Here is a 57,671-nt window from a genome sequence, read left to right as displayed (position 1 = left end):
GGCTTCCTTGTCAATGTGGGTCTGGATTACCTGACGCTCAGTCGTTCGGCGGGAACGCTGTCGGGTGGGGAAGCGCAGCGGATCCGGCTAGCCACGCAGATCGGCTCAAGCCTGATGGGCGTGCTGTACATTTTGGACGAGCCCAGCATCGGGCTGCATCAGCGGGATAATGACCGCCTGATTTCGACGCTGGAGCATATGCGGAATCTGGGCAATACGCTGATTGTGGTCGAGCATGACGAGGACACCATGATGGCTGCGGACTATATCATCGATATTGGTCCCGGCGCTGGCATTCATGGCGGCCAGGTCATCGCGGAGGGAACCCCGAAGGAGATTATGAAAGACCCTAATTCTCTGACGGGCCAGTACCTGAGCGGCCGCAAGTTTATTCCGGTCAGCAGCAAGCGGCGCAAGACCGATGGACGCTGGCTCGAGATTAAAGGCGCGAAAGAGAACAATCTGAAGAATATCAACGTGAAAATTCCGATTGGTGTCTTTACGGCGGTAACCGGCGTGTCTGGGTCAGGGAAATCGACACTGGTTAACGAGATCCTCTACAAGACACTCGCTCGTGATTTGAACAGGGCCAAAGTACGTCCGGGGCAATACCGTGAGATGAAAGGTCTGGAGCATATCGAGAAGGTCATTGACATCGACCAGTCACCGATTGGCCGTACGCCTCGCTCCAACCCGGCGACCTACACGGGCGTCTTCGACGACATCCGGGATATCTATTCCCAGACGAATGAAGCGAAGATTCGCGGATACAAGAAGGGCCGCTTCAGCTTCAACGTGAAGGGCGGACGCTGCGAGGCTTGCCGCGGAGACGGCATTATCAAAATTGAGATGCACTTCCTGCCGGATATCTACGTGCCTTGCGAAGTGTGTAAGGGCAAGCGTTACAACCGCGAAACGCTGGAAGTTAAATATAAAGGCAAGAACATCGCTGAAGTCCTGGAGATGACGGTGGAGAATGCAACGGACTTCTTCCAGAACATTCCGAAGATTCACCGTAAGATGCAAACGCTGATGGATGTGGGCCTGGGCTATATAACGCTGGGTCAGCCTGCCACCACGCTGTCTGGTGGTGAAGCGCAGCGAGTAAAGCTGGCTTCCGAGCTGTATCGCCGCAGCACGGGCAAAACGATGTATATTCTGGATGAACCGACCACCGGCCTGCATGTGGACGATATCGACCGTCTGCTCGTTGTCCTTCATCGCCTGGTGGAATCCGGGGAATCCGTCCTTGTCATTGAGCACAATCTGGATGTCATTAAGACAGCAGACTATCTAATCGACCTGGGTCCGGAGGGCGGCAGCGGCGGTGGTACCATTATTGCTACCGGAACGCCTGAGGATTTGGTGAAGGTACCCGAGTCTTATACAGGGAAGTACCTGAAACCAATCCTGGAACGCGATACAAAGCGAACCGAGGAATTGAACAAGGTGGAAGCGGCACGTTAATAGCTGCTCCCTTGCTACTGCAAGGGAGAACGGATGAATTGACAGTATATTAGACAAATCATATCTCAGCAGATGAACAAGGTTAGAAGTAATAACGGAGTCCCCGTTTTTATAACGGGGGCTCTTTTTTTCTGTTTTCATTTCATACTTCAATATCTTCGCATTCCAGGATATGGTATGATCTTGATGATTGCGACAAAATGGAGGGATTGTATGAAGAGGATCACCTGTTCCGTTCTGATAGCTCTGGCAGCAAGTGCTTTATACATAAACTCATCCGACAGCGTTCAAGCAAAAGAGGGTGTACCCGTTTCAGATATGGGGCTCTTCGTTGCGCAGGAAGCCATTCTCCGGTTAACCGAAGGAGGCCCCCATCCCGGTGACGGTGGTAGGGATCTCCTTCCGAAAGTTGCCATCAGCCGACAGGATTTTGTCATATTGATCGTGAATGCTCTAAACCTGAACACGGCTGAACTTCCGGAAGTCGCTACCTTCAAGGATGTACCTAACGATCACTATGCCTTCTCCGCAATCGAAGCTGCGGTTCATGCAGGGCTGGTGAAGGGGATAGGAAATGGAAGATTTGGACTTGGGCAGTCGCTGACACGTCAGGATATGGCTGTGCTGTATCAAAGAGCTCTGCAAGGGAGTACCGATAAGGAAACCTCGGACGGGGAGGCCACGCAGCTGGAGCTGGAGTTACATGAAATCACCTTCAGCCATTATGCTGAGGATGCTATCGTACTGGCCATGGAGTTAGGTCTCTTTCAGGGATCCGCAGCCGATGTTCTGAATCCCAAGGGTACCGTTACCCGGGAAGAGGCGGCTTTGGCTACAGCGAAGTGGTTGAAAGCCATGGAGCACATCAGCTCGGATACTGCGGAGGGGGAGGTAGAGACACCACCAGAAACTTCCCGCCCGGTAATCCAAGGTGTCGTAACCTCATCTTCGGGATCATCATCCACAACTCCTGCCGTTCCCGGGTCAGCACAGTCCCATGCGGGGACAGAGACCTTGGCATCTCAGCCGGATTTGCCGATAACGGCACCAATCGCTCCGAAGGATTTGAAGTTCCAATATGAGAAGGGTCAGATTCAATTAACCTGGACAGAGCAACAAGGGGAAACCTACAATATTTATTTCAGCGAGAAGTCCGGAACAGGTTATACATTATTGGCTGACGGAGCGAATGTGAAGTCAGGCGCTTACGTAACATCCGATGTGCGTTTTCAGGAGACCGCCTACTATGTGGTTGAGGCTGTGAACAGCGTCGGCAAGAGTGGCTATTCTAATGAAGTTTCGAGCCGTCCGAATAAAATATCCGATCTTCAGGCCATCCTAAATGAGGAAGATGAATCCATTGGTTTAACCTGGTCCGATGTGCAGGAAGGCATAAACTATCATGTATATTACATAGGACCCGATGGAGTACTGTATCGTTTGAATGATGAACCTATAGAGAGCGGTACATATCTTATTCCGAACCGCAATATGTTGGCAGGTCCGTCCGGCCGGTATGCGATCCATGTCGTTGCTGTGAACGAATTGAACGTAAGCAGTGAGCCGTCCAATGAGGTTGTGCTGGATGTCAAGAAGGATCCTGAGGACCGGATTACGATCACGGATCCTTCCGTGGCATTGCCAAGTGAGGACTTGGAGGAGGAAGCGGCAATAGAGCAAGAATCGATTCCTGAGGAGTATGAGGAACAGGAGTGAACGTTTCTCGATCCTGCCAGAGTCACTTGGAAGTACGAAGCAACCTATGCCTAAATCCATAACGCAAGCTTGATCCAGCCTCTGCCGTGATGAAAGTCATGCTAATATCTGAAAATTTGGTTAAAAATGAGAAATTTCTATGACTTTTTTTCATTTTTAGGGGTGGAGGGCTTGCATCTGGACGGGCACATGGATAACATAGAAGAAGATATGTAAATTTGCCCGAGAAGAAACCCACGAGGAGGTACGTTTCATGATCCTTGCAGCAGCATCGGATGCGAGCGCGACGTTTAAGACATTTGATATTTTCATGATCCTGTTTACGATTCTGATCTTTGTTGGTGTGGTTCGCTTGTTGATGGCCCGCCAAAAAAATAAATTCGCAATCGCTTTCGGTCTCGTCAGCTTATTTGTGTTCTTGTACTCTGACTATGCCATGATTACAGGATGGTTTAACAATTAGGTTGGCTTAGGTACCTAATTTAAAGCGGCTTCATATGACGAATGTAATGAAATACATACAAACAAGACGCCCGTCTGCTGTTGGCAGTATGGAGGTGTCTTTTTGTTTCTTCGGGGAAAAGTTACATGCTCCGCAGGAAAAACGTAAAAGAAATAGGTCTAGAAGCAATGGCTACAAATGGAAAAACATGATAAATTGAGGAGTACAAGTTGGGTTGAGGATGGAACCGGGGGAGGAACTAACGAATTGAAGAATTTACAATGGCAAAAACGATCGGCGGCTGCGCTGCTGGGGGCCATCATTCTGGCAGGAAGCGGCGAAACGCTTATGCATACAGACATTGCGGCTGCAGCAAGCGCTAAGCCCAAGAATACATATGAACAAAATGCGGTGCCACAGGTGATCAGCCGGATGTCGCCATCGGTTGTCGGCATTATCGGGAAGGCAGCACAAGGAAGCGGCGAAGTGGATGACAGATATAATCTGGCGCACGGTACGGGTGTGATCTGGAAGTCAGACGGCTGGATCGTGACGAACGCTCATGTGGTGGACGGGCTAACCGGAATCACGGTCGTAACCTCAGACGGTAAATCCTATAAAGCCAAGGGCGTATACAGCGATCCTATGAGTGATATTGCGTTGGTCAAAATTAACGCCAAGTCTCTGAAGCCGGCCAAATTTGCCGCATCCGCGCAAAATGCGCTGGTTGGAGAAACGGTGGTTGCCATCGGCACGCCAATCTCTTTCTCGTTACGAAACTCGGCATCCGTGGGTGTGGTAAGCGGCTTAAACCGGAGCGTAGACGGCTCTTATCGCCTGATTCAAACTGATACCGCCATTAACCCGGGCAACAGCGGAGGGCCGCTCGTCAATCTAAAAGGCGAGGTCATTGGCATCAACAGCAAGAAGTTTGCCGCCGTTGGCATTGAAAATATGGGCTTTTCCATCCCTGCGGAAACGGTCCATTATATTGTGGATCATTTATTGGAATACGGCGAGGTTCGAAGAGCCGGCCTCGGATTGGAGCTGGAAGAAAGCTGGTCCGCCATCGTGGGCCTGCCTTCGGACGACCCATTGACCGTTACGAAGGTGCTGTCCGAGCAAGCGCGGAAAGCTGGAATCCAAGAGGATGACGTGTTATACGCAATTAACGGAAAACGCATCTATTCAGTTGTTGATATCAACGAACGGTTAAAGCCCTTCATCCCAGGCCAGCAGGTTCAGCTGCTGATGCAGCGGGATGGAGATATTGTGAATGTAAAACTGACGCTCAGCCAGGATGGTAACGAAGCTGCTTCGTCAAGCGTTGGGGAGGCCGAGTAATGGTGAAGAGAGAAAGAGCGGAAGCAAGCCGCCGTTTGCGGCAGATGACAGCCGGAACCTTATCGGCTTTGATGCTATTTACGTCGTTGTCACTTCCCGTATGGGGAGATGAAGTTGTGCCGGAGAAGCGTATCCTGACCGTGCAAAGCGGCAGCAGCACAGCTTCGGTCAATGGCACCTCGTATACGATTGCCAAGCCGCAGCTGAAGCAGGGCGTATTGATGGTACCGCTGGGCGTGTTTAAAAAAGCTTTTGGCAGCGAGATCAAGCTGGAGGGCGAGAACCGGGTTCGACTGCTGCAAGGACCGCATACGGTTGTGCTCGTTATCGGCAACAAGACCGCATGGATTGACGGGAAAAAGGTACAGCTGCCGGTAGAACCGACGATGGTGTCCGGAACGCTGATGGTACCGCTGCGTCCGGTTGCGGCGGGGATTGGCGCCAAGGTAAGCTCCTCCCAAGGCAAGCTGTCCATCAGCCTCATGGTCACGGATAAGGAAGAGAAGCATGACGAGGGCGAGATCAACAATACGACCGGGAAGACCCGAATCGGAAATAGCTATTATGAATGGAGTATGAATTATCCTTCCTGGATGATCGTTGGGAGAGGAACCGACGACGAGAGCGGTGCTGCTTTCAATGATGCTACGGGCCGCTATTATCTTGAGGTTCATGCCTCCTCTCAGTTAGTAAAGCTGAGTCCTGACGATCTGTTAGAACGGCTCCTGAAAGAACTGAGCGATTCTGGAGATGTTGTGCTTCACCAAGAGACGGTCGCAAGCGGAGCTGTACCGTATGCCAGAGTCATTTCCCGCGATATCGACGGCGTCTTATGGGAAGGCAGGCAGTATTATGCCAATGACCGCGTCTATGAGCTGTATTTTGCCGATGCCGAAGCGGTTCACTATAAGGATATGGACAAACACGCGAGCTTGCTGGGTTCTTTCAGAACGACCTATCAGGCGGGAGACAAATCATTAAAAGACGTCTCTTCCATCGTAGATGGGCTCCGCGAAGCAGGAAATGAAGAATACGGCATATGGTTTGGCATTCCTGCAGGCTGGGAAATCAACAACAAGGATATGTTATACGGCAGCGAAGGGGAAGGCTATCTGTCCGTCTCGGTGACATCCGCTCCCACAGGGGGGGATGGCACGCTCGCAGCTTGGGGGCAGCGGCTTAAAGACTGGTTGTCGGAATCCTTCGTCCAAGATTCTTACGAATACCTCGGACTTACGCCAGTGGAGATATCGGGTGTCAGAGGGCAGATTCAAGAGGTTCGATACAACTTCGGAGATAAATGGGTGACGGAATATGAAGTGATGATCCAGAAGAACGGCTACCGTTATTATCTGGAGTATGCGGTACCGGATGGCCAGGAACGGACGGCTTCCAACTGGAAGAAGGTGCTGGAATCGATCGAGATCGATTATGATGTGGTACCGGAGAACTTCGGCCGCATTGGCGATGAAGGCTATCTGACCGATAAAACCAAGATGAGGAGCAAAAACTCCGAAGCGTACCGCTATCATATCGATATTCCAAAGTACTGGGAACCGCTGAATGATCAGTTCGAGCAGGGAATGGTGGAATATGGATTTGCCGGAGGTGGGTTTGAAATTCTTGCTCAGAAGGATACATCCGCAGAATTCATCATCAGCAACCTGAAGCGTTATTATAATGAAGCCAGCTCGGCTTCAGGGACGACGGTTAAATTGCTTGGCGTGGATAACATTACGTTTGCCGGTGTGCCTGCCGTGTCGTTCAAGGTGCATCAGGTGAAGAACGGCGTTGGTTTTACGACTCAGGAAATCGTGTTTGAAAACGGAGATATCGCCTACACGATTACGACGACGTTGAATGATGCCAATGCAACGGACATGCAGCAAGCCGCTTTAGAGCGTGCGCTGTCCTCGTTTGAGCTGGTGAAATAATCCGCAGAATGGAATTATGAGCTCAGATCACATGGATTAGAGTGAATTTTCGATAACACCGATAGCTGTCCTGCTGCACACATGGGGTGCGGATGGGCAGCTATTGTGGTTTAGATAGCGGAATGGTTCACCCTCGTTCGAAAAATATAGAACATACGTACGTTTATGCGATCTGATATGTTAAAATTAAATCTTGAGAGCAATGGATATGTAATTAAACCGGCTTGCAGAAGAGGGAATAAGCGGATGAAAAAAACGATAGGCATGTTCGCCCATGTGGATGCAGGCAAAACCACGTTGGCGGAGCAGTTGTTATATATGACCGATACGATTCAGGAGCGGGGCCGCGTGGATCATCAGAGCGCTTTTCTTGATCGACATGACATTGAAAAGGAACGGGGCATCACCGTATTTGCCGATCAGGCCACCATGCATTTTAACGGCTCCACTTATTATTTAATCGATACGCCGGGTCACGTCGACTTCTCGCCGGAGATGGAGCGGGCCATTCAGGTCATGGACGCAGCGGTTGTCGTCATTAGCGCCGTGGAAGGTGTCGAAGGGCATACGGAGACGGTGTGGCAGTTATTGCGTAAGCATGGCGTCCCTACGTTCTTGTTTATTAATAAAATCGACCGGGAAGGCGCGGATGTGGCGCGTGTGTTTGCAGAGATTCGGAGCGAGCTTTCCGCAGACGTCTGTATGATCACGGAAGAGGATGTACTGCACGAAGGCGTGATGCAGTCCTCGCTCATGGAGGCTATCGCGGAGCGGGACGAGAAGCTGCTGGAGCTCTATATGGAACAGGGGGTTGAGGTCTCGCGGTGGCTGGATACGATGACAGCGATGCTAAAGAGAGGACAGCTATTCCCCTGCTTCAGCGGATCAGCTCTGCAAAACGTGGGCGTGTCCCATTTCTTGCATCAGCTGGATCTGCTGACGGTTACGGACTATGACCCCAGCGTTGATTTTGCCGGAAGGGTATATAAGATTCGTCATGACGAACAGGGCGCAAGACTGACGTATATCAAAGCCATGGGTGGAACGCTGCGGGTGCGCGATGAGATGGCTTATTTCTCCGGAACGGAGAAGATCACGGAGAAGGTGACGCATATCCGTTTGATCAATGGGGGGCGCGTGACGAATGTCGATCAGGTGCAAGCGGGTGATCTGTTTATAGTGACGGGTATTTCTTCAGCTGCGGCAGGTGACGGGCTTGGGACTCTAAGTGGTGGCCGGACCGTTTATGAGCTTGTACCGACACTGAAGTCGAAGGTGCAATTCGAGTCCTCCATTCATCCCAAGGATATGCTGCGCGAATTCCGTCTGCTGGATGCGGAGGATCCTTCCCTGTCTGTCCAGTGGGATGAGCACGCTCAGGCGATTCATATCCATGTGATGGGTATCATTCAGCTTGAAGTGCTGGAACGAATCGTGTTCGAGCGGTTCGGTTATCGGATTACCTTCGGTGAACCGGAGATTTTATATAAAGAGACCATAACGGAGGCCGTTGTGGGCTGTGGCCACTTTGAACCGCTGAAGCATTATGCGGAGGTGCACCTTCGGCTGGAGCCTGGAGAGCGGAACAGCGGCATCGTGTTCGCCAATGCTTGTCATCCCGACGTGCTTCCGGTCAATTATCAGCATCTGGTCGCCCAGCATGTCGGTGAGAGGGATCATCACGGGCTGCTTACAGGCTCTCCCGTCACCGACATCAAGATTACTCTGCTGAAGGGACGGGCGCACAACAAGCATACGCACGGCGGGGATTTTAGGGAAGCCACCTACCGTGCATTACGCCAAGGGCTGGAGAAAACAGTCAATATACTGTTGGAGCCTTACTATCACTTCAAGGTGAAGGTCGATGCCGAGTATATCGGACGGCTGATGTCGGATTTGACCATGGCGAAGGCAAGCTTTGAGCCGCCGGAAACGGCCGGAAACAAGGTGACGGTCACGGGATCGGCTCCCGTATCGACCATGATGAATTACAGCATGGAGCTAGCCGCCTACACCAAGGGAAGAGGTACGATATCCCTGGTTTACGGCGGATATGGCCCGTGCCATAACGAGGCCGAGGTCATTGAACGTAAAGGATACGATAAAAATGCGGACCCGGAATACAGCTCCTCTTCGATATTCTGTGCGAAGGGCAGCGGTTACGCGGTGCCTTGGGATGAAGCGGATCGTCATATGCATGTGTGATGCTTTAGCATTTGGTCATCCTTGATGTCATCTCAAGTCTGAATAGGGCGACTTAGTATGTGGGCGTAGACCCGAAGCCGTGTGATCTACCCCTGTCCAGGGTGCTGCGAAGCGATAGGTGGTTAGGCAAGAGGTTTCGTGGTCTTACGTGTTCGTGGGAACGATATAAGGCACGCCGATGATTCGATTGGTATCCATAATGAGTTACGCACGCGAGATCTGAAATCATCCCGCGTGCGTAAAGTAAAAAGACTTTATGAAGAGAGGGAGCCTTTTTCTACAGGCTGCCGGCGCGATGGCCGCATCGTCCAATAAGTAATGGCGGTCGTAATCAGCATTAAGACGCCGGTCATTAAGAATACCGAGTGAATGTTAAAGATGCCGCTGATCATGCCGCCAGCGAGTGGTCCAGCCATCCCGCCGATTTGGTTGGCTGTCTGATTGAGGCTGAACGCACGCCCGCGGAATTCGCTTGGCGTATGTTTGACGACAAGGCCGTTGAGCGCCGGGAATACGGCACAGAAGAACGCGCCGTAAGCAAAGCGGATGGCCGAGAATGCCCAAATATTACTGAACAGGATCTGGGCGAGCGATCCGATTCCGCCGGCGAGCAGACCGATCAGCAGCACCTTTTGGAACCCAATTTTATCGGATAAGCGTCCCCAGCGGGCAGCAAACAGGATGCTGGCGATCCCGACGATGGAGAACACAAAGCCGGCAATCATCGAGGTATGCGATGAAGAGCCGCCGATCTGAGCGATATACAGCGGCAATACCGGCTCGATCGTCATGACGGAAAACTGCGTCAGCACCGTAAGCATGAGCACGGTCATCAGCGCCTTGTTATGTCCGGCGACCTTAAAGGTGTTTATGACGGAGACGCGCTCTTTGCTGGGCACGAATTTCTCTTCTTTGACCCAGAATATGACAAGCAGCGTGGCTGCGAAGCACAGCATCCCTGCCAATCCGAATGCCATTCGGTTGCTGAACAGGGAGGCCAGGGTGCCTCCGATCATCGGGCCCATAATGCCGCCGGTTGCGGTTGCCGTGGACATCATGGAGAGGGCGTAGCCAACTTTTTTCTCAGGGGTGTTGGTGCCTACAATGGCGATTGCGCCCGGAATAAAGCCGGAGAGAAGGCCTTGCAGCAGGCGGAGAACCAATACCTGATACTCATTCGTGACGAACGCCATCAGAATATAGATGACAAAGAGCACCAGCCCCGCGCGGATAATCATCGGTTTGCGTCCATATTTATCGCCGACGGCTCCCCAGAAGGGAGAGGACAAGGCGCCCGCAAAAAAAGCGGAACTGAACAGCAGTCCCGACCACATTTCCGTATGCTTGGTAACGCCGAGCTCAATCAGAAAAAGCGGGAGAAATGGTATGACCATCGAGAAGCTTGATGAAACGATAAATGAGCCGAACCATAGTATCCATAAATTCTTTTTCCAGCTTTCCATGTCTTCTTCATCTCCTGGTGTGCGATTTGTTGTAATCCTTCGAGCTTCGCCTCCTGTCTTTTTAAATGGGATAATGATGTATGTATTACATTTTTAGAGATAGCAAAAGTATAAGCTTCGAGACTTGAGTCCTTGTTCGCCGAGAAGGTGCAGGAGCTCCTGCGGGAGAATCCGTTGGTTTACCGTCCGATCTTGGAGAAGGCATTGCTGTTATCTCGAAAAAAAATTCCTCTACATGCGGTGTGTCATCTGTGAAAGTATGTCAATAGACGTTTTTCTTTAGAGATAAGAAAGTATACATTGTGACATCCCAGCAGCGGGAGGCCGGATTCGGATAAAGCAAAACGCCCCACTAATTTGGCAAACTGAAATTAACCAGACTGCCGCGCTAAAGCGAAAGGCGTGCAACTTCATCCTACACCACATGTTTTGGATTGGGAAGAGGCGGGGAACGGGGTTAGAGCGGTCGGCGGCTCTTTTGGAGATGGGTTGGAACCGCCCGGTTATCGCATAAATAAAGGGCTTTCAGGATTCCATAAGACGTGGATATAGCATCGTAAAAATTATTTTTTTAGGGAGATCTGATATGAGAGAAACGCTGAAGGATCTATATTCAAATACGTTGTTCCAGCAAGTGACCGACCGGTTGAAGGAGGCTTATCCGGCATTCGATAGAAACCGGTTCATGGAGCTGATTCATAATGAAGCCTGGGAGCAGGAGGAGTTCAAGCAGCGGATTCGGCATATAACGCTGGCCTTAACGGACACGCTGCCTGCTTCTTACCCGGAAGCCATTGGGATCCTGACACAGGTAGCCCCGCATTTTAGAGGCGTGGAATATGTCTTCTTTCCGGATTATGTAGAGGTTAATGGGATGGAGGATCTGGAGACATCGATGGAGGCTTTGGCGGTATTCACGCATTCTTCAACGGCGGAGTTTGCGGTTCGGCCTTTCATCATCCAGGATCAGGAACGGATGCTGGCTCAGATGATGACTTGGGCACAGTCCGATGACGAGCATCTGCGCCGATTGGCGAGCGAAGGCTGCAGACCGCGCCTGCCTTGGGCGCCGCAGTTGCCGGCCCTGATCAAGGATCCGCGTCCGGCGTTGCCGATCCTGGAGAAGTTGAAAGAAGATCCTTCCTTATACGTTAGAAAAAGCGTCGCCAATCACTTGAACGATATCTCTAAGGATCATCCGGAGCTCGTGCTTGAGATTGCCGCCAAATGGTATGGAAGGCATCCGTTAACGGATTGGATCGTACGGCATGCGCTGCGTTCGCTGCTGCGGAAGGGGGATATCCGGGCACTGGCTATTTTCGGATATGTAGAGCTGGAAGAGCTGGAAGGCCTTGAAGTGCGCGAGCTGCGCATTAAACGTTCCGTGATCGCGATGGGCGACGATCTCGAGTTTGCATTTCAAGTGGTCAACGAAACCGGCAATCCGATGGCGCTCCGCATCGATTACGAGATCGATTATATGAAGGCAAGCGGCAAGCTTGCGCCGAAACGCTATAAATGCTCGGACAAGATCTATGCGCCGGGAAGCTGGAAGGTGGAGAAGAAGCAGTCGTTTAAACCGATCTCCACGCGTCGTTTCTATTCCGGCGATCATCGTCTTCACATTGTTGTGAACGGCAAGCGTTTGGCGAGCATGGATTTTTTGCTGGAGGGCGCGGAATAAGAGTAGGGCGCGTAGTGCAGGACGATGTACTGGCAAGCCTTGGGGCAGGTCGTTCACTGGCAAACCTGTGATGAAGGAATCCTGGAATCAGTTGAAGGTACGGGACGATTCCGTTCTAAAGTTTTGTACATCGTGTGCATTGCTTCCTGTGCGCACGGTGCGTGGTTGTTGGTTGAGGCATTCTTGGATGGCTGTCATCCGCTGAGATGTTAAGGAGGCTCTGACTACAGGATTCGGAGATAGAAATGCAAATCCCTGGTAAAGGAAAGGGGAGGTAATCTCTTTAGACAAGTAAAAGAGATAAGAGCCTAGCTCCCATGGATGATCATGCGCGAACAGCGAACGCAGCAGATGATATGAGGCAAGCCTTCCGATGGGAGGGCTTGTTTTTGTTTTTACGAAACCGAGGGCCATGCGGATTATGGCAACACTATCAAATGTGTGGAAATCAAGTTAGCAGGTAGAAGAGAAGCCGGACTTTTGGTAAACTAGATAAGTTGAAAAGCTTTCAAAGCATTTACAAATCAATTGATATAGATGTCGGAGCCTGTTCTATGGACATAGAGTATGGCTTGCAGGTTTCAATGAAAGAATAGTAGTACACAGCACGCCGGCTTGAACCGGTCTGGGAGGATATAGATGGACACGAAAGCACTACGAAGAGAAGACGTGGAGCTGCTAGCGCCGGCAGGGGATTGGGATTGCATGCGGGCCGCGGTGGCGAACGGGGCGGACGCGATCTTTTTTGGGGTCGAGAAATTTAATGCGCGCGCACGGGCGAACAATTTCCGGATGGACGAGCTGTCCGAGATTATGGCCTTTTTGCACAGTTATGGGGTTAAGGGGTTCCTGACCTTCAATATTCTGGTGTTCGAGAACGAACTGGAGGATGCCAAGGAGCTGATCGATGCGTGCGTGGATGCAGGCGTCGACGCGGTGATCGTGCAGGATCTGGGTCTGGTGAAAATGATTCGCGAGATTTCCCCGGATTTCCCGATCCACGGCTCTACGCAGATGACGATTACGTCCCCGGAGGCCGTTGAATTCACGAAGCCGTTTAACATGGAACGCGTCGTGCTCGGGCGCGAGAACAATCTGAAGCAAATCCAGAAGATCGGGGAGCAGGCGAAGCTGCCGATGGAAGTATTCGTGCATGGTGCACTATGCGTATCCTACTCGGGCCAATGCCTGACTTCCGAAATGTGGGGCGGCCGGTCCGCCAACCGCGGAGAGTGCGCGCAGGCCTGTCGTCTGCCGTACGATCTGATCGTGGATGGCGAGCAGAAGCCGATGGGCGACGTCGCCTACCTGCTCTCGCCGAAAGATCTTGCAGCGATCGATTTAATGCCGGAGCTGATTGAAGCGGGTGTGACCTCGTTCAAGATTGAGGGCCGTTTGAAGAGCCCAGAATATGTAGCCAACGTCGTGAGCAAGTACCGGAAGGCGATTGACCGGTATTTTGACGGCGAAGATGCCAGACCAAGCAAGGAAGAGGTGCGCGAGCTGCAGCAGAGCTTCTCCCGCGGCTTCACGCATGGCTTCCTGGATGGAACGAACAATAAAAAGCTGGTCGAGGGTACGTTCCCGAAAAGCCGCGGTGTGTACCTCGGCCGGGTAGAGCAAATTCTGCGTGACGGCGTGGTCTGCAAGCTGGATGCGCCATTGAAACGCGGGGACGGTATCGTGTTTGATGCCGGCGACCCAACGAAAAAAGAAGAAGGCGGACGCGTCTACGACGTACGCCGCAAAGGCGTCAAGCTGGAGGGTGAAGCGCAGGAAGGCTGGATCGTTGACATTGTTCCCGGCCGAAGCGACGTGGACCTGCGAAAGCTGCATGTGGGCGACCGGATCTGGAAGACGAATGATCCGGCTCTGGATAAGCGCCTCCGTCAGACGTACGAGACGGAGAAGCCGTACCGGGTATTCCCGGTACATGTGCGCGTCAGCGGCCGTCCCGGACAGCCGCTGACGACTTGGTGGACCGATGTGCAGAAGGGCACGACGGTCCAGGTGGATTCGGGGCTGGAACTGGAAATCGCCCAGAAAAGGCCGCTCAGCCAGGAAATCCTGGAGGAGCAGCTTGGCCGCTTGGGCGGAACGGTGTTCCAGCTCGAGGCACTTGACGTCGACCTGTACGGCGACGTCATCGTGCCGATTCGCGAGCTCAACAGCATCCGCCGCCGTGCGGTGGAGCTGCTCGCTGGCGAGCGGCCGAAGCCGCCCGTGTACGTGAAACGGGCGGTGTCGGTGTATGGCGATGCGGCTGTGCCCGCAGCGCCCGTGGCCCGCGGTGAGGCGCAGCTCACCGCGCTGTGCCGCAGCCTCCCGCAGGTTGAGGCTGCGCTTGAGGCCGGCGTCGAGATGATCTACGCCGACTTCGAGTTCATCAAGCAGTTCCCGGCAGCGGTGGAAGCCGTGCGTGCAGCCAGCAAACAGATTGCGCTGGCAACGCCACGCATTCACATGCCGGGCGAGAACGGCTACCATAACAACATCCTGCGCCTCCAGCCGGACGCCGTCCTGGTGCGCAACACCGGTGCGCTGTATTTCTACCTGCGCCACCGGATGGAGAACCCGGGGGCGAAGCATCCCCGGCTGATCGGCGACTTCTCCCTGAACATTGCCAACCACAAGGCGGTTGACCTGTTCGTCGAAGCCGGATGCGACACCGTCACGCCTTCCTATGACCTGAACATCCAGCAGATGGTGGATCTTCTCGGGAAGGCCGACACGTCCAAGATGGAGATCGTCATCCATCAGCATCTGCCGATGTTCCATACGGAGCACTGCGTGTACTGTACCTTCCTCAGTGAAGGAACGGACTTCACGAACTGTGGTCGTCCGTGCGAAGAGAGCCGCGTGTCTCTGCAGGACCGGATCGGCATGTCCCACCCGGTTCGGGTGGACGAAGGCTGCCGTAACACCGTGTACAATGCCATCGAGCAATCCGGCGCCGAGTACTTGGCCAACTTCATGGAGCTGGGCGTATCCAGCTACCGCGTGGAGTTCCTCGAGGAAACGCCGGAACAAGTCCACGAGGTCATCGATCTCTACAACCGCGCCTTGCGCGGAGAGATCAGCGGCACCCAGGTGTGGAAGAAGCTGAAGGCGACCAACCAGCTCGGCGTCACGCGGGGGCAGTTGGTGAAGTAAGGAATGGATTGCATATACAACATGTCTGACCTTTGAAAGGGTTGGGCATGTTTTTTTGTTATTGGAGTAGGATGAGAGATGTTTTTAAAGTGCACTGTATTAGGGACTTCAGTCCCCTATACGCGTGACGAGATATATATGGAAATTGTTTATAATTGGAATCTATTGTTTTATTTAGTGATAGAATTGAAAGAACAGCCTGTTATTGATTAAGAGTAAAAAGGCGAGGGAATATGATGTCTAAAAAATATATGCTTTGGCTCAGGTTACTTACCTTATTGGCTGTAGTCCTTGGGGGGTGTAAAGACGTGAAGGGAAATGAACAAACAGCAATCATAGAGGAAGCACAGGCAGTGGCGATTACTCACTTTATAGAAGAGTACGGTTTAGAGGTCAGAATAACGAAACAAGAGATGCTCCCTACCTATGTGGCTTCCCAAGTAAATATGGAGGGACACGTGGTCGGAGAGGAAGAACAGCGATTTAACATCTCCGTTAATTATAAAGATTGGACCACCTTGAATACGATTCTGAGTCCGGAGTTGAATAATGCGCTTAATAAGGGGAATAGTTCCAAGGAAGAAAAATGAGACATATAAAATGAGGGCCATATAAATATAAAAGCAGGATCAATTTGAGAATGTCGACAATAGCGGCTAACAACTGCAATTAACTACTTCTTGCTTTAGTTAGGAACTCTGATTTTCAAAGGAGTTCCTGAATTCAAACGCGGGGGCAGTTGGTGAAGGAAGGAAGCACGCGTATTACTTATATACCGAGCAGTCCTAAGCTCATGATAAAAGGAGTGACGCCAAGTTAGGCATCACTCCTTTTTGCTTCGGAACGATTCGTTTCAGCGCGTTCATGGCGGTGCTTGGATCGATAATTGAACAGAAACCCGACGTTCGGCTCGACGATCCAACCGAAGCCGCGTTTGATCCAGGACGAGGATAACAGCCAGGTCAAGAGGACGCCGAACAGGATCAGCAGCAGCTTGCCTCCCCCGGAACGGAAGGCTTCAAACCAGTTTAGATGCTGCATCGTTTTGACGATGAACCCGTGAAGCAAAAAGACGTACATGGTATTAACCCCACGGTCGGTGAAGGGCATATCCGACTCCGGAATGAGGGAGAGGACGCACAGTCCCATGATGACGGTGAAGGCGTAGGTGATCATACGGTAGAAGCCTGCATACCACGAGTCCAAGCCAAACTCCAGGTAAGGCATCGCCCCGTAGAACCAGCTGGCATCCAGGGGTGGTGATAGTACATACAGCATGCCAAACCCGGCGGCGAGCAGGATGATCGATAGCAGCTGGAAGGACCGGGCCTTGATGGCATCCAGCCATTCCCTTTTGAAAACATATCCGATGAGAAAAAAAGGCAGGAAGTACAGCGTGCGCGAAATGCTCGCGTAATAGTCGACATCGATCGAGTACCCGAGCATGATGGACATCGCGAAACAGACGATGAGCGGGTATTTGAGCATCAGCAGGTACGGCAGAAGCATTTTCCACAGCATCATGCTGAACAGGAACCACAGGATCCAATTGGGGTAGAAGTACGTGAAATCGAGCCGATCCAAGCCTTGCATGTAATAGTCGAACAGGGTATAGAGCGTCTCGAATATGAAATACGGCACGACCAGTCCCGACAGCAGGCCGACGTATTGTTTGGGGGATTGAATGCACTTGGCGAAATAACCGGCCGCAAAAATAAACAGCGGCATATGAAACGAGTAAATGAACTGATAGATCGCTCCCATCGCTGCTTCACCGGTAAACGGCTCGATAAGATGCCCCACGACCACCAACAGGATCAGTATGAATTTGAGGTTATCGAAATAGGCGTCTCTCTCTTTCATCAGTAACCAGCTCCTTTGGCTTTTTGGTCCATCGAAGAAGTTTCGTACTAGTATATCGGAGGCGGTTGGTCATTTCTAATGGATAAACCTGGAATTACCCATGGAGTTATCGGTCCCGCCGCGTTGTCAATGCCTCATCAAGAACCAATAAAATAGAGTAAGGGAGTCACTTTTCGTCTCCTCGATATTGGACTTGAGATGGGAGAGAAACTTTAAGCATGTCACAAGCTGATGCGGTCAAAGACACGGAGAATCGGGTGGTGTATTATTCCAAGCAATCTATGTCCACGAAAAGCTTCGTGGTTGGAGGGGCCAAGATCAAATGGAAGAGCAGTTATCAAACCACACCTACCTAAGGATCGTGGATGGGGCTCGAGGCGGCAAAATCGTATCGCCCTTCAAGGGGGCGGCCAACGAAGTAAAAACCTTCGTGTCCCCGGCGGCAACATGAAGCATAAGAACCAAGCTACGACTGCTGCCTTGCCGAGCCATGGTTTTGATGACGGGGTGGTGATCGCCGTGCCCACCGATTACCAGGAGTCGTTCTCGGCCTTTACGCTGAAGCCGCCACCTTTGACAAAAATCGATTTTAGTGTCGAATGACCATTCGGAACATGCTACAATAGCATTATTCGGGAAAATACGGAAATGGAGACGATAGTTAGAAATGAACATTCGTAAAGCGATCATACCGGCAGCGGGACTCGGCACTCGCTTCCTACCGGCTACCAAAGCGATGCCGAAAGAGATGCTTCCCATAGTGGACAAGCCGACCATTCAGTACATCATCGAGGAAGCAGTAGCTTCCGGCATTGAGGATATTATCATCGTAACCGGGAAGGGTAAACGTGCGATCGAGGACCATTTCGACTCCTCTTTTGAGCTTGAGCATAATCTGGCGGAGAAGGGCAAGTGGGGGCTTCTCGAAGAGGTTAGGAAGCCATCGGACATGGCTGATATCCATTATATCCGGCAGAAGGAGCCCAAGGGGCTCGGACATGCGATCTGGTGTGCGCGCAAGTTCATCGGGGACGAACCGTTTGCAGTGTTGCTTGGTGACGACATTGTAGAGTCGGAGGTCCCTTGCCTGAAACAGATGATGAAGGTCTACGATACCTATCAGTCAGCCGTTGTAGGCGTGCAGCCTGTAGCTTGGAATGAAGTTGATCGGTACGGCATTGTGGACGGCCTAAGAAAATCGGAAAGAATCTATGTAACGTCCAGGCTCGTTGAAAAACCTTCTAGAGATGAAGCACCTTCCAATTTGGCCATTATGGGGCGTTATATTTTACCCTCGGTTATTTTTGATTTATTGGAGGATCAAGAAGCTGGCAAGAATGGCGAGATTCAGCTGACCGATGCTCTGTCTGTACTAGCCCGCCGGAGTCCGATATTAGCCTACAATTTTGAGGGCATACGCCATGATGTCGGTGAGAAGATGGGCTTTATTCAGACCAGTATTCACTATGCACTGCAGCGAGAGGAATTACGAGAGGATTTATTAGCTTATATGAGTAAAGTAATGGAGAAAGTGAGATAGTCATTTAGGCAAAAATATAGCGGGTGTGTTCCGGTAGATGTTGAGCTACCGAACGCACCCGCTATTTTATTTAGAATTGAAGATCTGACAGTTGCTTGACGTTTTGTTCCGCATTCGGATCAACTTGCTTTAACTTCTCAAGCAGCACTTCATCGTTCTGGTCTAGCTTATTTAGCGCGGCAAGGTACCATCTGACGATCTCTTGCGCAGATGGCTGAGACAGGTCATCCTGGATGCCTATCTTGAGCGCATTTGCCGCCTGTTCCGGTTGATTCATCATGAAGTGCATTTTGCCTGCATGCAAGATCATGTCTGGCGTGTTCTCAAAAGGATTACCTTGTAGTTGCCCTTCTGGTAATGTGGTTAGATGCTGAATGCCGGCTTGGACATCAGTGAACACCTCAGTTGCTTGCTTGAAGTATTTGTCTTTCGTGGCGGTGTCTCCAGCTCCTAGAGCTTTTGTTCCCAGATCGTATCCTTTATTGATAATTTGCTCATACCATGTAATATCCCATTTGAACTTATGAGCATTCTCAATGAGAACATCAAACGCTTGTTCGGGTTCCTGCTTCATTTCATAACCTTCAACTAAACGCTTAAGCATAGACTTATTATATGGTTCGTCTTTCAATGCGGTATTAAGCAGATCAACAGATGCATTATAGAAACCCTCATCTTGATTTTGCGTGTATATGGTTTGATAAAGTGATGCCAATAACAGTATAGAGTCAGGATGGCTAGGGCGTATGCTTAAGTCTTTGTCAAGAGGAGCTTTGATCTCTTCAAACGATGTGCTCACCTGAACGATTCGTCGCGCATCCGTGCCCGCCTCAGCGGCTTGAACATAGCGGATAGAAGTAACCAGTACAATAATAGCGCACAGACCGACAACGGCACTGTATATGCCTCTAGCGGTCGAATCTTGTAGACTCCATTTTTTAACCGGTTTACTATCCATGACAGCCGCCATTCCGCCAAGTCCCAGAAATACTAGAATTCCCATGAACACGTAACTCATGTTAAAGTCCAAAATACTATGAATCAAAATCGAAAGGACGATAATGAGATAAAGGAAGTGACTATTGCGTTCTTCTTCATTGCCTTTGATATAACCGCGAATATACTTATAGAAAATAAACAGGATAAACGACATGAAGACTACAAATCCGACAATGCCAACCTCGATCAAGTACTGTAAAAAGAAGTTATGTGCTTGACGGCTTGTATAAGGGTTGTTCTGATACTGCTCATATAGTGAAGCCCAAGCGCCGCCGCCGGCTCCGATGAGAGGGTAGTCTGCTAGCACCTTCAGGGCATCCTTATAGAATGTAAAGCGTTCCAGAACACTATGCTGATTAAAGTTGATGTTCTCGAGTCGGACGCTGATGTTTTGGGGTAGTACATTTTTCAATCCGGTACCGATGAATAGGAAGATCAACATACCTCCTATCACAACGGAACCGATCGGAATCCATAGGTTGGAGGTTTTTCTAGCCGACCAATTGCCTAAGGACTGTTCGAGTTTGGGAGCAATAAAACGTTGAATAACCCATCCAAGGAGTCCTACAATAGCGGACGTACCGAGCAAAATTCCCCAGCCCTTAAGGGCGCCACTGCCGCTGAAGGTTTCATTCAATTTCAACCCTAACTCTGTTACCGGCTTGGAAATGATCAACGAAGCCACACCTGCTATACCGCAATACAGGATCCACAATAATTGTTTAGCTGGCTTTAGGAATAGGAGCAGCAGAACAAACACAACAGGTAACATCACCAGTCCGCCCCGTGACAGCGTTAAGAGCAGGGATACAATGATGGGCACCAGCATGAAGCTATGAAAGGCTTGGCCATACCATTTTCGCGATGTAGTAACGAAAAAGACCGCTGCGAAAAGGAATGCCATTAGAAAAGCTGCATAAGTATTGGCGTACTGGAATACGGAAGTGAGACGCAGACCATTGGAGTCAGTCATGACGGCATGGGCATATGTCCCATATTGAACCGTGTTGGAAAACCACTTGGTTATCGCACCAGCAGTTGTGCCTTGTCCAAACCAATGAAGTAAGCCGAACCCGACGATTAAATAAGCAACCGTCATAGTTGTGGCTTGGATGATCCGATTCCCCATTTTGTCGCTTAACACGTATAATCCGATGATGAACATAATGGCATAGATACAATTAATGATGACCATATTCATGGCAAGAACATGGGAGGCGGCGCTAATGAGTGAGAGTATGTAAGTTACGGGAAGTAAAAGCACACTCACAGCTAGCCAATCTCTTTGATCTTTTAGTTGGATGCTTTTATAGGACTGAGCAATCCAGAGAATTATTAGTAGACATGCTAAGATAGCAGCCCAGAAAATCGGTTTCTCAAATTGTAACTTATTATCGTTAAATAGAGCCGTTTGGAATGGTGTCCAAGCTAGGAAAAGAACAATTCCTGATATTAACGCCCAAAACAAAGCCGATCTCGTCTCAGCTTTCCTCGACGCAGCGGCTTTTTTACCGTATACTGGATTCGACAACGTATTTAGCTCCTTTTCTTGTAGATACGACAATATTTTAGCATATGAGGATGCGAGGAGCTATACGCATTAGACTTTTCAACATTATTTGCAAAGAGGAAGGGTGTAAATATTAGCAAATGTTTTCTAATAATAAGTATTTATTAAAACAATTGGTAAAAAGAGATGTGTTATTACGGTATAAGGGATCAGCATTAGGAATGTTGTGGTCTTTTGTTATTCCGATACTAATGCTAGTAGTATATACATTTGTTTTCAGTGTAGTATTTGAGGCTCGATGGAATGTTCAATCAGATAATCATTTACAATTCGCATTAATAATTTTTAGTGGTATGACGATTTTTAATTTCTTCTCGGAAGCTATTAATAGATCCCCTAGTTTGATGGTTAACAACAGTAACTACGTTAAAAAGGTGATTTTCCCTTTACACTTATTACCACTTTCGACAGTGCTTTCTGCATTTGTTCATATGATAATTAGTTTTGTCATCCTTTTAGCTGGAGTTGCGGTATTAGGTGATGGAGTGCATCTATCTCTTCTGTATACACCAATTGTTCTAGTTCCTATATTTTTATTTACACTGGGAGTAAGCTGGATTTTGGCATCTTTAGGTACTTACATTAGAGATATAAGTTATTTAATTAATGTATTAACTAGTGCACTTATGTTTCTGAGTCCAATCTTTTACCCGATTGATTCTGTACCAGAAGATTTAAGAGTTTTATATTATATAAACCCTGTGAGTTATACAGTTGAGGATATGCGTAGTATTGTGATATGGGGAACAGCGCCCAATTTTCAATGGTTGTTGATTGGATCAGCGATTGGTGCCGTAGTTTCTTTAATTGGTTACTATTGGTTTAATAAAACGAGGAGTGGTTTTGCTGATGTTTTATGAAAATGTTATATCTTTAAAGAATATCACTAAGGTATATAAAATGTACAATAAGCCACAAGACAGACTTAAACAATTTCTATATAGAAAAAAACGCGATTTTTTCAGGGAATTTAGGGCTCTTACGGATGTTTCATTTGAGGTTTCAAAGGGAATCACCTTGGGAATAGTCGGGAAAAATGGATCGGGGAAAAGCACTTTATTACAAATAATTGCTGGTACAGTAAGTGCCACAGAAGGGGAAGTAAATATAAAAGGAAGGATTGCTGCTTTACTTGAGCTCGGAAGTGGTTTTAATCCTGAATTTACTGGTAGGGAAAATGTTTACCTCAATGGGAGTATCATGGGGCTGTCAGAGAGAGAAATTAATGATAGGATGACTCAAATTGAGGAATTTGCTGAAATTGGTGATTTTATTGATCAGCCAGTAAAGTCTTATTCTTCTGGCATGTTTGTTAGACTTGCCTTTGCTTGTGCGGTAAATGTCGATCCAGATATATTAATAGTAGATGAGGCACTGGCAGTGGGAGATATGCAGTTCCAACTAAAATGTATTGATAAAATGAAAGAATTTAAAAAGCAAGGAAAGACCATTATATTTGTAAGTCATGATACGTATTCAATCAAAAATTTTTGTGATGAAGTTATTTGGATGAAGGAAGGGTCCATTTATAGACGTGGTAATGTACAGGTGGTTACAAATGAATATGAAAACTATATGAAGGATAAGGATTCTATAAAAATAAAAGAACATAAAGATGAAGGCATAGAAAAAAACGTTCTTGAAATAAATACAGTCCGATTTAAAAATAATGACGGAATAATAAAACATACATTTGATATGCAAGAGTTGATTTCTGTTGAAATTGACTATGTTCTAAAGAAAGATATGCCAGGTCTTGTAGGTGGAGTAGCTATTATAGATCAACGTGACACCTACGTTTGCGGTATTAATACTAAACTTGATAAATATGAACTGCCGAGTTCACCCGGGTACTACAAGCTTGTTTGTAATTACACTAATTTACGTTTACTTCCTGGCACCTATCATATAGATATTGGGTTCTTTGAAAGTTCAGGATTAGTTAGACTCGATTACAAGACTAAATTTGGTTCTTTCGACGTGATTTCTAATGTTTATAACGCAGAGGGAATATTTCTGTTAGAACACAATTGGAGCGTAGGGAGGACTTCAAATGAAATATGATCTAAACGTGGATTTGACTTCTAATACTTCACATTCACTTATTCTAAGTAGAATTCAACCATGTACTAGAGTATTAGAATTTGGGTCTGCTACAGGGTATATGACTAAGTATATGAAAGAAAAGCTTAATTGTGAAGTAGTATGTATTGAAATAGATTCCGAGGCTGCACAAAAAGCTAGCAAATATGCAGAACAGATGATTTTAGCTGATATAGATACACTGAGTTGGCAGGAAAAGATCAAGGGACAGAAATTTGACTATATATTGTTTGCGGATGTATTGGAGCATCTGCGTAGACCTGATGCTGTCTTGATTACTGCAACTAGTTTTTTGAATGAGGATGGGTACGTAATGACATCCATACCTAATATTTCACACAATTCAATTATTATGGAACTGCTGGAAGGTAAATTTAATTACCAAAAAGAAGGACTTCTAGATGACACGCATATCCACTTTTTTACAAGGAAGAGTGTTTTATCACTTTTAAAAGATGTTGGTTTAGAACCAGTGGAATGGTTGACAACTATGAGAACCCCTGAAACTACTGAATTTAAACAAAATTACAACAATTTCCCGCTAGCTGTTCAAAGTTTACTTAAAAATAGGATTGATGGGGATGTATACCAATTTGTAACTGTGTCAAAAAAATGTTCAACAGAATGGGATTTATCCAGGTATGATCAAATACAGCACGAGAATTATTTAGATGGTGACTATTGTCAACTTTATTGGAGAGCAGAAGGAAATTTTAGTGAAATTTGTTCAGCACTCTTGCCAGTAGATTTTAATAAAGGGTTTTCAACTTACAGGTTTGAAATCCCTAATGGAAACTGGAACTCATTGAGATTTGATCCAGCCAATACTCTAGTATATGGTGAAATAAAAAATATCAGACTTATGAGTGTAAATGAAAATGAAGTCAGTAAAAAGAGAGAAATTTCGCTTGAAGATTTATTGTCAATAAGTGAAATTATTACTTTGGACAAGCAGAAGTATAAATTTATATCACTAGATAATGACCCGCAGATTTTATTAAAGGATTTAAACTTAGAGATTAACAATAGATATTACTTGGAATTAGAAATGAGACTTGAAAATAATATCCCTAACATAATTAAAGAATTATTAACTTTTAATGATCAAATACAAGAGCTTCATATGGTAGAGAAAACTGAAAACGAACAACTTAAGAAAGTAATTATGGATAACGAACTTCAATTTAAAGAACAACTCCAACTTTATAGAAATAAGATACAAGAATTGGAATACAATATCTCGGAGATGGCTAGCGAAATCAGTGGATATGAAGCTAAAGTATTTCAAGTAGATAGTGAATTGAAGAGTACTCAAGAAAAACTAGACAATTTAAAAAGAGAAAGGGAGGCTATTTATTCCTCCTACTCTTGGCGTATAACATCACCTTTTAGAGCTTTGGCAAACAAAATTAGAGCAAGAAAAGAGGAGTAATTTTTTGTGAGTAGGATAAAGAAATGCGATATCGTAATTCCTGTATATAATGCGCTAGATGAACTTAAAGAGTGTGTAGAATCTCTAATTAAACATACAGACTTGAATAATAATCGGATTGTTATTATTAATGATTGTAGTCCAGATAAGAATGTAAGTGTATATTTGAATAATCTGAATAACCTTAGTGGAGATAGTATTATTGTTCTAAACAATACTTCTAATTTAGGGTTTGTTGGAACTGTTAATAGAGGCATGAGTTATTCTGATTCGGATGTGGTTCTACTTAATAGTGATACGATTGTTACTGATTCTTGGTTGAAAAAGATGCAAAATGTTGCTTACTCTGATCAAACGATTGCTACAGTAACCCCCTTAACGAATAATGGTAGTATATGTTCTGTTCCAGTATTCTTGGAGGACAATGAAATACCCGAAGGATACTCAATTGATTCCTTTGCACGATTTATTGAGAAAATTTCGATGAAATATTTTATGGAAATACCAACAGCAGTTGGTTTTTGTATGTACATTAAAAGAAACGTGATTAATGAGGTTGGTCTATTTGATGATAAAACGTTTGGTAAGGGCTACGCGGAGGAGAATGATTTTTGTTGCAGGGTCATAGAACATGGTTATAAAAATGTGCTAGATGATCACACTTTTATATATCATAAAGGTTCTATGTCATTTCAAGGAGAGAAGCTTGAACTACTTAAAAAAAACTTGAAAATATTAAATGATAGATATCCATATTATGAGAGGAATGTCCACGATTTCATTGTGAATAATCCTTTGAAACCAATACATGACAATATAAACATTAGAAAAGATCTTCATAAATATTTTCAAGAAAACGGGAATGTTTTATTTGTTTTACATAATTTCTTTGATGAACCATACAATCACCCTGTTGGGGGGACTGAGTATCATGTAAAGGATATTGTAATGGGGTTAAAAGGATATTATGCATTTGTCATCGTAACAAATGGATATGAAATTGTGATGAAACAGTATTTTGATGGAGAATTTATTGCAAAATATCACTTTCCCTTTCATAATCAACTTACTTTACAGCACTTTCATCATAAGGAATATAGTGAAATAATTGAAAATATTATTAAATCTTTTGATATTACATTAGTGCATATCCATCATCTACAAAAACATAGTTTCGATGTCCCATACATTGCAAAAAAACATGATTTAAAAGTTCTATTCACATTGCATGATTATTATTTGATATGTCCAAGAGTAAATTTGTTGGACGAGAATAATAATTACTGTCTCAGTATGAGATCCCAGCAAAAATGTTCAGCATGCTTGCGTAGTTCGCATGGGTTTCATACAGTATTTATAAACAAGTGGAAACAAGAAGTTGAGAAAATGTTGCCATATATCGATCTTTATATTACTCCTTCCCACTTTACTGAAAATCTTTTTAAGGATGAGTATCCGGTTATTACTGACCGAATCATGACTATACAACATGGGAGTTCTAATGGATCCACCCCAAATCGAAACGATAGGGCTGATGAACGGAAAGAGTGGAATATTGGGTTCCTCGGAGGGCTTTCCCCTAATAAAGGTAGTGATTTGATTTATAGACTAATCACTAATTTTCCTAAGAAGAGTATTAATTGGCATTTAATTGGAGGGCTTGGTGATCAGAGACTTAATCTAATAAATCAAGAAAATGTGATAAAGCATGGAGAATATAAACGTGAGGAACTAAGTGGGATTTTGGACGAATTAGAATTAGACTTGATTTGTTTACTTTCACCTTGGCCAGAAACGTTTTCTTATACATTGTCTGAGGCGTGGGCTCACAATATTCCAGTTTTAGTTACTCCTATGGGGGCTTTAAAAGAAAGAGTTATTGAAGTTGGTGGTGGTTGGATAGCTGATTCAATGGAACTAGATGGTATTATATCGAAGTTAAATCAAATTGTGGGAAATTATAACGATGAGTTTATGGAAGTTAAAACGAGAATAAGCAAACATAGATTTGAAAACAAACAAGAGATGGTTGAGAAGTATCTAGATATTTATAGTCGATATTCCATGAAAGTTAATTTTAATGTCGAAGGTGGTTTTCTGAATCGTGATATTATGCTTGCCTTAAAATACTATCTTCCAGATACTAATTTTACATCTTCAGGAGAATATTCGAATCAAGTTCAACAACTCCAAAATGAACTGCAAAAAATGAGATCAACAATTGGATGGAAAGTTCTAAATAAATTGAGGAATTCAGACAGTATGGCGCTTAGATTTGGTAAAAAAGTAATATATCTTTATCTCAGATTCAAAAAAAGACAATTCAATTAAGGTCTATAAATGGCCACCTAGTACTTGATTAACTAATAAAAGGTGAGATTATATTTAATGAAGGAAAACAAGATATCAACTATTGAACAAGTATATAATCAAAAGGATAATTTTTTTGATTTTCTTCGTTTTGTACTGGCCATTGCTGTGATATTTTCTCACTCTTTTATATTGCTTAAGGGTCAAAGTAATGGTGAGGATCCACTTGCAAGTATTTCAAATAATCAGATTTCTATCGGAACATTGGCTGTGAACTGTTTCTTCGTAGTGAGTGGCTTCTTAATAATGCAGAGTTTAACCTTAAATAATTCCTACATCAAGTTTGGGCTCACATAGTTGTGCCTATTAGTAACATCATTTTAAATCGTATGTGGACCTTTTAAACTATTTCAAATTACGGAGGGCTTTTATGAAAGGTATTATTCTAGCGGGAGGCACAGGTTCACGGTTGTATCCATTAACAAAAGTAACAAACAAACATCTTCTCCCGGTTGGGAAATATCCAATGATTTTTCATGCCGTTTATAAACTTAAACAGGCTGATATTCAAGATATTCTAATTGTAACTGGAAAAGAACATATGGGTGAAGTCGTTAACTTGCTCGGAAGTGGAAGTGATATGGGTGTTACCTTTACGTATAAAGTTCAGGATGAAGCAGGCGGGATCGCTCAAGCTTTAGATCTTGCTGAAAGCTTTGTTGGAATTGATCAAATGGTTGTTATTCTAGGAGACAATGTTTTTGAAGATAATCTATCGCAGTTCGTTCAGAATTTTAAAGAGCAGCAGCATGGAGCAAAAATTCTTATTCAACAAGTAGAAGATCCTAAACGCTTTGGTGTGCCAGAGCTTCAAGGGGATCAAATTATCTCTATAGAAGAGAAACCATCTCTTCCTAAATCTGATTATGCTGTTACAGGTATTTATATGTTTGATCATCATGTGTTTGACATTGTAAAAACTTTGAAGCCTTCTGCACGCGGAGAACTTGAGATCACGGATGTGAATAATGCATACATTGCAAGGGGTGAGCTCACGTATGATATTTTGAGCGGGTGGTGGACTGATGCGGGAACACATGCTTCGTTGGCAAAGGCTAATGAGTTAGCACATAATGTAGTATTCACTGAAGAGTTTGGCAAACTCAAAGTATAGGAGGTATTAAAATGATTGTTACTCCTTTATCATTATACGGGGCTTCTATTATTGAACCAAAGGTCCACGGTGACAGCCGTGGCTTCTTTATGGAAAGTTACAACGATTCGCTATTTAACCAACATGGCATTACCTATAGCTTCATTCAAGACAATCAATCTTTATCTGCCGAACCGGGTGTCCTACGGGGTCTACATTATCAGCTCAACCCAAAAGCTCAAACCAAACTCATACGTGTCCTGACAGGTGCTATTTACGATGTCATCGTAGATATTAGAAAAAGCTCCCCTACCTTTGGTCAGTGGATGGGCGTCATCTTAAGCGAGTATAACTATCGTCAGCTACTTGTGCCTAAAGGTTTTGCCCATGGTTTTTGTACACTGGTGCCCAATACCCAGGTTCTCTACAAAGTGGACGAATATTATTCCCCCGAAAATGACCGCGGCATATTATGGAATGATCCGGCTTTGGGAATCGATTGGCCAACGTCGAATCCGATTCTATCGGATAAAGACCAGCAGCACCCGCTGCTAAAAGACGCAGAGATGAATTTTGACTAGGGGGCAGTAAGTATGAAACTTCTTGTTACCGGCGGTGCCGGCTTTATCGGCAGCAACTTTATTCTATATATGATGCAGCAGCATCCGTATTATCAGATTGTGAATATGGATGCTCTTACCTATGCAGGTAATCTGGAAAACTTGAAATCGATTGAGAATCAGCCAAACTACTCATTCGTGCGGGCAGATATTGCTGATAAACAAGCGGTAGATGCTATTTTCCAGCAGGGTATCGACGTGGTGGTTAATTTCGCCGCAGAGTCACACGTGGATCGCAGTATTCTGGAACCGGAGATTTTCGTGAACACTAATGTCCTGGGTACACAAGTACTTCTGGATGCAGCCAAGAAATATGGCGTAACGAAGTTTGTCCAAGTATCGACGGATGAAGTGTACGGTTCTCTGGGGGATACGGGGCTATTCTCTGAAACCACGCCACTTGCTCCTAACAGTCCTTATTCAGCCAGCAAGGCAGGTGGGGACTTGCTCATAAGAGCTTATCATGAGACTTTTGGTCTCCCGGTCAACATTACCCGCTGCTCGAATAATTACGGTCCATACCAATTCCCTGAGAAGCTGATTCCCCTTATTATTTCTCGGGCACTAAATGACGAATCCTTGCCTATTTATGGGGATGGTTTGAATATACGGGACTGGCTGTATGTTGAGGATCATTGCAGTGCGATCGATCTTGTTATCCATCAAGGGAAGTTAGGCGAGGTTTATAATATCGGTGGCAACAATGAGCGGACCAATCTGCATATTGTGCAAACCATCCTGAAGGAGCTTGGCAAACCCGAGTCGCTGATTACTTACGTGGCAGACCGTCCTGGCCATGATCGCCGATATGGCATTGATCCTACAAAAATCACGAATGAGCTCGGCTGGAAGCCAAAGCATAATTTCGAGACAGGCATTAAGGAAACGATTCAATGGTATTTGAGCCATAAGGATTGGTGGACTCGCATCCAGTCCGGGGCTTACAGGGATTATATGACCCGGCAGTACGGCAAGCGATTGGGTGAAGTTGAATGAAGGTACTCGTAACTGGGGCAAATGGTCAATTGGGGCAGGATGTAACAGATGTTCTTGTTGAAGCTGGGTATCAGGTTATCGGCTGCGGAAGAGCAGAACTGGATATTACGAACATGGAGCAATGCGGACAGGTTATTTCTTCTCATAATCCGGATTTCGTCATCCATTGTGCTGCTTATACCGCAGTGGATGCAGCCGAAAGCGATACGGATGGTGCGTATCTTGTGAATGCAATAGGTACGAGAAATATCGCAGTAGCCGCCGAAAAAATCGGTGCCACCGTAGTCTTTATCGGCACAGATTATGTTTTTAATGGTACTAGTGAGACGGCCTATGTTGAATATGACGACACCGACCCGCAAACGATTTATGGCCGCTCCAAGCTGGCAGGCGAGCAAATGATTCGGGACTTCTGCTCCAAGTGGTTTATCGTGAGAACATCTTGGGTATTTGGGCTTCACGGGAATAATTTTGTAAAAACGATGCTTCGTCTAGGACAAGAAAAACCGCTGTTAAAGGTGGTTAACGACCAAAAAGGTTCGCCCACCTACACGGTAGATCTGGCGCAGTTCTTGTTAAACCTCATCTCCACTCAAAAATACGGTTTATATCATGCCTCCAACCGTGGTTCTTGTACGTGGTATGAATTTACCGTGGCCATTTTTAAAGAAGCCCATGAGCAATTGGGACTAGCGATAACAGCTGAGCTGCAACCTTGCACGACGGCAGAGTTTCCACGACCCGCTCCACGTCCGGCCAATTCTACAATGGATCACATGGCTATCCGTCTAAACCAATTAGAGGATTTACCACATTGGCGTGAAGGGTTGAAGCAGTTTATGCTGGATATGAAACAGCACCCTGAACTATACTTGAAGTGAATACAGCAAATGTAGGCCTGATCTGTATGATCAGGCCTTATGTTATATATTTAGGAGTTATTTGGAGGTTACAAAAAGAATGAAACAGGTTCAGGTGCTGCTGTCTACTTATAATGGGGAGCATTATATATCCGGCCAGCTACAAAGTATTTTAAAGCAAAGTTATCCTCATATCTCCGTTCTTGTACGTGATGATGGATCATCTGATCAAACGGTAGCATTATTAAAGGAATATGCTAAAGCTCATACTGACCGAATCAAAGTGATCGTTGGAAGTAATATAGGGGTTGTTTCCAGTTTTTTTGAGTTGGTTCAGCAATCCGACCCCCATGCAGATTATTACTGTTTCTGCGATCAGGATGATGTATGGATGGAGCAGAAAATTGAGCGTGCTGTAAGTGTGTTAAGTTCTCAAGCGGATCATATTCCTGCTATGGTTTTCACATCAACGGAGCTGACAGATAAAGATTTGAATTCTCTCGGTACTTGGCCCAAGGCCCCTTCGAAGCAACCTTCATTTTACAATGCTTTAGTGCAAAATATTGCTGTTGGAGCAACCATTACGATAAATATGGCGGCGAGAGATAAATTTGTTAAAGGGTACGAGGTCGATAATAGTAAAATCATTATGCATGATTGGTGGTTTTACTTATTGGTATCCGGATTCGGCAATGTAATATATGATAATCGTCCTTCGATACTGTATCGCCAGCATGAAAGTAATGTTGTAGGTGGAAGTAACTCTTTATTCGATAAACTAAAACAGAAATATCGCAGTTATGTAAAACATAAGGGGAGGCATCTTCTTGTCTTACAAGCAAGAGAGTTTTATCGAGTGTATGGTCATTTTCTGGACGACAAGAAGAGAGAGCAACTTGAACTTTTCATTGCGCCTAGACAACAACTTAGTGCAAGAATCTATTTTCTTCAAAGATCGATACTCTATCGTCAATCGATCCTAGAGCAGTCACTCTTTCGATTTTTAATTCTTGTGGGCTATATATAAAGAGTCATCGATAACTAGATTTTAGTAAATAAAGTTCTTTATTCCTGCCCGCCCTGCGTCTTTGTGCTATAATGTCGATAGATTACTATATTTGTCAGGAGACGTTATGCAATGGATTTAAGCATTTTAATCGTGAACTACAATACCTGTCAGCTAACGGTGGATTGTTTGCGATCCGTGTTTGCATCGGAGACGGAATATACATATGAAGTGATTCTGATAGATAACAACTCGAAGGACGAGTCCGTTCAGACCATCCGAGAGTTATTCCCACAGGTCAAGCTGATCGAGAACACGGAGAATACAGGCTTTGCCAAAGCCAACAATCAAGGGATGGAAGTGGCGGAAGGTCGCTATACGCTGTTACTAAATTCCGACACGATTATCCAGCAGGATACGATCGAGACGATGGTCGCTTTTATGGACTATAATCCGATCATAGGTGCTTCTGGCTGTAAAATCGTCCTTCCGGACGGTTCGCTGGATAAGGCCTGCAAAAGAGGGTTCCCGACGCCTTTAGCGTCCTTCTACTATGCTTTTGGGCTCAGCAAGCTGTTCCCGAACAAACCGGAGTTCAACCAGTATCAGCTGGGATATTTGAATCCGGACGTAGAGTATCCGGTGGATTGTTTGGTTGGTGCGTTTATGCTGGTACGTCGCGAGACAATCGAGCAGGTAGGCGCACTGGACGAAACGTTCTTTATGTATGGGGAAGACATCGACTGGTGTTATCGCATAAAACAAGCGGGATGGGGGATTCACTATTATCCTCGGACGACGATTATCCATTATAAAGGGGGCAGCGCCCAGCGCAGGCCGTTCAAAATCATTTATGAGTTTCATCGGGCGATGATTCTTTTTCATCGGAAGCATTACCGGCAGAAATACAACATATTCGTTAATGGAGTCGTCTATACGGGCGTTGGTTTAAAATTGCTCCTGTCCCTGCTCACGAACTGGCTTAAGCCCATTCGTCCAGCAACCATCACGCAATCTTCAGGTGGAGTGGAGGTGAAATCATGATCCGCCAGAATCAGGGCTTTCTGACCAAATTGTATATGTTGACCGACTTCGCCTTTATCCAGTTGGCGTTTCTGCTCGCTTGGTGGGTGAAATTCGAGAGCGGTTGGTTTCCGTACGAAAAACCGCTGCCCATCGAATCTTACGGGATGTGGAGCTTGATATACGGCGCGGTTGCCGTGGTTGTCGGCATCATGATTTCTTTATACTCCCCCAAGCGGAAAAAGCGTTTTGCTGACGAGTTTATGAAGATCTTCCAGATGCATTTCATCGGGATGTTCATTCTCCTCAGTATTATGTTTTTTGTTAAAGAGGTGAATATCTCCCGTTGGTATCTCGCCATCTACATGATTCTCAATGTAGCATTCATTATCCTATATCGTTATTTTCTCAAGAAATCCCTCAAGCGTTTTCGGGAAAAAGGCTACAACCGCCAATTCGTGCTCATCGTGGGTGCAGGGTCGCTGGGCAAGCGCTTCTTCAAAAATCTGAAGCAGTACCCGGAGCTTGGATATGAAGTCATCGGTTTCCTGGATGATTACCAGCAGTGGGACGACATTGAGGCGAGACGGCTTAAACCCATTTTGGGTTCGGTCAGCGATCTACATAAGGTGTTAAACGAAAAGCTCGTGGACGAGGTCGTGCTGGCACTTCCGCTAAATGCGCACCACAAATACCCGGAGATCATTGCTGCTTGTGAAAAAGCAGGTGTCCGAACGCTGATTATCCCGGACTTTTTCGATTACCTCCCGGCACGGCCGGTGTTTGATAACTTTGCGGGTATGCCGATGATCAACGTGCGTGATATTCCGCTGGACCATGTGGCAAACCGGCTGTTCAAGCGAGCGTTTGATATCGTATTTTCTTTGGTGGCGATTATCCTTACCCTGCCGGTTATGATCGGGATTTACCTCGGTGTCCGATTAACCTCCCGGGGACCTGTTATTTTCAAACAGGAACGGGTGGGGCTGAATCGCAGGAACTTTTATATGTATAAATTCCGTTCGATGAAGCCGCTGCCGGAAGGGGTGCCGGATACCGGCTGGACCGTAGAGAACGATCCGCGCCGCACCCAATTCGGTTCGTTTCTCCGGAAAACCAGTCTGGATGAGCTGCCGCAGTTCTTCAATGTCCTGTTCGGACATATGAGCGTGGTGGGCCCAAGACCGGAGCGACCTTATTATGTTGAACAGTTCAAAGAGGAAATTCCGAAGTACATGGTGAAACATCACGTGCGCCCGGGCATCACGGGATGGGCGCAGAGCAATGGTCTGCGCGGGGACACTTCGATTGAGGAGCGGATCAAGCACGATATTTTCTACATCGAGAATTGGTCCATTCTGTTTGACATCAAAATCATTCTGCGAACGATCCGTAACGGATTCAAGAACGCTTATTAATTTTATGCTATAATTTATAGAAAAACTGAGAATAACAATAGTTTGTTAACTTAGCCGAGGAGAGTATATGAAATTTCTGAAAATTGCACTTTCTTTTATATGTATAATCCAGCTACTAGGCTGTGATGCAAAATCTGATAATCGCTCGACTTTCTATATTACTCCTGTTATAGAGGGTGTCAATTTATGTGAAGAGTCAATTAATCATGAGCCGTCATTTGAGACAGCAAAAGAAGCTATGGATTGGTGTATTAGTCAGGGATATAACGCTGCCTCACTTCTTAACGAAGCTCTTGAAAAATTAGAACCAGGTGGTGCATCTGGAGAAGTACAAGTTGGGTATGAACTTCCCATATTCCTACTCAGTCTTTACGAAAAGTCTGGTGAAGAATGGAGAATTAATGAAAAAAAAGTTGATTCATACTTGGATTTGATAAAAAATATTAATCGTCCTGTAGTTGTGTATCTCATGGCTAATCATTTTGATACTGAAGGGCCCTTGCCTAAAGAACTTTCGAAAAATCCTGATAACTTAATGTTACTTAAAAACGGGGACACACCGAATGATGAATATTATGGGAACTCTGTAGTGCCTTTTACATTACTGACAGATGAATCAATTCCTGTTAACCATTATCGCTTTAATGCACTTCGCCATATAGGCAATCAAATAGCTGAGTTGCCGACTGAAGTAAGAAGTCGGATTGTAGGAATAACGATGGCAGGAGAAACGCATCATTTATATCCGGATTTCACTAATGGAGCGGGAGCAACAGATAACTTTCTAGTTACGGATTATAGCACACGTTCTATTGATGGATTTCAAAGGTGGTTAGAAGATAAATACGGAGATATTAGTAAACTAAATAATGAATATAGTAGTGTGTATGGAGATTTTCAAGAAATATATCCTCCTAGTAAGAATATACATAAAGAAAAAATGAATTCTTTTACTGAACATTTTGATCAATATGCAGCTGGTACGATGCCTATATCCGGATGGTTATGGGATCCAACATCAATTGTTGAAGAATTAGAGATATATATAGATGGTGAGAAATTTGGGGATGTTGAACATGGTCTTCATCGATTAGATGTATACCGAGAAGTTAAAGAGATAACTAGTCCTAATGTCGGATTTCGATATGACTTAGATTACCGTGGTTTATCTCCTGGTCAACATGATGCACAGGTAGTTGTAAAATCAAGAAAAGAATCGTATCTCATTGCTCAAGTTAGATTTGTAGTTGTGGATAGAAATCAGGAGCTTACACCTGATGTTTCTTTGCATTTTAATAGCCAAAATAATTTTAAAAATGCTGAATTATTGAATATAAAGTATTGGTTGGATCAACCAACTCCGCTCACTGCTTTATATTACAATCCATTAGCGAGAGATTGGAATGAATATAGAGAACATCAAGTGCTGGATTTTTTGAATTACTTTTGGAAGGTCGCTAATGAGTCAGGGTTACCTAGAGATAAATTGTTTTCGCACCAGATTAGCTCACGGATTAATTCCTCTTGGAACTATCAATTGTTTATGGAGGCTAAGTCTGTCGGTAAGGAATTGCCATATAAGCTTGGCATCAATCTTTATGGTGGTGCAACAAACAGTGATGCAATAAGGAGATTTCTTGAAGAAAGAGAAACAACTGAATATGGAGTACCTGAGTACCACATACAACAGTGGAAGTTACCAAATGTGGCCTTGGACTCACTAGAAGCTCAATTTAATGACGGGGCAACATTTATCAGTCCTTATTACATATCAATTATCCCAGATTCGTTAAAACCCCAAGAGAGCGATACGCTACAAAGATTTAACATTAGAGCTGATAATAAATTGGAAGGGTCAAATCAATTATTCCAAGCGATAATTGAATTTGCTAAGCATTAATTGAGTAGAATGAAAATATAAATAAATCTGCATTAAATTCTTGGGTCCTCAACTGGTATTAATCCCCTCATGTCAGACAGTGAAAAAAGAGATCATTTAATGAACTCAACATTGTCGACCGGAGGGGATTTTGTTATGCCCGGGAATATATTGAAGAAACAAAGAAGGAGCCGGTTCGCTATGAATAGATCAGGGTTGGGCTACAATTGAATCATGGAAAAATGCGAAGTCAGAAGTGAGAGTCAAATCATCACACGGGTACGTAAAAGCCATAATGGAGAGAGTTTTGAGAACAACCGAGGGATTTGAACCAACTTAAGTATGCAGAAGTGGAAGATGCCTGCCTGAAAGCGCAAGTGGACTTCCAAATGCTTAATTGAAAATTTCAGTGGGAGGGAAAGGTAGATACAGCAGTGAGCCGACTGGGATGTCGATTTAAAAGCATATATCTTGGAGATTTATCGGAGGATATCTCTATTTTGGTTATAAACGAATGCTGATCGATTTAGAGAAAGAAGGTCAAGAGTCAACAAACAAAAAGTTTAATTTACATCAATCAGTTATTCGTAAAGAAGCCACTATTGACCAAAACTGTCGGTGCGTTATTTCAAAACGTTTAAAAGTTTACGTTACTGTAATCCAGCAGGGTATTACATATGTAACTACTCTCTCGGTAGTAATGGATTTGTACAACAATGAGATTGTAGTCTGTTTTCTGAAAGTGATGACCTTAAATTGGTCACAGAAATGATAGAACAGTAGAGCCAGGGTATGTCTTACTCCATTTCGGACCAGGGGTTTCAATCTGAAGTGGCCGGAGGAGAAAAAACTGTCAGGAGCCACTCCAGACGAAGCCTCATATCCTAGAACAAGAAAAACACTAGTTGTGGATTGTATGCGTTTTACAATCCGAAATCCTTCAAAAACTACCTCGGCGATCCCTCCCAAATGAATTTTGGAAAGATCGCCGCCTAATAAAAACATCGTGTTATTGATTAAGTTAGATTTAAAATTTTTTTAGAAAGTTGGAAAATTAAATCTAGATTAATGTTTCTCGATTTCTCTTTTACTAAATAGATCCGTTTTAATCATAATGTCAGAAATCCTGAACAGAGTAGCCATGTCCTCTAAAGGAGGGTTACAATATTTTGTATCTATTTGTGTCCCCGAGGTCAAGTTAATACAAGGACCTTCAAATAGAAACTCATCCGTAATGTAACTTCCATCTCTTGTGGGTAAGATACGGTTAGCGGCATGTTCGAATAGGTTGCCACCCATAAAATATGCTTCACTTGTATCAATGCCTAGAAGGTGCAGTAAAGTCGGCGCTATATCTAAATGTCCAGCAAGGCCATCTTCATTTGAATCATTTGTTCCAGGAATATGAATTATAAAGGGAACTTTATCTGCAAATTTATTATAATTCAGGTTCGTATCACTCATTTGCCATATGGATTTCGTTTCAAGTCCTGCATCATGGTCGCCATAAATAGCTATAATAGTGTCATTATATAGCTCCTCTTGCTTTAATTTCTCAATTAAGACCCCGATAGCCGTATCAGTATAGTGTACTGAGTGCAAATAATTCTCCATTAACCTATCATCAATTCCGCTTAAATCTAATTCTTTATATTTCTCTGGTATTGAGTCATAAGGATGATGATTTGTTAGTGTAATCAAAAAGGAAAAAAAAGGCCGTTTGAGATCTCTTATTTTTTCAATTGACTGTACAAAAAATTCAGTATCTGAAAGTCCCCAACCAATTGATTCTGTTGTATTAAAGTCCTCTGCAAAATAGGATTCCTCGAAACCGTAATTATGGTGCATCGGTTTTCTGTTCCAAAACTCACCATTATAAGCATGAGCGGAGAAGGTAGCGTAACCGCTGTCCTTCAATAGTTTGGGAAGTGTATCTAATTCAGTGTTAGGATATCGAAAATTTACTGTTCCTTCGCGTAAAGGATATAAGGAGGCGAGGGCTGTTAATTCTCCATCAGATGTTCGCCCGTTGTAAGTTTGATCAAAAAAGTTATTGAAATAAAATCCTTCTCTGGCTAATTTATTTAGGTTTGGCGTGACTTCATACCCATTTACATTTAAATTAACAACAAAAGATTGGAGTGATTCCACTTGAATTAGTATTAGATTTTTATTTTTAAACTTACCAAATGTCGGGCTTTCGGGATAATATATATTATGATTATCAAACCAGTTTTGAATCTGCATCTTTTCCTCAGAGTTTACCTTCGGCTTTGATAAGCTAGATTCTAGATATTTATAAATATCGAAAGCATGATAATTTATAATACCAAGGTGATTAACAACTTCTCTATTGGAGAAAGTCTGTTTGAAAATTTGTGTATCATCCTTGTATATTTTTACAACTTGTAAAGAAATCGCAAAAAGAGAAAGGCTTATAGAAGATACAATAATTAATTTATTCATTTTCCCAGGCCTATTATTCCTCAATAAAACAAACAAAAATAGCACAAATATATAATCCACAAAAAATATTGTATCTGCTGGTTTTAAAAGTTGAAAAATACTATCGCCTAACTGACTTACTTGTTGTATATACTGGAGCATTATTATAGATGTAACATCATTAAAGTATCTGATATATATAAGATCAGCCAAAATAATTATCGTGAGAAGAACATTGATTAAAATATATATTATATTCCTTAGATGGTAGTGTTTTAAAAAACTTATCATTAATGCAATCACAGTCGTTAGTCCAAGCGTGCAAAAAACATTAGCAATATTAATACTAGTATTGCTAAAGTGAGAAAAAAGTAGGGTTTTTACCATTGTGCTAATAATAAACCAGAGCACTATTATATGGTCGAATAAAAATTTTAGTTTAATAAACTGTTTGTTCTTTTTATGATTTTTGAATAGTAATAAAGTAAGTAAGCAAAATAACAATATAATAATAATAGACCTTACAACAATATTGTCATCTTGTTTAATAAAAGTATCCTCATAAAATTTGGATTTTTCCCCATTATTGGTTACCGCTATTAATTGTAATTTATAATCACCAGGGTCTAATTTTTTAGATTTATGAATAAAATTAAAGCCACTATAATTAGAATTGCTATCATTTGGATATGAACTATGAACATCTTTTCGTTCGATACCGTAGTTAGCATTGCCAATATATTCGTCATTAAAATAGACTTCTATACTTCGAATCCCAGTCTCATTAAAAGCCCAACCATTGATACTGATATCCTCTTCGTTCTTTATGACATCTTTTACAGTAGAATCGATAGTAAACGTAACTTTCTGTTCGCGTATAATGTTGAGTCTGGCAACGCTGTATTTGTCCCCCTCTGTACTTTCTGCTATAACATCAAGAACATGTTTGTCAAAAGAGAAATCAGCAATTGAAATATCTTTAAGAAATCCACTAGTAGCTGCCTGTTTGTATTGAGGGTAAGTTGTTTCGACATCCTTTCTTTCTAACCCATATTGGGCTTTTGAGATTTGATTACCATCAACATAAATGGTGACTGACGTAATCTCAGCTTTTTTATTGAAAACCCAACCTGAGATACTGAGTGTATCCGAAACTTTAGCATTAGAAGTTGGAGAATCAATTGATCCCAAATAGTCACTTTCTGCTTTGGTTACTGGACATAACAGACTAAAAATGATGAATAGAATAATGACGGATGTTGATATTTTAAGAATCTTCATGATGCACCCTTTTCCTTGAGTAAAATAAACAGATTTAAGCAATAGTTAAAATTATAACGTAAAATAGAATAGGTGCTAGATAAATAATGGAAATTAAACTATAAAGTGCATACTGATTATCAGACAAAATGGACAAGGAAATGAAAGTGATTACGTTATCTATAAAAGCAAGGAGGGGGAACGAATCCGATTTATCTGCTATTGTCCACAAGTATTTTGCTCGCGCCAAACTATGGAACAACAGCCGATTAAGCTCCTCGTGATGGTATTGGGAGTATCGACAGTCCAGTATGCAAATTTCAGCCGTGGCTTAATGTTGTAGAGATTGACTTCTTACGAAAACCTAGAAGATTTGATTTTCTGACTAATCCGCAAAAAACCTCCGTCGCGTCTTATGGAAGCATGAATGGGAGTACGTGAAACTGCAGAACATCAATGGGGCAGTTTTTGTGTATGATGCGTTCCGTCATTTGGCAGTAGCCAAGTGGCGTTTTTTTGTTTGGCCCCTCCATTAACCGGGTATTTACCTAGCAACAGCAATGAACGAAACAAAGGGTGGGGATACCATGAAACGGATCGCAGTTGTCCTTCTATTATTTTCCGCCGTTATGATACTGCTTCTGACTCATCTGGAGTTGGAAGAGGAAGAGCCGCAAGGATTCGCGGCCTATCGCCTGATCGCCCATGCCATGGGAAGCATCGGGGAACAACCCTACACGAACGCCTACGAAGCCATGGTCGTTAACTACGAGAAAGGCACTCGGGTATTCGAGATTGATTTGATGCTGACGGAGGACCGTAAAGTCGTGGCCAGGCATGAGTGGACGGAGAGCATGACACAGCAGCTGGGCCAGAAGGAAAAACTCCCTGACGATAAGCAGGCAGCGCGCCTGAGCCATGAGGAATTCATAAATACGCCGATTTTGGAGCAATACCAACCGATGGATATTGAGGGGATCATGGATATGATGGAGCGTCATCCCGATATCTACATCGTGACGGATACGAAGGAGCAGAAGGATCAGGACATTCAATACCTGTTCACGGAGATTGTAAACGCTGCTTATGAGCGGGATTCGAAACTTCTGGATCGGGTGGTCATCCAAATTTATAATGAGCCCATGCTCGATATGGTCATGGACATCTATCCGTTTGAATCAATTATCTATACGTTGTATGCCACGCAAGATTCACCCGCCGAGATCACGGCCTTCGTGCAGGAAAACAATATCGACGCTGTTACCATGCCGGAGTACAAGGTCAGCCCGAATTTCGTAGCCAAGCTGAGGCAAGCGGGTGCCGTGACCTATGTCCACACCATTAATGACACCACGACCGTGAACAATTATGAAAAATGGGGCGTGTACGGCGTTTATTCAGACCTGCTGACAGAGCCGGAGCTGGAGCAGAACAGTTTGAGGTTTTAGTTAATAACCAACCATATATGCAGATTATGAAAAAATATGTCTATAAAAGGGCATGTTTTTTCATTTGTTCCAGTAATTGGACTTGTGTTATTTACTGGAAGTGTTAATGTTATTAGAACTTATAGACTATATAGATTTAGGTCTATTGATTCAAATCGATAGAATAATAGTCGTATAGTCTTGTGTTGGGATTGATAATAATTAGGGAGAGAGGAATTCAACTTGGGTAACAGACTAAAATTTTACAAAAGGGCAATAAGTGCAGTATTAGGTATATCCCTCATACTGTCTCCGTTAGGCGGAGCCTATGCCGCAACAGCAAAAGGTGAGGCACAAACCACCTCCAGTGCTAGTGATATTACAGGACACTGGGCAAGCAAGTCGCTTCAAAAATGGAATGAACAAGGTTATCTTAATGGGGATCAAAACGGAAAGATTCATCCGAATGCTCCAATAACTAGGGCTCAGCTTGCCGCGGTCATTAATCGATCGTTTCAGTTCGAGACAAAGGCTGTCATTTCATACCGTGACGTCAAAAGTACATCATGGTACTATAATGACTTGTCCGTGGCTGCCTCGCAAGGGTACATGAAGGGATACAGCAATGGAACCTTCAAACCGGATAGTAAGGTAACACGTCAGGAATTGGCTGTCATCTTGAGTTCACTAATGGAGCTTAAACCAAGTGATGCAGCCAATAAATTTACAGACACGGATAGTAGTCCAACATGGAGCAAAGGGGCGATCGGGGCTGTCACTTCTAGCGGTATCATGAATGGAAGTAATGGCAAGTTCAGACCGACAGCAAGTGCATCGCGTGCTGAAGCCATAACTGTACTTGATCGTGCTCTTGAGCAGATTAAATCTAAGGAAGTTACGAGTTATGACAAGGCAGGCACATTTGGTCCTGTTACAGGAACTAAGAAAATTCCGGGATCCGTACATATTAATGCCTCGGATATCACGCTTCAAAATATGACCATAGAGGGTAACCTTGTCATTGGCGAAGGCGTTGGTGAAGGGGATGTCACGCTTCAAGGAGTAACGGTCAAGGGAAGTACAACGATAAAAGGCGGGGGCAAAAACAGTATTCATGTGGTTGACTCCGTGCTTATTACCGTTATTGTGAACAAAAAGGACGGAAGTGTCCGTATCGTTGCCGAAGGTGGCAGCTCTGTGTCACAGGTTACACTGCAATCCGGTGCGATCCTGGAAGAAACAGGTTTGACAGGTGAAGGGTTTAAAGATCTTTTATTGTCCAATCTTATTCCATCTGGCTCCAACGTGACTTTAGCAGGGCAGTTCGAAACAGTAGATGTTACAGCAGCTTCGCTGAATGTGAATCTTACTTCAGGCTCTGTAGCTCAGCTAAATGTTGCGGCGAATGCTTCCGGCACGAGTCTGAATGTTGGATCTTCTGCATCTGTCCTATCCCTGATTCTTAATGCAGCAGCGTCTGTGAGTGGTCAGGGAAGCATTGGCAGTGCCCAAGTTAATGCTGCTGGCGTATCCTTTACTCAGCGCCCGGGCAGTCTGGTGTTAGCGGATAACGTTACCGTAAGCGTTAGTAGCGGAGGTTCTACTTCTGGATCTAACGCTGGAACCGGAGAGAACGGGAATACAACGAATCCTAATCCTACTCAGCCGCCGGTTACGAACCGTATTCAATTGAGTAACGGACAGGCAGTATTACAGTTTGCGAATGCCGTGCCTTCTCTGGAACTGACTGATTTTAACATCAGCGCAACGGTCGCAGGCACTGTTTATCAGTTGGAAGACATTGCTTTTAATAATGTAACTAAAATGCTGACATTTAAACCGATTTCGCTCGATGAGCATTATGGTGATACATTTGTTCTTAATGTGTCTCCTGTAGAGGGTAGCTCCAAGTTCACAACAAGTTTAACGGGAAGTGTGAAACTTGAAGGCTTCGAAGGTACAATAACTGATGTTAACGAACTTCCTGTGGAAGGTATGAGAATTGACTTCCGCAGAGGATTAGGCAATACAACGGGCAGCATTGCTGCGTCGTCGGTTACTAGTTTGGATGGACGATATACCGCTAATTTGCCAGCCGGGGTATATACTGGACAACTCACAAAAGCCGGCTTTATTACGACTTATGTAGTAGGTGTCTCACTAAGCGACAGCTTTAACCGGAATGAAGATGCGACTGCAATCAAAATCCCGGCAAACGATGAGATTCGCATCGTGTTGACATGGGGTGAGAAGCCGAGGGATGAAGACTCCCACCTGCTTGGACCAACGCCTGATGGAAGATCATTCCACACTTATTTTGGTGATCGGGAATATTATTATCAGGGAGAAAAGTACGCGGATCTGGACCATGATGATACAGACTCCTATGGCCCAGAGACAACGACCATTCGCAAGCGCGTAGACGGCAAGTATCAGTTCTATATTCACAACTACTCCAGAAACGGATATGACGGATCGGAAACGCTTCGTAATTCAACTGCTAAAGTCGAGATATACAGCGGAAATAGCGGTCAACCTGTGAAGATATATCATATCCCGGGTGGAAGTGGAGATGAGTTATACTGGTATGTATTCGATATGGAAGTAAACGGCGCAGAACTGAATTTCACGGATCATAACAAACTTGTTTTGGATGAACCTCAGTCTGATCTTCAGCCGGCAGTAGAGTATAATTTCTACTCATCCATTGAAGGAAATCGTTTAGTTGATAAAGCTTTACGGCTTACGCTTGGGTCGGGATATTATCCAACTCAAGATAAGGTATACCTTCGCTTTTCTATCGAGGGTCCGTTGAACCCGGATATTGTTGAACTCAAGTCAAGTGAAGGTGCTTTGTTACCGTTCCAGCCCAATTCATTGAATAATTCGATTGAGGCTTACCACGGTTCAAATGATAACGGATATGATGTGTCTAATCTTGAACTCCAGTATGAGCTGAAGTTCAAGCAAGCGGGAAGATATACATTTAAAACTGAATTTATTGATGTAAGCAGTAATCAAGTTCTGGATACGACTTATGATACGCTGGACATTAAGGATGGAGAATTTGATCTTCTGAACGAAGAGAAGGCAAAACTAATGATTGAGTCAAGAGTTTCCTATCTTACAACGGTTGGGGATGCGGTTTATCTTGCAGATCGAAATAATCCTCTATTGGATGATACTTTAGTTATCATTGAGGATCTGGAAATGACAACTCCAGCAACCGTAACTGGCAGCGTATATCTTAAAGAAGATCAAGGCTCGATCATTCTTGAGAATTACAATGACGGTGCTCAATACGTTATTTATCACGCAAAGGTTAAGCTGGCCCGTGGGTCGCAGCAGACAATTGCTCAACCAATATCCATCATTATTCCGACACTGAACATGTTGATTGATGAGGCCATTGCAGATGCTGATAAGCTGATTAATGATGACCCTACTTTAACTGACTTGATCACTGCTCGTGACGCGGCGTGGCAAGCTAGAATTGGCAGTCAGAATGATGCTAAAATTACGGCACTCAAACAGCTGGCGAGATTACTAATCAACTTGCTCTAAAATACGGCTAAAATGATCATCTTGCCCGTCCGATTCACTCATGTGAATTCGGGCGGGCTTTTTCATTCTCATCTCAGCAGTACAGTACCGCGTCCTTTGGCTCCTACATCACAATTACCAAAAAAATGTTCGTATTTTATGCGAACATAAATTGACTTGCTTACCGTGCTAGCATAGACTTATTTTAGTATAATAGTAACCCGTGAACGTGGAGGAATGACGCTTGAAAGAGATGATACAATCCTGGAGGCATGTGTTTAAGCTGGACCCCGACAAGGAGATCGATGACGAGACCCTTGATGCGGTATGTTTGTCAGGAACCGATGCCATTATGGTCGGAGGCTCAACCGGAGTCACTTATGAAAATACCGTGGATCTGCTGTCCCGAATTAGGCGCTACGAGCTGCCGTGCGTGCAGGAAGTATCCGATCTGGAAGCCGTTGTACCCGGATTTGATCTATATATGGTCCCTATGGTCATGAATACTCAGGATCCGACCTGGATCATGGGCCGGCATCGCGAAGGAATCGAACGCTACGGGTATATGATCCCGTGGGATCTCGTTGTGACCGAAGGTTATATCGTGTTGAACGAGAATGCCGCGGTGGCGAAGCTGACCGGAGCAGAGACTTCGATTGAAGCGAGCGTTGCCGCTGCTTACGCTCAGATCGCGGACAAGCTGATGAATCTGCCGATTGTATACCTGGAATACAGCGGCGTATTTGGCGATATGGAGACCGTCCGTACGGTTCGAAGATCGCTGGATAATGCCCGTTTGTTCTACGGTGGCGGAATAACGAGCGCCCAGCAAGCGTCGGAGGCAGCAGCTATCTCTGATACGATCGTTGTAGGCAACATTGTATATGATCATCTGGAGCAGGCGCTCGAGACGGTCAAGGCCATGAAGGGCTGATTGGTTTTCTGTATACCCATCTGCTAAAAAATATAGAGACTAATTACGGTAACCTCAGGTTCTATAATAGTGTTTCTTTTCCATGCTGCCTTGTGAGGTTAAGCATGTATTTATTTCATTTAAATATGTAATTCATTAAGCCAAGCAACGCAGAACTCAAAGTGTCTGTCTTAGATATGTCGTAATCTATATTCATTCTCTTCAAATTTTATCTATCTACCAGACACCCTATCCCATTCTTTTGGATTTTCACCTTTACCCAAGTTTCTCCCTTATCAAATCTACACCTATTAGGAGGCAATACTATGCATTCCATTGATATACACGACGCCGTCAGACGTCTCAATCCGCAGCAGCGTCAAGCCGTTGAAGCAACCGATGGACCGCTGCTCATTATGGCGGGGGCCGGCTCCGGTAAGACGCGGGTGCTGACACACCGGATCGCGTATCTAATCGCCACGCGCAAAGCAGCTCCCTGGAGCATTCTTGCGATTACGTTTACGAATAAAGCAGCCCGCGAGATGCAGGAGCGGGTATCCAAGCTGGTCGGCCGGGAAGGCCAGGACATCTGGGTATCAACGTTCCACTCGATGTGCGTACGGATTTTGCGTAAAGACATTGAACGGATCGGCTTTACCTCGAATTTCAGTATTTTAGACTCGACCGATCAGCTGTCCGTTATTCGGAACGTGATGAAGCAGCACAACATCGATCCGAAGAAATTCGAGCCGAAGGCAATTCAAGCAGCTATGAGCGCCGCTAAGAATGAACTGATTTCCCCGCAGCAGTATGAACAGAAAGCCGGAGATTATTTTGAATCCCTTGTAGCCAAGGTCTACACCGAATACCAGAAGCGCTTGAAGAGTAACAATTCGCTTGATTTTGACGATCTGATCATGACCACGATTCAGCTGTTTAAGGAAGTTCCAGAGGTTCTTGATTTCTACCAGCGCAAATTCCAGTATGTCCACGTGGACGAATACCAGGATACCAACCGGGCGCAGTACATGCTTTGCCGCATGCTGGCGGACAGCCATCACCGCATTTGCGTTGTCGGGGACAGCGATCAGTCGATCTACCGCTGGCGTGGCGCGGATATCACGAACATCCTGAATTTTGAGCAAGATTACCCGGAGGCACGGACAATTCTGCTGGAGCAGAATTACCGTTCGACAGCGAATATTTTGAACGCTGCCAACAATGTTATTGGCCTGAACACAGGCCGTAAGCCGAAGAATCTGTGGACCGAGCAAGGCGAAGGACCGAAGATCAAGGTGTTCCGCGGGGACACGGAGCATGATGAGGGGTATTTTGTGACCTCGGAAATTAGCAAGAACATCAAAGACGGCAAGAGTTATCAGGATCATGCGATTCTGTACCGGACCAATGCGCAGTCCCGGGTGATCGAGGAAATTCTGATTAAGTCGGATATTCCTTACCAGATCGTCGGCGGCATCAAGTTCTATGATCGCAAAGAGATCAAAGACATGCTTGCTTATCTTCGCCTGATTTCCAATCCGGACGACGATATCAGCTTGACGCGGATCATTAATGTGCCAAAAAGAAGCATCGGCGACACAACTGTTGCGAAGCTGGCGGCTGCAGCCGCAGAGCGGGGCATCTCGATCTTCCGCGTGCTGGAAATCGTGGACGACCTCGGTTTTGCCGGACGGACGCGCAATGCGCTGGTGGGCTTCTATGACATGATTGCCGCGCTCAGCCGGATGGTCGAGTTTCTGTCGGTCACCGAGCTTACGGAAAAAATACTTGAAATGTCCGAATACCGACTCGAGCTGCAAAACGAGAATACAATCGAATCCAGATCCCGCCTCGAGAACATCGACGAGTTCCTGTCGGTGACGCAAGAGTTCGAGAAGAATAACGAGGATAAGTCCCTCATTTCCTTCCTTACGGATCTTGCGCTGATCGCGGACATCGATTCGATGAACGATGACGAAGAAGACCGCGACGACGCTGTCGTGCTCATGACCATGCACAGCGCCAAAGGTCTGGAGTTCCCGGTCGTGTTCATCATCGGCATGGAGGAAGGGGTATTCCCGCACAGCCGTGCCTTTATGGATAACGAAGAGCTGGAAGAGGAACGCCGACTTGCTTATGTAGGCATCACGCGGGCGGAGAAGCAGCTGTTCCTGTCCTGTGCGCGCATGCGTACGCTATTTGGCCGCACGACGGCGAACCCGCCTTCTCGCTTCCTGGAGGAAATCCCGGAAGAACTGAAGGAAGACACCCAGATGGCGCATGACCGATACCGCCGCGGCGGCGGTAGCAATGTGGGCGGATCTTACGCCGGACGCGGCTTCGGAGGCGGTGGAGGCAGCAACTTTGGCGGCGGCCGCAGCGTGGATCTCTCCCTCAGCGGATCGACCGCTTCCGCGCAAGCTGCGCCGAAGAGCCGGGTGACGATGACAACCGGTGCAGCATCCCGTCCAGCGGCCGCTTCGGGCAGTGGGGAATTTAAAGCCGGCGACAAAGTGGCCCATGGCAAATGGGGAACCGGTACGATTGTAGCGGTAAAGGGAAGCGGCAACGACATGGAATTGCAGATTGCATTCCCGGCGCCTGTGGGTGTGAAACGTCTGCTTGCCGGCTTTGCGCCGATTACGAAAGTGGAATAAGGGATACAACTAGGAGAATCGGCATCAACGGAAGAACGATCCGAATTCGCAGTGATGATTGGCAGAAATCTTTAACCCAACCTATTTTGGCCTTATATTATCGAAGGAGGATTGCCCCTGCATGGATTTCAAGGAAAAGATGGAGAAGCTCATTGCGGAGCTGAACAATTACAATTACCATTATTACACGCTGGATCAGCCGCTTGTAAGCGACAAGGAGTATGACGCCCTGTACGACCAGCTGGTAGCGTTGGAGGCAGAGACCGGCGTGACGCTCCCGGATTCTCCGACCCAGCGGGTGGGCGGGGAGATTCTGAAAGGTTTTGCCCCTCACCGTCATTTGGCTCCGTTATGGAGCCTTGATAAGGCTCAGAACATCGAGCAGCTCCGTACCTGGCATGATCGCGTGGTCAGGCTGGTCAATGACTACAATGCGAAGAATCCCGGCAATCCTCTGCCGACTCCTTGTTATGCACTGGAGCTAAAGTTTGACGGGCTGACGCTGAATCTGACCTATCAGGACGGTAAGCTGGTTCAGGCGTCGACACGGGGCAACGGAACAGTTGGCGAAGGCATTTTGGCTCAGGTGAAGACCATCAAGTCGGTGCCGATGACGATCCCGTACACGGAAGGCACGATCGAAGTGCAGGGAGAAGGCATCATGAACCTGTCCGTGCTGGAACATTACAACCAAACCGCGGCCGAGCCGCTCAAAAACGCGCGTAATGCCGCCGCAGGGGCGCTCCGCAATCTGAATCCGAAGGTGACGGCCGAGCGTAAACTGAACGCTTACTTCTATAATGTAGGTTATTCCGATGGAATCACCTTTGCCGATCACAAGGAAATGATGGATTTCCTGCGCGAGAACCGGCTCAAGGTCAATCCGTACATTTTCTATTTTGAGCAATTTGACGATGTAATGGAGCAATTGGCCGATATCGAGAAGCGCCGTTCCGAGCTCGATTACCTCATTGACGGAGCGGTGGTAAAGGTCACCGATTTCCGCATCCGCGAGGCGCTCGGATATACCGATAAGTTCCCCCGCTGGGCAGTCGCTTATAAATTCGAAGCGGAAGAAACCACGACCGTGCTGCAGTCGGTAACCTGGAATGTGGGGCGGACCGGAAAAATCACGCCGTTAGCGCGTGTAGAGCCTGTTGAGCTTGCCGGGGTCACGGTGCAAAATTGTACGCTGAACAATATCGGGGATATTGAGCGCAAGAACCTCAAGTTCGCACTGGGCTCCCGAGTCTTCATTCGCCGTTCGAATGACGTTATTCCCGAGATCCTCGGCAAAGTAACGGAGGAGCAGGACGGAGAAGAGATCCTGTATCCGGAACAGTGTCCATCCTGCGGATTCCCGCTGGAGCAGCGCGGCGCTCACCTCTTCTGCAACAACAAGACGGGGTGCAAACCGCAAATCGTGGCCCGGATCACGCATTTTGCTTCCAGGGATGCCATGGACATTGAAACATTCAGCGACAAGACCGCGATCCAGTTATACGACGAACTGGGCGTGAGAGAACCGGCTGATCTTTACACGTTATCTTTTGATAGCTTGCTGAAGCTGGAGCGCTTTGGCGAGAAAAAAGCCCAGAATCTGCTGGATGCCATCGAGAAGAGCAAGGAGCGGGATCTTGCATCCTTCCTCTTCGCACTGGGGATTCCGAATACCGGTAAATCCACAACCAAAATGCTGGCGGATCACTACCGTGATCTGCACCGCGTGATGGCTGCGACCGCAGAAGAATTGGTCGAGCTGCCGGACGTGGGCGGCATCGTGGCCGAAAGTATCGCAGGATACTTCGCGGACCCGTTTGCCCAAGCAAGCATTCAGAAGATGCTCTCGCTGGGTGTCCAAGCGAAAGCGCCGGAAGCACCGAAGCCGGTCAGCACCGATTCCTACTTCAGCGGCAAAACGGTGGTGCTTACAGGCACCCTCCATCTGCTGACCCGCGAAGAGGCAACCGAACGCTTGGAAGCGCTCGGCGCCAAAGTCACCGGCAGCGTGTCCAAGAAAACGGACCTCCTCATCGCAGGCGAAAAAGCCGGCAGCAAGCTGGCTAAAGCCCAGCAGCTCGGCATCGACATCCTGGAGGATGAAGAAGAGTTTGTGCGGTTGCTGAACGAATCATAATACAATCTGGATATATCTTGCAGAATCAGTTGCAACTCCATGTGAACCGAGGCTATCGATAGCCTCGGTTTTTCTTTTTCCCCGGTTCCCTGACTTCTCCCTTACTTGCGATGTGAGCCATATTTTCTATGAATCTCTGACATTTTTGATCATTCGTCAAAACCTCCTATACAATCGACTGAATTTAACAAAAGCATACAGAAAAGGATGAAGGAATCTAATTTTTAATTCTAGAATAATTTACCACGGGTCAGTCTTATGCGGAAAGGAGTGGATACCATCGTTAGGCAGCGCAGATATGCTGATGACATCCCAGACCCTAATGTGATTGGGAAATCTATCTTATGGGAGGGGCAAAGCCTTGAGTAAAAAGTTATGGTCCGCACTACTAAGTTTTGTATTAACGCTATCACTCGTTGCACCAGCGGCTGGGGCCGCTCCGTCAGAACGGCAGATCGAGCTGGACAATCAGCTCAGTGCCGATGAAGCTAGGCAGATAAAGGATATTCTGAAACAGCGAGCTAAGCTTGCAGAGTTTCCGGTGCTTGAACAAAGCCTGCAGAAATCTGCCGGGGGTCCTACAAGAGTCATTGTAGAGCTGTCTACTGAGCCAGTGGCCTTAGCCAAAGGGCTTTCCTCTATTCAGGGTCAATCCTTTAGTTCTTTCGTAGAGGCGAAGGTTGAGGCACAGGTGCAATTGGAGCAGCAGACTTTTATACGCAGCCTGAGCACGAAGAATATAACGCACGAAATTTCGGAGCAATATAGTTACGCATTCAACGGGGTGTCCATGGAGATCGACGGCAGCAAGATTGAAGCGCTGCTTGATCTCCCTGGCGTTCTAGGTGTATATCCCGATTTGGAGGTAACGGTTGGACCGAAGGGCGAAGTGAATCCATACATGAAGGATACGGGGCCGTTCATCGGTGCTCCTGATGTCTGGGATCTAGGATATACAGGCAAAGGCATTAAAGTCGGTGTTATCGATACAGGGATTGATTACGTTCACCCTGTCCTGAAGGATGCTTATAAGGGTGGATATGACTTCGTCGACAATGATAACGATCCTTATGAGGCGACTCCGCTTGACTGGGAGAATGATCCTTCCAATCCCCCACAGGTCGATGACAGGGGGAGTACGTATTGGACTGATCACGGAACACATGTGGCGGGTACCATCGGAGCCCGTGATGTGGGCGAATATGGAGTTGTAGGCATTGCGCCGGACGCGGATATCTATGCGTATCGCGTTCTTGGGCCGTACGGAAGCGGCTATTCCAGCTGGGTACTAGGTGGTATTGACCGTTCCGTTCAAGACGGAATGGATATAATCAACCTCTCCCTTGGCAATTCACGCAATGATCCGGACTATGTGACGTCAGTAGCACTCAACAATGCTGCGCTGGCCGGTGTCACGCCAGTCGTTGCTAGCGGCAATTCGGGGCCAAACCGCTGGACGGTTGGATCGCCGGGAGCGGCGGCTTTTCCGATTACGGTAGGAAACTCAACGGGTCCAAGTGATGAAATGGCGGCAACATCGCACTTTTTCACGGATGCGGAATTGCCGGGTGAGCCAATTGATAACAATGAGGGTCCGTTGGAGCTTGGAGCAGAGCCAACACAACCCGTTACACCTGAAGAGCAGACGGATGTAGGAGCACAGGCAGATGAAGCAGCTGGACCAACATCGACTAATGACACGGCAGCTGTCGATGAGACTCCCGATTCTATCGATACGGAGCAGGATCTAGAGCCGGCTCAACCGACTGAAGGAGCCGAAGAGGAGCAGGTCACGGAAGAAGAGGTTGTTGAACCTGTCAAGGATAAGGAACTGCCTTCGGCAGACGATAACGCTCTGATTACTGTGGTAGATGCAACGTATAAGCTTGAATTAATGGCTTGGAATCTCGCAGAGGATCCAGAAGTCGTTCTGGATGGAGATTTTGAACTGGTTTATGCGGATCTGGGCAAACCTGAGGATTTCGCAGATAAAGATGTAGAGGGCAAAATCGCTTTAATTAAACGCGGCGAACTCGCCTTTGTCGATAAAATCGCTAATGCGAAGGCAGCAGGTGCGACGGGTGCCATCGTATTCAACCAGAACCCTGGGCCTATTGGTGTTTTACTTGGGGACAGCTTTGCCTTCATCCCAACCTTTAGTATGAGCAAAGAAGACGGCGATTATATCAAATCGCTGCTCGATGCCAACCCGGATCTGAAAGTGAAATTCTCGGATTTTATTAAAAACCGAACCGCCGGCGATGAAATCAATGATTCCAGCTCCCGTGGCCCGGCCAAAAAGACGCTGGATATTAAGCCCGATGTGGTAGCACCGGGAACCAGCATTTTGTCTTCCGTGCCAAGGTATGGAAAAGATGATCCGGAAGCTGATTACAGTCAATCCTATGATCGCTTCACGGGCACCAGTATGGCATCCCCGCATGTGGCAGGGCTTGCAGCTCTCATTTTGGAGAAGCACAACGACTGGACTCCATTCGATGTCAAAGTCGCACTGATGAATAACGCCAAAGTGCTGAATACCGAATCCTACGATGTAACGGATCAAGGAGCCGGGCGTGTACAAGCGCTCAATACCATCCAGGCAGAGGCTCTGGTGAAGGTCTTGGACAAGACCTCGTATCAGGAGAACGGAACAAGTAAAGAGCAGGATAACATTACGGGAAGCATTAACTTCGGTAATTTTACCGGCAAAGCTGCCAAGACCGTTCAGAAAAAAATAAAGGTAGAGAGTATTGGAAATGCGGGCGGGACTTTTAACGTGGAAATCAATAACACACAGGTCACGCCGGGAGTAAGTGTTACAACCGATAAAAGCACCTTCACCCTCAACGGTCAAGAAGAACTCACGGTAACTCTCCAAGTGCCGGAAGGGATAGAGGGCGTATCGGAACAGCAAGGCTATATTACCTTTACGAATGGTACCCATACCTATTCGGTTCCGTATGTTGCGTACTTTAACCTTGAGATCACTGGCGTGAAGTATACGAAAGCTTACAGTGATACCGAAAACTACTTACCGCATGTTCCGTTAACCGAGACGGGTGAATTAGGAAAGCTCAACCTGGCTTTCGAATTTTACAATCCGATGCAGATCGTCATCGTGGACTTGTATGACAGTCTTAATCCAGGAGCGGGTGTTGACGGCGACGGTATTATTGGCCAAATATTCGGAGGGCAGGCCTATTTTGATGCGAACACCTCGTTTACGATCGGCTGGAACGGGAAGTATGCCGATTATGAGACCGAGAAAGAGGTAGAGGTTCAGGACGGATTGTATTCGATCGAGCTGTTATCCCTGGATACCGATTTCGTAGTCCACTCGGATTATGCAACGATTCCTTTCTTTGTGAAGAGATCGGCACCATCGATCCAAACCGAGCAGGATGTCAAAATCTCCGGCAAGAGCAATCCTGCACTAATTGGCACGGTCGATGATCTCTATGTAACGGCTGTTCCGGCTCTGTGGGATGAGTGGGCCATTGATTTTGACGTAAGCGAATGGTTGGATGCCACTTATGTTATTAAGAGAGCCAATAAAACGGTAGCGAAGGAAGGCAGCTTTGATGTCGAGCAGGATGGTGCATTTAACATTGCTTTAGACGGATTGTCTTCAGGCAACTATACCGTTGAGCTTTCCGTCAAAGACCGTCAAGGTCTTGAAGAAAAAGCGACGGTTGACCTGCAGCTGACGGGCGCGCCTGGACCAGGAAACCCTGATCCAGGTAACCCAGGTGGCGGATCCGGCGGCGGTGGAGGCTCGTCCTCCGGTGGCGGTTCTACAGGAACTCCGTCCACTCCGGCTCCTGAAGTATCGGGGGATGCCAAAGTAACCACGAAGAAAAATGCGGATGGCACAGAGTCTGCAACGGCAGCTTTATCTGAAGCAGCGATTACTGCAGGAATTACTGGGGACAGCAAGGAAGTGAAGCTGGACGTATCGAAGCTGGATTTCAGCAAATATAGCGAGGTAGCCTTTACTCTCGGCAAGACTGCCGTGGATAAACTGAAAGCATCCGGCAAACCGCTTGTGATTACGGGTAACGGATTTAGCCTGACGGTTCCTGCTGATGCCTTGGATGATTTCACTACGAGCAGCGGATTCAGCTTAGCGGTTTCCGTAGCTGCAAGCAAAGCAGGATCCGGAAATACATTGAACGCTGTATCCCCGATCGTTTCGATCAAACACGGAGACAAGTTCAAACACCCATTTCTGTTGACATTGAACTATGACCCAACAAAAGTGAAGGATGCGCGCAAGGTAGGTGCCTACGTGCAGTCGGAAAAAGGGGACCTGCAATCCGCGGGATTGCTGCAATCGGCTGCGCGTGGATCGATCACGTTCCGTGTTAACGGTCCAGGTTCATATGTGGCTGCCGAGAACAACGTGACCTTTAACGACATCGTCAGCCACTGGGCTAAGGATGAGATCGAGGTTGCTGCCTCGCAGCATATCACGAACGGTACTGGTGCAGGCCGCTTCTCTCCAAACAATGCGGTGACCCGTACAGAATTTGCGACACTGCTTGATCGTATTTTCGAGACAGGCATCGATTGGGAAACACGCAGCAAAGAAGCCGGAGCGAAGAATCCGCTGACCCGTGAGGATATGGTGGTCATGATTGCGGAAGCGCTGAAGATTGATTCCGATGCAGGCTCCTTGTCATTCAATGACAATAACTTAATCTCTGAGGATGCACGTACGGCCGTAGCCTTTGCTGTGAAGGAAGGTCTGGTGAAGGGAGTGAATGGCAACCGCTTCGGACCGGGTGAGACTTCCACTCGGGCCCAGGTATCCGTGATTGTGTATCGTTTACTGGATTATCTGAACAAAATCTAATGAAGATCTAAGATTAATTCATCTAGAATACAATCGTGGTTAAGCAAAAGAGGAGCTGCTCATGTCATGCGAATTGACGGGGCATCTCCTCTTTTTAATGACGCTCTCTTTGATACATGTATTACAATGCTAACATCGTTGCTGTATAAGGATGGCCCCGTTTTGTTCAAACCGTCAACAAAAATGTTGATTATACATCCCGTGATGTGTAATATTTCGGTAGCGTATGAAGTCGGATGATAGGTGGAAGGGAATGAAATATAATACAGTGTTCTATGTAACCATTGCAATAGTTCTATTTTTCATTATGGTTACTGTGTTGGGGAATATAGCTGAGGGAGCAGATGCCGGTACCATTCTGTTTACCATCGAGTGGCTGACGAAGTACGTGCTGCCATGGATATTCCTGTACTGGTTCATTAAACTTGTCAGAAAAATAAAGTGAAAGACACTCACCACGAGCACATTACTGTGCTGCCAATGAGTGTCTTTTTTATAACGATTATTCCCTCGACCACTGGTCCAGCTTGTCATCACCGGGAAGAAGCAGGGCAAGCAGACCAAGCAGCGGCAAGAAGCCGATGGCGATCATAACATTGCCGATTCCCCAAGCATCTCCGAGATTACCGAGCACAAGCGAACCGACCCCGCCCATGCCAAAAGCAAACCCGGTGATCAGCCCGGATACTGTACCGATATTGCCCGGATGCAGCATTTGGGCATATACGACGGTAACCGAGAAACTGGACAATAGAACAAATCCGCCGATCAGCAGCAATACAGCCGCCCAGAACGGGGAGGCGAACGGCAGAATCAGTGCAATGGGCGCCGTGCCGATCATGGAGAGCATGATCATGTTGCGGCGGCCAAAGCGGTCGGCCAGCGGACCGCCGAAGAAGGTGCCTACAGCTCCGGAAGCGAGAAACAGAAAAATATAGATCTGAGCATTATCAATCGTGATCTTATATGCATCCATAAGGTAGAAGGCATAATAGCTGCTGATGGCTGCGCCATACCAGGAGCGGATAAACACTAGAATGACGAGAACCAGCGTTGCATTACGTACGCTTTTCCGGCGAGCGGGATCGAGCATGCGTCCGGCAGTTTTCTTTTTGAACGTGTAACCAGCTTTCAGCATGCCGTGATACCAATGGGCAACATAGGATTGCACGATGATACCAGCCGCGGCAACGAAGGTGAAACCGATCGCGCCAAACTGTCCGAACGGTACGAAAATGTATCGTGTCAGGAGCGGGGCAAGTGACTGTCCGGCATTGCCCCCTACTTGAAAGATGGATTGGGATAACCCTTTTCGCATGCCTGCAGCCATATGTGCGACCCGCATTCCCTCAGGGTGGAAGGTCGCTGAGCCTAATCCGATCAGAACGACGGCGAACAGAACCAGGATGTATGTATGTGCATATGCAAGCATGAATACACCTGCAAACGTGAAACACATACCGATCGGAAGCAGAATCGGTGTCGGCCTTCGATCCGCGGCGTACCCGATAACCGGCTGGATAATGGATGAAGTAAAATTAATAGCGAAGGAGATCCAACCGATCTGCGTAAAGGTAAGCAGCAGATTATCCTTTAATATAGGAAAGATTGCAGGGATCACGGACTGAATTGAATCATTAAACAAATGCACGAAACTGATGGCGATTAGAATTTTATATACTGTGGCCTGATGTGCCTCTCCGTGCGCAGGACTTGGAGTATCTTTTGGCTTCTGGAGAGCGATGCTTTTGTCTGCCATTCGGCGAACTCCTTTCTTATAGATGTAGTCGGTCTGTAAAAAAGCGATGAACTAACCTTAAAACCTTTTCTATAGGAAATCAATTACATTTCGAGATGATACCTCAGAAATTTGAGGTCTATGATTGAGCACATTTATAGCGAGGTCGCCGACAGACTGTGTTAAATATCGATCTCTATAAGATATAAATCATGATAGGATCGATGTTATGCGAAACTTTACATATTTTCTTTTAAAAATGCTTGCTATATCTTTTGTATCATGGTATATTACTAACTGTCGCTTTTGACGAAAGCTTTTGAAGCTTGTCGAACGGCGTCGAAAAAAAAGTGTTGACATCAAGTTAATTACTTGATAAGATATAAACCTGCGCTGCTGATTGAAGATGATCGGCAAAGCAGCCAACAAGTTCCTTGAAAACTGAACAAATGGATCACGTCAATGTAACACAAGCAAACGTTAATACGTTAGCTTTGAAATGAGCAAGTCAAA

Annotated in this window: 37 protein-coding genes (1 of these 37 running past the window's edge); 32 read left to right on the top strand and 5 right to left on the bottom strand. The window is 45.9% G+C overall.

Going from position 1 to position 57,671, the window contains the following annotated elements; all coding sequences use genetic code 11:
• The 6 genes from uvrA to PLA01S_RS26620 form a co-directional block, all read left to right on the top strand.
• On the top strand, positions 1–1,467 hold the 3' portion of the coding sequence (uvrA, locus tag PLA01S_RS26645) for an excinuclease ABC subunit UvrA (RefSeq protein ID WP_127594783.1). It extends 1,401 nt beyond the left edge of the window; 1,467 of the gene's 2,868 nt are visible here — the last part of the coding sequence; its start codon lies beyond the left edge, outside the window; it ends in the stop codon at positions 1,465–1,467.
• 213 nt (positions 1,468–1,680) lie between these two features.
• A complete protein-coding gene (locus PLA01S_RS26640) occupies positions 1,681–3,183 on the top strand; it encodes an S-layer homology domain-containing protein (RefSeq protein ID WP_127594782.1) in 1,503 nt (500 codons plus the stop codon).
• 253 nt (positions 3,184–3,436) lie between these two features.
• Positions 3,437–3,646: a hypothetical protein gene (locus tag PLA01S_RS26635; RefSeq protein ID WP_071219760.1), complete on the top strand. Its 210-nt coding sequence runs from the start codon at positions 3,437–3,439 to the stop codon at positions 3,644–3,646.
• Between the two features lie 246 nt (positions 3,647–3,892).
• On the top strand, positions 3,893–4,969 hold the full coding sequence (locus PLA01S_RS26630; protein ID WP_127594781.1) for a S1C family serine protease: 1,077 nt from the start codon (positions 3,893–3,895) through the stop codon (positions 4,967–4,969).
• Positions 4,969–6,903, top strand: a complete 1,935-nt coding sequence (locus PLA01S_RS26625) for a copper amine oxidase N-terminal domain-containing protein (RefSeq protein WP_127594780.1) — start codon at positions 4,969–4,971, stop codon at positions 6,901–6,903. The genes PLA01S_RS26630 and PLA01S_RS26625 overlap by 1 nt, the downstream gene beginning before the upstream one ends.
• A gap of 246 nt (positions 6,904–7,149) precedes the next feature.
• Positions 7,150–9,108, top strand: a complete 1,959-nt coding sequence (locus PLA01S_RS26620) for a GTP-binding protein (RefSeq protein ID WP_127594779.1) — start codon at positions 7,150–7,152, stop codon at positions 9,106–9,108.
• A gap of 254 nt (positions 9,109–9,362) precedes the next feature.
• Here the strand turns inward: PLA01S_RS26620 and PLA01S_RS26615 are convergent, their stop codons facing one another.
• Positions 9,363–10,571 (bottom strand): MFS transporter, encoded by a 1,209-nt coding sequence (locus PLA01S_RS26615; protein ID WP_127594778.1) that lies wholly within the window; start codon positions 10,569–10,571, stop codon positions 9,363–9,365.
• Between the two features lie 586 nt (positions 10,572–11,157).
• Between PLA01S_RS26615 and PLA01S_RS26610 the strand changes: the two genes are divergently transcribed.
• The 3 genes from PLA01S_RS26610 (at position 11,158) to PLA01S_RS26600 (ending at position 15,998) form a co-directional block, all read left to right on the top strand.
• Complete coding sequence (locus PLA01S_RS26610) at positions 11,158–12,255, top strand: DNA alkylation repair protein (RefSeq protein ID WP_127594777.1); 1,098 nt, start codon at positions 11,158–11,160, stop codon at positions 12,253–12,255.
• Between the two features lie 639 nt (positions 12,256–12,894).
• Positions 12,895–15,408 (top strand): U32 family peptidase, encoded by a 2,514-nt coding sequence (locus tag PLA01S_RS26605; protein WP_127594776.1) that lies wholly within the window; start codon positions 12,895–12,897, stop codon positions 15,406–15,408.
• A gap of 308 nt (positions 15,409–15,716) precedes the next feature.
• Positions 15,717–15,998, top strand: coding sequence for a hypothetical protein (locus PLA01S_RS26600; RefSeq protein ID WP_127594775.1), 282 nt, complete (start codon positions 15,717–15,719; stop codon positions 15,996–15,998).
• A gap of 226 nt (positions 15,999–16,224) precedes the next feature.
• Here the strand turns inward: PLA01S_RS26600 and PLA01S_RS26595 are convergent, their stop codons facing one another.
• The gene (locus PLA01S_RS26595) at positions 16,225–17,271 is read right to left on the bottom strand and encodes an acyltransferase family protein (protein WP_127594774.1); all 1,047 of its coding nucleotides are present in this window, start codon (positions 17,269–17,271) and stop codon (positions 16,225–16,227) included.
• A gap of 218 nt (positions 17,272–17,489) precedes the next feature.
• On the opposite strand from PLA01S_RS26595, the gene PLA01S_RS32150 reads away from it, so the two are divergent.
• The 3 genes from PLA01S_RS32150 (at position 17,490) to galU (ending at position 18,811) form a co-directional block, all read left to right on the top strand.
• A complete protein-coding gene (locus PLA01S_RS32150; protein ID WP_164817526.1) occupies positions 17,490–17,627 on the top strand; it encodes a hypothetical protein in 138 nt (45 codons plus the stop codon).
• 91 nt (positions 17,628–17,718) lie between these two features.
• A complete protein-coding gene (locus PLA01S_RS32145) occupies positions 17,719–17,874 on the top strand; it encodes a hypothetical protein (protein ID WP_164817525.1) in 156 nt (51 codons plus the stop codon).
• A gap of 64 nt (positions 17,875–17,938) precedes the next feature.
• Complete coding sequence (gene galU, locus PLA01S_RS26590; protein WP_127594773.1) at positions 17,939–18,811, top strand: UTP--glucose-1-phosphate uridylyltransferase GalU; 873 nt, start codon at positions 17,939–17,941, stop codon at positions 18,809–18,811.
• A 70-nt stretch (positions 18,812–18,881) separates the two neighbouring features.
• On the opposite strand, the gene PLA01S_RS26585 is transcribed toward galU, so the two are convergent.
• Entirely contained in the window at positions 18,882–21,341 is a 2,460-nt protein-coding gene (locus PLA01S_RS26585; protein WP_127594772.1) for an O-antigen ligase family protein, read from the bottom strand.
• A gap of 119 nt (positions 21,342–21,460) precedes the next feature.
• Between PLA01S_RS26585 and PLA01S_RS26580 the strand changes: the two genes are divergently transcribed.
• The 13 genes from PLA01S_RS26580 to PLA01S_RS26520 all read left to right on the top strand — a co-directional run bounded on the left by PLA01S_RS26580 (position 21,461) and on the right by PLA01S_RS26520 (position 36,201).
• On the top strand, positions 21,461–22,240 hold the full coding sequence (locus PLA01S_RS26580; RefSeq protein ID WP_164817524.1) for an ABC transporter permease: 780 nt from the start codon (positions 21,461–21,463) through the stop codon (positions 22,238–22,240).
• Entirely contained in the window at positions 22,230–23,444 is a 1,215-nt protein-coding gene (locus PLA01S_RS26575) for an ABC transporter ATP-binding protein (protein WP_127594771.1), read from the top strand. Before PLA01S_RS26580 ends, PLA01S_RS26575 begins: the two co-directional genes overlap by 11 nt.
• The gene (locus tag PLA01S_RS26570) at positions 23,434–24,915 is read left to right on the top strand and encodes a class I SAM-dependent methyltransferase (RefSeq protein ID WP_127594770.1); all 1,482 of its coding nucleotides are present in this window, start codon (positions 23,434–23,436) and stop codon (positions 24,913–24,915) included. Before PLA01S_RS26575 ends, PLA01S_RS26570 begins: the two co-directional genes overlap by 11 nt.
• Before the next feature lie 6 nt (positions 24,916–24,921).
• Positions 24,922–27,246 (top strand): glycosyltransferase, encoded by a 2,325-nt coding sequence (locus tag PLA01S_RS26565; RefSeq protein WP_246059866.1) that lies wholly within the window; start codon positions 24,922–24,924, stop codon positions 27,244–27,246.
• A 57-nt stretch (positions 27,247–27,303) separates the two neighbouring features.
• Positions 27,304–27,582, top strand: coding sequence for an acyltransferase family protein (locus PLA01S_RS33095; RefSeq protein WP_127594769.1), 279 nt, complete (start codon positions 27,304–27,306; stop codon positions 27,580–27,582).
• Between the two features lie 73 nt (positions 27,583–27,655).
• On the top strand, positions 27,656–28,399 hold the full coding sequence (locus PLA01S_RS26555) for a sugar phosphate nucleotidyltransferase (protein ID WP_127594768.1): 744 nt from the start codon (positions 27,656–27,658) through the stop codon (positions 28,397–28,399).
• Positions 28,400–28,410: 11 nt separating this feature from the next.
• Positions 28,411–28,959: a dTDP-4-dehydrorhamnose 3,5-epimerase gene (gene rfbC / locus PLA01S_RS26550; RefSeq protein WP_127594767.1), complete on the top strand. Its 549-nt coding sequence runs from the start codon at positions 28,411–28,413 to the stop codon at positions 28,957–28,959.
• 12 nt (positions 28,960–28,971) lie between these two features.
• Positions 28,972–29,994: a dTDP-glucose 4,6-dehydratase gene (rfbB, locus tag PLA01S_RS26545; protein ID WP_127594766.1), complete on the top strand. Its 1,023-nt coding sequence runs from the start codon at positions 28,972–28,974 to the stop codon at positions 29,992–29,994.
• On the top strand, positions 29,991–30,875 hold the full coding sequence (rfbD, locus tag PLA01S_RS26540; RefSeq protein ID WP_127594765.1) for a dTDP-4-dehydrorhamnose reductase: 885 nt from the start codon (positions 29,991–29,993) through the stop codon (positions 30,873–30,875). Before rfbB ends, rfbD begins: the two co-directional genes overlap by 4 nt.
• A gap of 79 nt (positions 30,876–30,954) precedes the next feature.
• The gene (locus PLA01S_RS26535; RefSeq protein WP_127594764.1) at positions 30,955–31,881 is read left to right on the top strand and encodes a glycosyltransferase family 2 protein; all 927 of its coding nucleotides are present in this window, start codon (positions 30,955–30,957) and stop codon (positions 31,879–31,881) included.
• Positions 31,882–31,992: 111 nt separating this feature from the next.
• Positions 31,993–32,904, top strand: a complete 912-nt coding sequence (locus PLA01S_RS26530; RefSeq protein ID WP_127594763.1) for a glycosyltransferase family 2 protein — start codon at positions 31,993–31,995, stop codon at positions 32,902–32,904.
• Positions 32,901–34,301 (top strand): undecaprenyl-phosphate glucose phosphotransferase, encoded by a 1,401-nt coding sequence (locus tag PLA01S_RS26525; protein WP_127594762.1) that lies wholly within the window; start codon positions 32,901–32,903, stop codon positions 34,299–34,301. The genes PLA01S_RS26530 and PLA01S_RS26525 overlap by 4 nt, the downstream gene beginning before the upstream one ends.
• Before the next feature lie 67 nt (positions 34,302–34,368).
• Complete coding sequence (locus PLA01S_RS26520) at positions 34,369–36,201, top strand: beta-galactosidase (protein ID WP_127594761.1); 1,833 nt, start codon at positions 34,369–34,371, stop codon at positions 36,199–36,201.
• Positions 36,202–37,245: 1,044 nt separating this feature from the next.
• Here the strand turns inward: PLA01S_RS26520 and PLA01S_RS26515 are convergent.
• Positions 37,246–39,906 carry a sulfatase-like hydrolase/transferase gene (locus PLA01S_RS26515; RefSeq protein WP_127594760.1) on the bottom strand — a complete coding sequence of 887 codons (2,661 nt, stop codon included), beginning with the start codon at positions 39,904–39,906 and terminating at the stop codon, positions 37,246–37,248.
• 566 nt (positions 39,907–40,472) lie between these two features.
• Here PLA01S_RS26515 and PLA01S_RS26510 point away from each other — a divergent pair.
• From PLA01S_RS26510 to PLA01S_RS26480, 7 genes are all read left to right on the top strand, one after another.
• Complete coding sequence (locus PLA01S_RS26510; protein WP_127594759.1) at positions 40,473–41,333, top strand: phosphatidylinositol-specific phospholipase C/glycerophosphodiester phosphodiesterase family protein; 861 nt, start codon at positions 40,473–40,475, stop codon at positions 41,331–41,333.
• 222 nt (positions 41,334–41,555) lie between these two features.
• The gene (locus PLA01S_RS26505; RefSeq protein ID WP_127594758.1) at positions 41,556–44,876 is read left to right on the top strand and encodes an S-layer homology domain-containing protein; all 3,321 of its coding nucleotides are present in this window, start codon (positions 41,556–41,558) and stop codon (positions 44,874–44,876) included.
• A 223-nt stretch (positions 44,877–45,099) separates the two neighbouring features.
• Positions 45,100–45,789 (top strand): heptaprenylglyceryl phosphate synthase, encoded by a 690-nt coding sequence (gene pcrB, locus PLA01S_RS26500; protein ID WP_127594757.1) that lies wholly within the window; start codon positions 45,100–45,102, stop codon positions 45,787–45,789.
• 305 nt (positions 45,790–46,094) lie between these two features.
• Positions 46,095–48,425 (top strand): DNA helicase PcrA, encoded by a 2,331-nt coding sequence (pcrA, locus tag PLA01S_RS26495; RefSeq protein WP_127594756.1) that lies wholly within the window; start codon positions 46,095–46,097, stop codon positions 48,423–48,425.
• A 121-nt stretch (positions 48,426–48,546) separates the two neighbouring features.
• Complete coding sequence (gene ligA, locus PLA01S_RS26490) at positions 48,547–50,562, top strand: NAD-dependent DNA ligase LigA (RefSeq protein WP_127594755.1); 2,016 nt, start codon at positions 48,547–48,549, stop codon at positions 50,560–50,562.
• Positions 50,563–50,923: 361 nt separating this feature from the next.
• Positions 50,924–55,420 (top strand): S8 family serine peptidase, encoded by a 4,497-nt coding sequence (locus PLA01S_RS26485; RefSeq protein ID WP_127594754.1) that lies wholly within the window; start codon positions 50,924–50,926, stop codon positions 55,418–55,420.
• Between the two features lie 253 nt (positions 55,421–55,673).
• Positions 55,674–55,865, top strand: coding sequence for a hypothetical protein (locus PLA01S_RS26480; protein ID WP_127594753.1), 192 nt, complete (start codon positions 55,674–55,676; stop codon positions 55,863–55,865).
• 57 nt (positions 55,866–55,922) lie between these two features.
• On the opposite strand, the gene PLA01S_RS26475 is transcribed toward PLA01S_RS26480, so the two are convergent.
• Complete coding sequence (locus PLA01S_RS26475; RefSeq protein ID WP_127594752.1) at positions 55,923–57,179, bottom strand: MFS transporter; 1,257 nt, start codon at positions 57,177–57,179, stop codon at positions 55,923–55,925.
• Positions 57,180–57,671: the final 492 nt, after the last annotated feature.

This window comes from Paenibacillus lautus NBRC 15380 (genome assembly GCF_004000945.1).
Lineage (GTDB): Bacteria > Bacillota > Bacilli > Paenibacillales > Paenibacillaceae > Paenibacillus_AQ > Paenibacillus_AQ lautus.
This window is presented reverse-complemented; position numbering and strand designations above follow the sequence as displayed.

Bases quoted from the DNA above. Each gene is read 5' to 3' on its own strand.
- PLA01S_RS26640 (WP_127594782.1), top strand. From the start codon at position 1,681: ATGAAGAGGATCACCTGTTCCGTTCTGATAGCTCTGGCAGCAAGTGCT.
- PLA01S_RS26635 (WP_071219760.1), top strand. From the start codon at position 3,437: ATGATCCTTGCAGCAGCATCGGATGCGAGCGCGACGTTTAAGACATTT.
- PLA01S_RS26625 (WP_127594780.1), top strand. From the start codon at position 4,969: ATGGTGAAGAGAGAAAGAGCGGAAGCAAGCCGCCGTTTGCGGCAGATG.
- PLA01S_RS26620 (WP_127594779.1), top strand. From the start codon at position 7,150: ATGAAAAAAACGATAGGCATGTTCGCCCATGTGGATGCAGGCAAAACC.
- PLA01S_RS26615 (WP_127594778.1), bottom strand. From the start codon at position 10,571: ATGGAAAGCTGGAAAAAGAATTTATGGATACTATGGTTCGGCTCATTT.
- PLA01S_RS26610 (WP_127594777.1), top strand. From the start codon at position 11,158: ATGAGAGAAACGCTGAAGGATCTATATTCAAATACGTTGTTCCAGCAA.
- PLA01S_RS26605 (WP_127594776.1), top strand. From the start codon at position 12,895: ATGGACACGAAAGCACTACGAAGAGAAGACGTGGAGCTGCTAGCGCCG.
- PLA01S_RS26595 (WP_127594774.1), bottom strand. From the start codon at position 17,271: ATGAAAGAGAGAGACGCCTATTTCGATAACCTCAAATTCATACTGATC.
- PLA01S_RS32150 (WP_164817526.1), top strand. From the start codon at position 17,490: ATGTCACAAGCTGATGCGGTCAAAGACACGGAGAATCGGGTGGTGTAT.
- PLA01S_RS32145 (WP_164817525.1), top strand. From the start codon at position 17,719: ATGAAGCATAAGAACCAAGCTACGACTGCTGCCTTGCCGAGCCATGGT.
- galU (WP_127594773.1), top strand. From the start codon at position 17,939: ATGAACATTCGTAAAGCGATCATACCGGCAGCGGGACTCGGCACTCGC.
- PLA01S_RS26580 (WP_164817524.1), top strand. From the start codon at position 21,461: ATGTTTTCTAATAATAAGTATTTATTAAAACAATTGGTAAAAAGAGAT.
- PLA01S_RS26575 (WP_127594771.1), top strand. From the start codon at position 22,230: ATGTTTTATGAAAATGTTATATCTTTAAAGAATATCACTAAGGTATAT.
- PLA01S_RS26570 (WP_127594770.1), top strand. From the start codon at position 23,434: ATGAAATATGATCTAAACGTGGATTTGACTTCTAATACTTCACATTCA.
- PLA01S_RS33095 (WP_127594769.1), top strand. From the start codon at position 27,304: ATGAAGGAAAACAAGATATCAACTATTGAACAAGTATATAATCAAAAG.
- PLA01S_RS26555 (WP_127594768.1), top strand. From the start codon at position 27,656: ATGAAAGGTATTATTCTAGCGGGAGGCACAGGTTCACGGTTGTATCCA.
- rfbC (WP_127594767.1), top strand. From the start codon at position 28,411: ATGATTGTTACTCCTTTATCATTATACGGGGCTTCTATTATTGAACCA.
- rfbB (WP_127594766.1), top strand. From the start codon at position 28,972: ATGAAACTTCTTGTTACCGGCGGTGCCGGCTTTATCGGCAGCAACTTT.
- rfbD (WP_127594765.1), top strand. From the start codon at position 29,991: ATGAAGGTACTCGTAACTGGGGCAAATGGTCAATTGGGGCAGGATGTA.
- PLA01S_RS26535 (WP_127594764.1), top strand. From the start codon at position 30,955: ATGAAACAGGTTCAGGTGCTGCTGTCTACTTATAATGGGGAGCATTAT.
- PLA01S_RS26530 (WP_127594763.1), top strand. From the start codon at position 31,993: ATGGATTTAAGCATTTTAATCGTGAACTACAATACCTGTCAGCTAACG.
- PLA01S_RS26525 (WP_127594762.1), top strand. From the start codon at position 32,901: ATGATCCGCCAGAATCAGGGCTTTCTGACCAAATTGTATATGTTGACC.
- PLA01S_RS26520 (WP_127594761.1), top strand. From the start codon at position 34,369: ATGAAATTTCTGAAAATTGCACTTTCTTTTATATGTATAATCCAGCTA.
- PLA01S_RS26515 (WP_127594760.1), bottom strand. From the start codon at position 39,906: ATGAAGATTCTTAAAATATCAACATCCGTCATTATTCTATTCATCATT.
- PLA01S_RS26510 (WP_127594759.1), top strand. From the start codon at position 40,473: ATGAAACGGATCGCAGTTGTCCTTCTATTATTTTCCGCCGTTATGATA.
- pcrA (WP_127594756.1), top strand. From the start codon at position 46,095: ATGCATTCCATTGATATACACGACGCCGTCAGACGTCTCAATCCGCAG.
- ligA (WP_127594755.1), top strand. From the start codon at position 48,547: ATGGATTTCAAGGAAAAGATGGAGAAGCTCATTGCGGAGCTGAACAAT.
- PLA01S_RS26480 (WP_127594753.1), top strand. From the start codon at position 55,674: ATGAAATATAATACAGTGTTCTATGTAACCATTGCAATAGTTCTATTT.
- PLA01S_RS26475 (WP_127594752.1), bottom strand. From the start codon at position 57,179: ATGGCAGACAAAAGCATCGCTCTCCAGAAGCCAAAAGATACTCCAAGT.